Genomic DNA, 56,040 nt, shown 5'->3' with positions numbered 1-56,040 from the left:
GGCTCGAAGCGGCGCCCGCCCGGACGAAGACCGGTCGCACAGGACCAGACCCGCCCGGGCAAAACCAGCCCCGCCGGCGATTGAGGCGCGGGGCCTGGGGCGGAGCCCCAGAAGCCCGGCCAGAGCCCCGAACGCTGACCCACGGCTCCGGCCAGGCCCGCTCAAACGCCGCTCGGGCTGGACGTGCCGCCGGGGCCGACCAGCCGGGCCCACGGCTTCGCCCCGACCCGCTCAAACGCCGCTCAGGCTCGACGTGCCGCCCGGGCCGACCAGCCGGGCCCACGGCTTCGCCCCGACCCGCTCAAAAGCCGATCCGGCTCGGAGCGGCGCGCCGCTCGGGCGGAGACGGGCCGTACAGGGCCCTTCCCGGCCGGGCGGGGCCGGCCGGGGCCCGGGTTACGGGACCGGGCGGCCCTGGAGGCGGGCTGAGGCGGTGCGGGTGGGGGGGAGTTCGCCGTAGAGCCGCTTGCCGGGGCACTCCGTCGCGAAGCCGTCCCGGTGCCCGGAGATCACGTTCATCGAGACGCTCCGCCCCTTGGGGAACTTGTTGCCCCCGCCCGACACCAGCTTCGTCTTGCCCCGCGGGTCCGCGTTGAACAGCCCGAGCTTCCACGCCGTCAGCTTCGCCACCGCGCTCGTCGCCGCCGCCGGCGGAGCCAGGTTCGTGTAGGAGCCGAGCACCACCACGCCCATGCTGTTGGTGTTGAAGCCCATGGTGTGCGCGCCGAGGACCGCCTTGGAGACGCCGCCCGCCCGTCCCTCGTACACGTTGCCGCACTTGTCGACCGCGAAGTTGTAGCCGAAGTCCCGCCACCCGCTGCTCACCACGTGGTAGCGGTACAAGCTGCGCAGCACCGCCGGCGCGTCCTTGCAGGCGTAGTTGTTGCCGGAGGCGCTGTGGTGCACGAACGCCGCCTTGACCGTGCTGGTGTAGACGAAGCCGGGCTCCCGCAGCGACTCGTCCGCGCCCCACCCCCTGCGGGTGATGATCTTCGGGCGGGGTCCGATGTACGGCACGGCCGCCGCCTCCAGCGCGCCGTCGCTGGCGAAGACCGCGTCGGCGGTGGCGTCCGCCTTGTCGAGCTCCTTGATCTCGTTCGCGCCGAGCGGCGCGTGCGGGACGTTCACCATGGAGGCTTCGGCCATCTCCATGGACAGGCCGGGGGCCACGCCCGCCTCGCCCTTGTCGTCGCCGTCGCCCGCCCCCTCGCCGGCGGTCCCGTTCTTGCCGTCCGGGGCCGTCCCGCGCGCGGCGCCGGGGTCGACCAGCTCGATCCGCAGGCCCGACGGCAGCGCCGACACCGCTCCGGTGGCCGCCTGCACCCGCACCTCGATGCCGTCGGACTCGCCCACCCACAGCGGCGCGGTGCTGCCGCGCACCCTCCCCGAGCCCCGCTCGGCCGCGTCCGGGTCGGCGGCGTGCTCGGCGTTGTGGGTCTCGACGTCCTGCCAGTCGGACCAGGCGGCGGTGGCGGCGGAGCGGGTGCGGACCTGGACCCGGCCGGACAGCTCGGTGCCGGCGTCGTCCCAGACGACGCCGACCAGCGAGAACGTCTTGACCTCGCGGGCGGCCAGCCCGACCGCCGCGGGGGTCCGGGGGCCGGCGCTCATGCCGGGGACGCCGGACGCCGCCCGGTCACCCGCGGCCGGGACGGGGACCAGCGGCAGCGACTGGGTGGAGCCGGCGGGGGCCGCCGGGGCGGCGGACCCGGCCAGGGCCGGGGTGGGGAGCGCGAGCGGGAGGGCCAGTGCGGCCGCGGTCGCGACGCCGATCGAGGAAGCAAGGAATCCACGCATGGGAAAGATCGTGTGCGGAGTCCGGGAGCGCTGCCAGCGGGAACTGACAGGGCGTCGGCGCGGCGCACCGGGACTCCTCCCCCGGACGGGCGAGGCCGGTGTCCGCCGGACGGGCGAGGGGGCCCGACTAGGCTGGGCCGGGTGAACGCCACTGACCGCACCCCTGCCGACCTGCTGCGATCCGCGCTGGCCGCGGATCCGGGCCGCCCCCTCGTCACCTTCTACGACGACGCGACGGGCGAGCGCGTCGAATTGTCCGTCGCCACCTTCGCCAATTGGGTGGCCAAGACCGCGAACCTGCTCCAGGGCGACCTGGGCGCCGGCCCCGGCGACCGGCTCGCGCTGCTGCTGCCGGCGCACTGGCAGACGGCGGTCTGGGTGGTCGCCGCCGCCTCGGTGGGCGTGGTGGTGGAGGTGGGCGGGGATCCGGCCGGCGCCGACCTGGTGGTGAGCGGCCCGGACACCCTGGACGCGGCCTCCGCGTGCGGGGGCGAGCGGGTGGCGCTGGCGCTGCGCCCGCTGGGCGGTCGGTTCCCGCAGCCGCCGGCCGGGTTCCTGGACTACGCGGTGGAGGTGCCGGGGCAGGGCGACCGGTTCGCGCCGTTCGTGCCGGTGGATCCGGAGGCCGCGGGCCTGGTCGTCGGCGGCGCCGAGCTGTCGTACGCGGGGCTGGTCGAGCGGGCGCGCGAGGACGCGGCGGCGCTCGGGCTCGGCGAGGGCTCCCGGCTGCTGTCAGGGCTGTCGTACGGCGACTGGGAGGGGCTGTCGGCGGGGCTCTTCGCGCCGCTGGCGGCGGGCGGCTCGGTGGTGCTGTGCCGGAACGTGGACCGGCTGCCGGCCGAGGGGCTGGCCCAGCGGGTGGAGAGCGAGCGGGTGACCCGTACCGCGGGGGTCTGAGCGGTGGGGGTCTGAGGGGCCGGCCGGGGGGCGCGTGGTGCGCGTCAGCTGCCGCACTACGCGATTTGTCACCCACATGGCGGACTCCAGGCCCCCGTCCCCGGGCCGGTCGCCCGGCCCGGAGTCATGATCAGGCGATGGGCCGTGCTCACCCGTACGGCCCGTGGCCGGATCGGCGAGGGGACGTACGCAGAGTGACCTACGGCGCGGACACACCCGGCGGGAAGGGGACGGCCGGAGGCCCTTCGAGGCCCCCGCGACGCCGTCGCCGCCGGCTGCTGCGCTGGGTCGGGCTGGTGCTGGTCCTGCTGGTACTGGGTGGGTCCGCGACCGGCTGGTGGACGTACCGCAAGCTCGACGGCAACATCACCGAGGACACCTCGGCGGCCTCGGAGCTGGAGCGGTTCGAACGGGAGCGCCCGTCGCACTACGGCGGCGGGGCGCAGAACATCCTGCTCATCGGCTCGGACTCCAGGTCCGGCGAGGACAACGCCCGCTACGGGCAGGACGAGGGCACGCAGCGCTCGGACACCACGATCCTGCTGCACGTCGCGGCGGACCGGCAGAGTGCCACGGCGGTGTCGATACCGCGTGACCTGATGGCCCGGATACCGGCGTGCGCCCGCCCGGACGGGAGCCGGACCGGCGAGCGGTACGGGCAGTTCAACTGGGCGTTCCAGTGGGGCGGGGCGGCCTGCACGATCCGCACCGCGGAGAAGCTGACCGGGATCCGGATCGACCACCACATGGTGGTGGACTTCCGCGGGTTCAAGCGGATGGTCGACGCGGTGGGCGGGGTGGAGATCTGCCTGAAGGAGCCGGTGGACGACCCCGAGGCGAAGCTGAAGCTGCCCGCGGGCCGGCAGACCCTGCGCGGGGAGCAGGCGCTGGGCTTCGTCCGGGCCCGGTACAGCCTGGGCGGCGGCAGCGACACCGAGCGGATGGACCGCCAGCAGCAGTTCCTGGGCTCGCTGGTGAAGAAGGTGCAGAGCAACGGGGTGCTGCTGAACCCGGGGCGGCTCTACCCGCTGCTGGACGCCGCGACCTCGTCGATCACCACGGATCCGGGGCTGGCCTCGTTGCGCGGTCTGTACGAACTGGTCCGCAGCATGCGGGGCATTCCTACCGAGAAGGTGCAGTTCCTGACGGTTCCCAGGAAACCGCACTCAGCGGATCCGAACCGGGACGAACTGGTGGTTCCGGACGCGGTCCGGCTGTTCGAGCGGCTGCGCACGGACCGGCCGGTGGGCGTCGTCCCGGCCCCGCCGCGGCCGACCCCGTCCGCCGCGGCCACGGGCGCCCCGACACCCGCACAGGTGACCGGAAGTGGAATTGGAGCCGAACCTTCCGCCACACCCGTACCCACCTTCACGGGCACCACGGCGGGCGCCGCCGCCTGCCGGTAAAGCAATCCCAAAAGCCGTCGCCCGAAGCGAGCGGGTTGGCCGGATTGCCCAGTTATAAGGGGAGTGGAATTTGTCACCAGCATGGTTTGACGCTGAACTGGCCGGATAAGGTGAGCGATCCGGTGCCACCGACGGAGGATCTCGAGCGACCGTGGATGCACAAGGCCGTGGGCGGGCGGACGAAATCGACCCCGCAGACCAGTGGGTCCTCAACCCCCGCACCGGCAACTACGAACTGCGACTGGACCGTTCCGCAGCGCATCAGCAGCGGACCCCGGTCACGACCCCCCGCCCCCGGCGGGCCCCCGCGGCTCCCGGCGGCTCCCCCTCCGGCCCGGCCACCGGGGTTCCCGGACCGCGCCGCGGCGAGACGCCGCCCGGCGGCGGGCGGCGCGGCGGCAGCCGCAAACGCGGCAAGGCGGGCAAAGGCGGCGGCAAGGGCGGCGGCCGCAAGAAGGCACTGGCCGTCTCCGGCGGCACCCTTGCCTTCCTGCTGGTCGGCGGATCGGTCGCCGGCTACCTCTACTACCGGCACCTCAACGGCAACCTCCAGGTCATCGACACCGCGGGCGCGGGCAGCGGCGGCTTCAGGAAGGGCCAGCCGATCAACATCCTGGTGATCGGCACGGACAAGCGCACCGGCGCCGGCAACCAGGGCTACGGCGACAAGGACAGCAAGGGCCACGCGGACACCACGATCCTGTTCCACGTCTCCAAGGACCGGACCAACGCGACGGCGGTCTCCATCCCCCGCGACCTGATCACCGACATCCCGGACTGCCCGACCAAGCAGGAGGACGGCTCGACCAAGACCGTCCCCGGCGAGCGGGGGGTCCGCTTCAACACCAGCCTGGGGCAGGCGGGGCGCGACCCCGGGTGCACCATGCGCACGGTCAAGCAGCTCACCGGCATCGAGGTCGACCACTTCATGATGGCCGACTTCAACGCCGTGAAGACGCTCAGCACGGCCGTCGGCGGGGTCCCCGTCTGCCTGGGCAAGCCGGTCAACGACGAGAAGTCCAAGCTGAACCTGCCCGCCGGCGAGCACCGGCTCAAGGGCGAGGAGGCGCTGGCCTTCGTACGCACCCGGCACGCGTTCGGCAACGAGAGCGACCTGGACCGGATCAAGACCCAGCAGGCGTTCCTCGGGTCGATGATGCGGGAGATGAAGTCGAAGGAGACGCTGACCAGTCCGAAGAAGTTCCTCTCTCTCGCCGAAGCGGCCACGAAGGCGCTGAGCGTGGACTCGGGGATAGGGTCGATCGCCAAACTTACCGACCTCGCCGGTGAGGTGAAGGGTCTCAACCCGAAGAACGTCACCTTCACCACGCTGCCGGTGCTCGACAACCCGGCCGAGAAGATCAAGGCGACGGTGGTCGTCAACCAGGCCCTGGCCCAGCCGCTGCTGTCGATGATCCGCGAGGACGTCTCGCTCACCGAGGTCGAGCAGAAGGAGAAGGCGGCCGCCGACGCGGCCAAGGCCCAGCAGGACGCCCTCCTCCAGGGCAACCGCGCGCAGCCCGCCGACGTACGCGTGGAGGTCTTCAACGGCGGTGGCCCGCAGGGCTCGGCGTCCACCACCCTGAACTGGCTGCAGAACACCAAGGGCGTCAGCCGGGCCAGCAACCAGGGCAACGCGCCCGCCAAGCTGGAGCACACCACCCTGGAGTACGCGCCCAACCAGGCGGACCAGGCGCGGGCGCTGGCGGACATGATGGGGCTGCCCTCGAGCGCGCTGAAGATCGGCACGGTGGACGCGGCCCCGAAGGCGCCGATGAAGCTGACGCTGGGGGCGGACTTCAAGGGCGCCGGCATCTCCCTGACGGCACCTCAGCAGCTGCCGCAGGACGTGCCGCAGAACCAGGCCGACAAGGCCGTCTGCGTGAAGTGACCGGACGCGATCAGACGATCCGGCAAGCTACCTGACATCAGGATCTGTTTATGGGGGGTTGTGCGTGAGGCACAGCAACGTGCGGGGGGAGGGCTCGCCCTCGCAGGCCGCCGGCGGCATACCGGGCGGCGGTCCGGGCTCGCCCGGCGCGATACCCGGACCACGCCGCCGCGGCCGGCGGCGGGTGCTGCGCTGGGTGTCGTCCGGGCTGGCCCTGCTCATACTCGGCACGGCCGGTGCCGGTTACCTGTACTACCGCCATCTCAACGGCAGCATCCGCACCGACGCCCTGAACCTGGGTGACACCAACCTCAGCGGTTCCAAGCCCAACGCCTTCGGGCAGACCCCGCTGAACATCCTGCTCATCGGCTCCGACGCCCGTGACGGCGACGAGAACAAGGCCCTCGGCGGGGCCAGGGACACCTTCGACGGCCCGCCGCTCGCCGACGTGCAGATGCTGCTCCACCTCTCCGCGGACCGCAGCAACATGTCGGTCATATCGATGCCCCGCGACACCCTGCTCAAGATGCCCAGGTGCACCGAGAAGGACGGCACCGTCCACCAGGCCAGCCAGGGCCTCGTGCAGACCAACGAGTCGCTCAGCCGCGGCGGCCCCGGCTGCACCGTCGCCGCCTGGCAGGAGCTCACCAAGATCCCGATCGACCACTTCATGATGGTCGACTTCAAGGGCGTCGTGTCGATGGCCGACGCCATCGGGGGCGTCCCGGTCTGCGTCCGGCAGAACGTCCACTCGCGGACCAGGGACGGCAAGGGCTCGGGCCTCAAGCTGAAGGCGGGCACCACCCCCATCCAGGGCGAGCAGGCGCTGCAGTGGCTGCGCACCCGGTACGGCTTCGAGGACGGCAGCGACCTGGCGCGCACCCACGCCCAGCACCAGTACATGAACTCGCTGGCGCGCCAGTTCCGGCAGAACGCCAAGCTCAGCAACCCGGTCAAGCTCAACAGCCTGGCCCAGGCGGCCATCAGGGCCATGGTGGTCGACCCCGGCCTGAACCGGATCGACAAGCTGTACGACCTGAGCATGGAGCTCAAGCAGGTCCCGACCGGGCGGATCACCATGTCGACCATGCCGTGGATCGACAGCCCGCGGCAGAGCGGCCGGGTCGAGCCCAAGCCGGGCGAGGCCGAGGAGCTGTTCCGGATGGTCCGCGAGGACATCCCGCTCGACGGCAAGGGCACGCAGACGCCCCCGGCCGGCGCCGCGCCGAGCCCGTCCGGCACCGCCCCCGGCCAGACCGGCACCGCCCCCGGCCAGACCGGCACCACGCCGGGTCCGGTCGCCACGCCGAGCGCGTCCGTGCCCCCGCAGGGCGTCGACCCGGCCGCCGCGCCCGGGAAGATCCCGATCATGGTGCGCAACGCCACCGGCGGGAAGGACGCCGCACAGGCCAAGGTGAAGGGCCGGGCGACCGACATCACGGCGCTGCTCGCGAAGAAGGGCTTCACCAGGGCCATGGCCGACAACCAGGCGGCCGGCGAGGACACCACCCTGATCCGCTACGCCGGCCTGGACCAGGCCGGCGACGCCCTGGCGGTGGCCACCGCCCTCGGGCTGCCGCCGACCGCCGTACAGCGGTCCACCGACGTGTCCGGGGTGACCCTGTTCGTCGGCAAGGACTGGCGCACCGGTGACACGGTTGCCCCGCCCCCGCCGCCGCCGACCAAGGCCCCCGACTCGGCGCGCCCGCTCAACGGCGACGACGAGGGCGCCTGCATGGAGGTCCAGAAGGGCTTCACCTGGTAGGCCGGTGACGTACGCGCAGGGGCCCGGCGGAACAGTCCGCCGGGCCCCTGTCGCGTACGCGGGTGCGGTACGGCTAGCCGGCCGCGGCCCGGTCCGCCGCGTGCACCGCGGGACGGCGCGAGGCGATGACCTTGCGGGCCAGCGAGCGGGGGCTGGTCAGGAAGCCCCAGCCCCAGGACATGTGCATGGTCGCCAGGGCCACCGGGATCTGCACCCGGGCCTTCAGCGGCAGGCCCTTGCCGGCCGGGACGGACCCCAGGACGATCGCCGCCAGGTAGCCGCCGGGCACCACGAGGGCCCACGGGGTGAGGGCGGCACCGGCGACCAGACCGGCCGCGATCGCGCACACCGCGGTGGGCGGGGCGAGGTAGCGCAGGTTGATCGAGCCGGCGTGGTAGCGGGCCACCACGTGCCGCCAGCGGCCGTAGTCCTTGTACTGCTTGGCGAGCGCCCGTACCGACGGCCGCGGGCGGTACTGCACCTTCAGCTCCGGCGAGAACCAGATCAGGCCGCCGGCCTCGCGGATGCGGAAGTTCAGCTCCCAGTCCTGGGCGCGGATGAACTCCACGTTGTAGCCGCCCTGCTGCTCCAGCGCCTCGCGCCGGAACACGCCCAGGTAGACCGTCTCGGCCGGCCCGGCCTGGCCACCGGTGTGGAAGGCCGCGTTGCCCACGCCGATCTTCGAGGTCATCGCCGCCGCGACGGCGTCCTCCCAGGCGTTCTCCCCCTCGGCGTGCATGATGCCGCCGACGTTCTGCGCCCCGGTCTCCTCCAGGAGGCGTACCGCGGTGGCGATGTAGTTCGGGGAGAGCATTCCGTGCCCGTCGACCCGTACCACGATCGGGTGACGCGAGGCCTGGATGGCGGCGTTCAGGGCGGCCGGGGTACGGCCGGTCGGGTTGGGGACGGTGTGGACACGCGGGTCTTCGCGTACGAGCTCGGCGGCGATCTCGTCGGTACGGTCCGTGGACGGGCCGAGCGCGATCACCACCTCCATCTCGCCGTCGTAGTCCTGGCCCAGGATGTGCCGGACGGAGTCGCGGAGGTAACGCTCCTCGTTGAGCACCGGCATGATCACCGAGACTGCGGGCTGCTGGGTGGGCATGTGGTCCTTCAAGGGGGGTCGGTATCGGTGCCACGTTACCGCGTACGGGGGAAACCGGTGCGCGCCGTTCCCGCGGTCCGGCTGCCGCTGATCGTACGGACCTACTGTCTGACTCATCTGCTCACCCCCGGGAGGTGCCCCCCGTGCCCCAGCCACCGCACCGGCCACGCCGGCCCTCCCCGCCGCCCCGGCGCGACCGGCGCGGGAGCCGGCCGCGCTGGGGGCTGCGGCTGGCGGGGGGCCTCGCGGTCGTGGTGCTCGGTTCGGGGGCCGTCGGTCACGCGGTGATGACCGGGCTGGACACCGGCATCGAGCGGGTGGACCCGTTCAAGGACATGAAGAACCGGCCGCGGGCCGGGAACGGCATGAACGTGCTGCTGGTGGGGACCGACGGCCGCGACAGGATCAGCCAGGAGGAGCGGCGCGAGTACCGGCTCGGCGGCGCCCCCTGCCACTGCACGGACACGATCATGCTCGTGCACATCTCGGCCGACCGCGAGCGGGCCAGCGTGGTGAGCCTGCCGCGGGACAGCTACGCCGAGGTGCCCGCCCACCGCGACCTGGTCACCGGCAAGGCGCACAAGGCCCACGCGGTGCGGCTGAACGCCGCGTACGCGGAGGGCGGGCCGAACCTGACGGTGCGGACCGTGGAGAACATGACCCGGGTGAAGATCGACCACTACCTGGAGGTCGACTTCACCAGCTTCATGAAGACGGTGGACGCGATGGGCGGGGTGGAGATCTGCACCGCGAAGACCCTGCGCGACCCCAACACCGGCCTGGAACTCCTGCCCGGCACGCACCGGCTGAGCGGCGGCCAGGCCCTGCAGTACGTGCGCTCCCGGCACGTGGACGGGGCCTCGGACCTCGGGCGGATGCAGCGCCAGCAGCGGTTCCTCGCGGCCCTGATCAAACAGGCGACGAGCAGCGGGATGCTGCTGAACCCGGTGAAGTTCAAGCAGGTCAGCTCGACCCTGCTGGGTTCGGTGCGGGCCGACAAGGGGTTCGGCGCCGAGCAGATGCTGGCCCTGGGGCAGGCCATGCGGGACTTCACCCCGTCGTCGTCGGAGTTCGCCTCGGTGCCGGTGCGCAACGCCGCGTACAAGGTGAAGGGGATCGGGTCGACGGTGCGCTGGGACGAGCCGAAGGCGGCCAAGCTGTTCCAGGCGCTGCGGGACGACCGGCCGCTGGCCCCGCACCGTCCGGGCGCGCCCCGCAAGGGCCCGGCCGCGGTGCCGGTGGACGTGCCGCCGCGGCAGATCCGGGTCCAGGTGGAGAACGGGACCCGGATCGACGGGCTGGGCGGCCGGGTGGACGCCGCGCTGCGGGCCACCGGGTTCGACACGACCCGTACGCCGGGCAACGCGGCCAGCCGCGACGTGCGCCGCACGGTGGTGGCGTACGACCCGCGCTGGGACCGCTCGGCCCGCACCCTGGCGACGGCGCTGCCCGGCTGCGAACTCCGGGCGGTCCGCGGCCAGGGCCGGACGATGCTGGTCACGGCGGGCTCGGAGTACCGCAAGGTGGTCCCGGTCCGCGCCGAGGACCCCTACCAGGGCGAGTTCGGCGTGGTCAGCGGCGACCAGGTGGTGTGCGGGAAGTAGGCCGCGGGCGCTCGGCGCGCCGGGTCAGTCGTCGAGGCCCTCGGCGGCGCGGCGTTCGCGGAGCTCCTTGATGGCGCGCCGGCGGGCCAGGCGGTGGGTGCGGCGGATCTGGGCCTCCTGGTAGCGGCGCTTGTCCCGGTCGGTCTCGGGGACGACGGGCGGCACGGTCCGCGGCTTGCCCTCGGCGTCGACGGCGGCGAACACCAGGTAGGCGCTGCCGACCTGGATGGCGGGGGTGGACTCGTTCCACCGCTCGGCGAGCACGCGCACGCCGATCTCCATGGAGGACCGGCCGGTCCAGTTGCACTGCGCCTTGACGTGGACCAGGTCGCCGACCCGGACCGGCTCCAGGAACACCATCTCGTCCATCGAGGCCGTGACGGCGGGACCGCCGGAGTGGCGGCCGGCGACGGCGCCCGCCACGTCGTCCACCAGTTTCATGATCACGCCACCGTGGACCGTTCCGAGGAGGTTGGTGTCGTTGCCGGTCATGATGTGGCTGAGCGTGGTGCGTGAGGCGGAGGTCGGCTTGCCCCGGAGCTCGCCCGGTATTTCTGTCATACGGCAACCATAGATCGGTCGCGGATGCATCAGCTGTGCAACAGCACCGGTACGAACCCCCACCCGCCCTGTCGGGCGCCCCCGGCGGCCAGGCATTCTTGTCCGCATGAATGACTGGCCCAGAGGGTGGAACGACGGCCGCGACGGCGGCCAGGACGAGCGGTACGGACGCGGCAGCGCGCACGCGCAGCCCGAGGGCGCCCAGCGGATGCCGCACGTCCAGCGGCAGCCGCAGCGCCGGCCGCAGCAGCCGCCCCGCCCGGCCGTTCCGCCGCAGGGCCACGGCGTCCCGCCCCAGCAGGGCCGGGCCCACGACACCTTCGCCGGCTACGACAGCGGCTACAACACCGGCCAGGTCTACGGCAGCCCCTCGGGCGGGGCCCCGGCAGGACCCGGCCGCCCCGGTACGGGCGGTCCCGGCGGCGGGCAGCGGCCCGGGCGGCCGGTGGACTGGCGCCGGCGGATCAAGATCGGTTCGATCGCGCTGGTCTCCGTACTGGTGGTGACCACCATCGGCACGTACTTCTGGGCGGACGGCAAGGTGCGCCGCGAGGTGGACCTGGGCAAGGTCATCGACCGGCCGAAGGACGACGACTGCACGACGTACCTCATCGTGGGCTCCGACAGCCGTGAGGGGATGTCCGCGGACGACAAGAAGCGCCTGCACACCGGCTCGGCCGACGGCAAGCGCACCGACTCCATGATGATCCTCGCCGCGTGCTCCGGCGGGAACTCGATGATCTCGCTGCCGCGCGACTCGGACGTGGAGATCCCCTCCTTCGTGGGCTCGCAGTCCGGCAAGAAGTTCCCGGCGCAGGGCCGCCGGGTGAAGCTGAACGCCGCGTACGCGGAGGACGGCCCCGAACTGCTGGTGCGCACCGTGGAACACAACACGGGCCTGCGCATCGACCACTACGCGGAGATCGGCTTCGCCGGCTTCGCGAACATCGTGGACGCCCTGGGCGGCGTCGAGATGGACATCGAGAAGGGCTTCAAGGACGAGAAGTCGGGCGCCGACTTCCAGGCGGGCAAGCAGACCCTCAACGGCGAGCAGGCCCTGGCCTTCGTCCGCACCCGGTACGCCTTCGCCGAGTCGGACCTGGCCCGGACGAAGAACCAGCAGAAGTTCCTTTCGGCGCTGGCGAGCCAGGCGGCGACGCCCGGCACGATCGTCAACCCGTTCAGGCTGTACCCGACTCTGGGGGCGGGCCTGGACACGCTGATCGTCGACAAGGACATGGGGCTGTTCGACCTGGGCGAGATGTTCTTCGCGATGAAGGGCGTCAGCGGCGGCCAGGGCACCTCGATGAACATGCCGATCTCGGGCAGCCGCGGCGGCAACCTGGTCTGGGACAAGGCGAAGGTGCAGCAGCTGGTGAAGCAGATCCAGAACGACGAGAAGGTTTCAATCGCCTCCTGACGCAGTGAGTTTGGGCACTCGCTCCAGGACCGACTGGACTTTCCGACAGGCGGTTCATCAGACTGTCCAGCTGTCCATGCTTCGGGGAGTGCCAGGAGTGTCCATGTCGTTGTCCACCTCCCCGCAGGCCGCGCCGCCGGGAACGCTCGCGGCGGCCGCCGCGCCCGACGCACCGGCCGTACGCACGGCGGCGCGTCCGAGGCTGCGCGTCCTGGACGGTCTGAGGTTCCTCGCCGCACTGATGGTCGTGGTCTTCCACTACGCGGGGGACCGGGTGTGGGGCGACGCCTCCGCGACCTTCCCCGGCCTCGGCACCGTCGCCCCGTACGGCTGGCTGGGCGTCCAGCTGTTCTTCATGATCAGCGGGTTCGTCATCTGCATGTCGGCCTGGGGGAAGTCGCTCGGTGCCTACGTGCGCAGCCGGGTGGTCCGCCTGATGCCGGCCTACTGGTTCTGCGTCCTGGTGACCTCCGCCGTGCTGCTGCTGTTCCCCGTCGCCATGACGGGGAGCGAGTCGGTCACGCCCAGCCGCATCCTGACCAACCTGACGATGCTGGAGGACCCGCTCAAGGTCGGTGAGATCGACCCGTCGTACTGGACCCTCTGGGTCGAGATGCGGTTCTACCTGATCTTCGCCGTGGTCGCGTGGATGGGCCTGAACTACCGCCGCGTGCTCAACTTCTGCTGGGTGTGGACGATCGCCTCGCTGCTCGCCCCCTCGGCGGGCATCCCGCTCCTCGACACGCTGACCAGCGCCGGCTCGGCCCCGCTGTTCATCTCCGGCATCGCCTTCTACCTGATCCGCCGGGAAGGCCCCCGCTACACCGAGCCGTGGGCGCTGCTGGCCCTGTCCTGGCTGCTGATGCAGCATCACATGATCGGCACCGTCGGGGTCTACAGCCCGCCCTCGGGCAAGCTCTCCTGGTCCGTGTGCGTCGCCGTGGTGACGTTCTTCTACTTCGTCATGGCGGCCGTGGCCCTCGGCTGGCTGGACCGCATCAACTGGAAGTGGCTCCCGGCCGCCGGTGCCGTCTCCTACCCCCTGTACCTGATCCACCAGCAGATCGGTGTCACCCTCTTCGAGCGGCTGAAGGGCGAGGTGGCGCCCTGGACGCTGCTGCTGTCCGTCATCGCCGCCATGGTGTTCGCCGGCTGGCTGGTCCAGCGGTTCGTGGAGCGGCCCGGCAGCGACCTGGTGCGCCGGCTGCTGGCGAAGCGGCCGCCCGGGGCCTGAGCCCGGCGGCGACGGCCGGATACGGACAGTGGGGCGCCCCCCGTTCCCGGGGGGCGCCCCACTTCCGTCCGTACGTCAGGCGAGGGCCCGGACCGGTCGCCCGGTCAGCCGACGACCTTGTACAGGACCTGGCCGTTCGGGCCCTTCTTGACCTTGCGCAGCGCCGGGTCGTCGGCCGGCAGCCCGCCGTGGTCGGGCCACTGGAGCACCCAGTCGGCGCCGTACCGGTGCAGGATGTCGAGGCGCTCCCGGCGCGGCGTGGCCTTGTCGAAGTAGCGCTTGGTGTCGGCCGCGCGCTGCTGCTCGTCCGGCAGGAAGAAGTCCGGGTAGCCGGCGACGATCGTGTAGCCGCCGTAGCCGGGGAGCATCTCGGCCGTCTTCTGGTCGGTCATGAAGACGTCGCCGTACTCGGCGTACTTGGTCGTCCAGTAGTACGTCGGGCCCGCCTGCCAGGCGCCCTCGGTGACGGACTTGGGCAGGGCGTCCTTGCGCAGGATGAAGCCGAAGGCGTCGTTCTGCGCCCACACGCCGAAGACCAGGCCGATGCCGACCGCGGTGCCGAACAGCACCCGGACCAGCTTCTTGCCGCTTTCGACCACGGCCACCGCGGCCGCGATCTGGGCGGGGATCACCACCGCGGGCTCGGCCCGGCCCCAGGACCACTTCTCCAGCAGGCCGCCCGCCACCACCATGGCCAGGGCCAGCAGGAACCAGACGACCAGCGGGTCGCGGCGGTCCTTCCACCAGCGCGAGGCCAGCGCGGCCACGCCGATCAGCGCGAAGCAGTACCGCAGGAAGAGGTCGCTGTTGTACAGCGACCAGTGGATGTCCTCCAGGCCGCCGACGCTGAACAGCGAGAAGAAGGAGTAGTACGGCCACAGCGCCAGCAGGGCCAGGCCGGCGGCCAGCGCCGCGCCCAGCTTGAGCCAGGTCCCCTTCGCCGGCCAGGGGCGGGCCCCCGCCAGGACGCCCATCGCGCCGAACGTGACGACCACGCCGGAGAACTGGTGGCTGAGCATGATCACGGCCCAGAGCAGGCCCAGGCCGGTGTATGCCGCCCAGCCGGTGTCCGTCCCCCGGCGCAGGGCCTTGGTGAGCAGGGCCAGGAAGTGGAAACCCAGGCCGGTGGTGAAGGTGCTCGGGTACGAGACGTTCAGTGACAGCGAGGTCCAGGCGAGGAAGCCGCTCCACACGAAGAACTGCGGGCCCCACAGGAACATGACGCAGAACACGGCCAGCGGCGGCGCCGCCCGGTGCCGGGTCAGCGTCCTGGTGAAGTGCCAGATGCCGGTGAGCAGCAGCGCCAGGCCGACCACGGCCGCGAACCGCAGGATGTTGAACGTGTTGAACCCGGTGGCCTTCGCGAGGACTCCGAGGACGAACATCCACGGCGAGTAGTAGGGGCTCGTGGTGTCGGCGTTCACCATCGGGTTGCCCGGGTCGGTGAGGTCGTGCCGCAGCCGCTCGATCGTGGCCGCGTGCACGCCCATGTCGCCGATCCACGGCAGCCGGACGATCATGAAGGTGAAGGCCGCGACCAGCAGCAGCATCGCCCCGTGCAGCACCGCCAGCAGGCGGCCGGGTGCGGTCAGGCCGCGCCACCAGGGGGCGCCGGGGCCGGCCGCGGAGGGGGCGGGGGCGGCGTGCGGGCGCTCTTCCGGATCGGGCCCGCGGGCATCGGGGCGGGTCAGCGGCCTAGCAGCTTGAGTCACGTGTCAACACCCTGGTCGGAGTGGGCGGGCGGAGCGGGCATGAAGGACCCCGCACTCGACGTCGGGTGCGGGGTCCGGAGGGTTCAGCGGCGGCGGCCGGCGCGGGCCCGCAGCTTCCAGGGCATGGCGATGGATTCCAGCTGGACCGCGAAGTTCATCTTCGACTCGCCGACCGTGCGGTCCTCGAAGTGGATCGGGACTTCCATGACCTGGAAGCGGCGGCGCAGGGCCGCGTACTTCATCTCGACCTGGAAGCTGTAGCCGGCGCTGTCGACCGACGCGAGGTCGATGGCGCGGAGGGCCTCGGCGCTCCACATGTTGAAGCCGCCGGTGATGTCGCGCACGCGGGTGCCAAGGATGGTGCTGGCGTAGGCGTTGGCCCAGCGGGAGAGGAGCTTGCGGTGGGCGCCCCAGGCGTCGGAGAGGGTGCCGCCGGGGACGTAGCGGCTGCCGACGACGAGGCCGGCGCCGGTGGACATGGCCACGCCGAGCATCTCGGCTATCTTGCCGGCCGGGTGGGAGCCGTCGGCGTCCATCTGGAGGACGTACCGGGCGCCGTCCTCGACCGCCTTGGTCATGCCGGCGGTGTAGGCGCGGCCGAGGCCGTCCTTGGTGGTGCGGTGCATCACGGACATGCGCGGGCTGCCGTCCTCGGCGAGGTACTTCTCCGCGAGCTCCTCGGCTATCTTGCCGGTGCCGTCCGGGGAGGAGTCGTCGACGATGAGCAGGTGCAGCCCCGGCAGGTCGAGCCCCATCAGGAGCTCGGCCATGACCGGTACGTTGCCCGCCTCGTTGTAGGTGGGCATGACCACGGTCAGCCTGGTGTGCGCCCAGGTGTCGGGCAGCTTGATGGACGCGACGTCGGTCGCGCGGGAAGTCGTGTTGTGCTCGCCTGTCACAGGGTCATGCCTCACTGGGAAGTCGGTCGGTACGCGCGTGGTCCCCGATGGGCGCGTGCGTCAGCGGTCCGAGGAGAAACGCACCGCGGCGGCGGGCAGCTCGGCCCCGCACCACACCCGCACCCCGGCGCGCAGTTCGTTGTCAGCGCCCACCAGCGCGCCGTCGCCGATGACGGCGCCATCGAGCACCGTACGCGGACCCACGGTCGCTCCGGCACCGATGAGGCTGGCGTTCACGTGGGTGTCAGCGCCGATTACCGCGCCGTCCAGCACGATGGAACCCCGGACGACCGCTCCCGATTCGATGCGGGCGCCGGCGCCCACCACGGTACCCCCCGAGAGCTGCGCGTCGGGCGCCACCTGGGCGCCGGGGAGGGCGAGGGCCTCACCGCGCGGGCCGGGCACGGCCGGGGAGGCGACGATGCCGCGCACCAGGTCGGCGGAGGCCTGGACGAAGGACTCCGGCTTGCCGAGGTCCAGCCAGTACGTCTGTTCCGTCTTGCCGTGCAGCTTGGCGCCGGAGGAGAGCAGGCCGGGGAAGGTCTCGCGCTCGACGGAGACGGGGCGGCCGGTGGGGATGGTGTCGATCACGCTGCGGCGGAAGACGTAGCAGCCGGCGTTGATCTGGTCGGTGACGATCTCTTCCGGGGTCTGGGGCTTCTCGGTGAAGTCCAGCACCCGGCCCGACGGGTCGGTGGGGACCAGGCCGAACGCGCGCGGGTCCTCGACCCGCACCAGGTGCAGGGAGACGTCGGCGTCGGCCGCCTGGTGGGATTCGACCAGGCCGGCGATGTCCAGGCCGGTCAGGATGTCGCCGTTGAAGACGAGGATCGGGTCGTCCGGGCCGCCGGTGAGCAGTTCCGCGGCGTTGCGGATGGCGCCGCCGGTGCCGAGGGGCTCGTCCTCCACGACGTATTCGAGGTGGACGCCGAACTCGGAGCCGTCGCCGAAGTACGGCTCGAAGACCTCGGCGAGGTAGCAGGTCGCCATCACGATGTGGGTGACGCCGGCGGCGGCGGCCCGGGCTATCTGGTGGGCGAGAAACGGGACACCCGCGGCGGGCACCATCGGCTTCGGCGTGTTCACCGTGACCGGACGGAGCCTGGTCCCCTGCCCGCCGACGAGCAGGATCGCTTCCTTCATTTCTCTCCCTAACTGGCCAAACCAGATGCGCTGAGTCATCTTAAGGTTCGGGACACCCGCCCCTGCCGCCGCAGGGAGCACACACGGACGAAGACGGCGTGGATCTCCGATTGGTTGTACGCGGCCGCCGGAAAGCCGTGTGGGCACCCCCGCCGTGACCGGGGGCGCCCACAGGTGTTCGCGGCCGTGCGCGCCGGCCGTACGCGGTTACGCGGGCAGGTTGCGGGCCATGACGATCCGCTGGACCTGGTTCGTGCCCTCGTAGATCTGCGTGATCTTCGCGTCGCGCATCATGCGCTCGACCGGGTAGTCGCGGGTGTAGCCGTAGCCGCCGAGGAGCTGGACGGCGTCCGTGGTGACCTCCATGGCCACGTCGGAGGCGAAGCACTTGGCGGCGGCGCCGAAGAAGGTGAGGTCGGAGTCGACCCGCTCGGACTTGGCGGCGGCCGAGTAGGTCAGCTGGCGGGCGGCCTCGATCTTCATGGCCATGTCGGCCAGCATGAACTGGACGCCCTGGAAGTCGGCGATCGGCTTGCCGAACTGCTTGCGCTCCTGGACGTAGCCCTTGGCGTAGTCGAGGGCGCCCTGGGCGATGCCGAGGGCCTGGGCCGCGATGGTGATGCGGGTGTGGTCCAGGGTCTTCATGGCGGTGGCGAAGCCGGTGCCCTCCGCGCCGATCATGCGGTCGGCGGGGATGCGGACGTTGTCGAGGTAGACCTCGCGGGTCGGGGAGCCCTTGATGCCGAGCTTCTTCTCCGGGGCGCCGAAGGAGACGCCCTCGTCCGACTTCTCGACCACGAACGCGGAGATGCCCTTGGAGCGCTTCTCCGGGTCGGTGACGGCCATCACGGTGTAGTACTCGGACTCGCCGGCGTTGGTGATCCAGCGCTTCACGCCGTTGAGGACGTAGAAGTCGCCGTCGCGGACGGCGCGGGTCTTCATGCCGGCCGCGTCGGAGCCGGCGTCCGGCTCGGAGAGGCAGTACGAGAACATCGCGTCGCCCTTGGCCAGCGGGCCGAGGTACTTCTTCTTGAGGTCCTCGGAGCCGGAGAGGATCACCGGGAGCGAGCCGAGCTTGTTGACGGCCGGGATCAGGGAGGACGAGGCGCAGACGCGGGCCACCTCCTCGATGACGATGACGGTCGCGAGGGCGTCCGCGCCCGCGCCGCCGTAGTTCTCCGGGACGTGGACGGCGTGCAGGTCGTTGGCGACCAGGGCGTCCAGGGCCTCGCGCGGGAACCGCGCCTCCTCGTCCACCGCGGCCGCGAACGGCGCGATCTTCGCCTCGCACAGCGCGCGGACCGATTCGCGGAGCATGTCGTGCTCCTCGGCAGGGCGGTAGAGGTCGAAGTCGGAACCGGCCAAAGTGCTCACTCCCCATGCTAACTACCGTTAAGTAACCCAAGCCTATGGCCGACTCCCCGGTAGGGGTACGGGCCGCGCGCGTGAGATGTGTGACAACGGCCCCGACTATGCTCGGGGCCGCACACCGCACCGCCATCCCTATGGAGTACCCATGGCCCTCAAGATCACTGTGATCGGCACTGGCTATCTCGGCGCGACCCACGCCGCGGCCATGGCCGAGCTGGGTTTCGAGGTGCTCGGGCTGGACGTCGTCCCGGAGAAGGTGGAGATGCTGGCCGCCGGGCGGGTCCCGATGTACGAGCCGGGGCTGGAGGAGCTGCTGGCCAGGCACGTGGCCGGGCTGCCGGGGTCGACGGGGCGGCTGCGCTTCACCATGGACTGGGCCGAGGTCGGCGCCTTCGGCGACGTCCACTTCGTCTGCGTGAACACTCCGCAGAAGCACGGCGAGTACGCCTGCGACATGAGCTACGTGGACGCGGCGATGGAGTCGCTGGCCCCGCACCTGAACCGGCAGACGCTGGTGGTGGGGAAGTCCACGGTGCCGGTGGGCTCGGCGGAGCGGCTGGCCCGCCGGCTGGCCGAGCTGTCGCCGGTGGGTGAGGACGTGGAGCTGGCCTGGAACCCCGAGTTCCTGCGGGAGGGCTTCGCCGTGCAGGACACCCTGCACCCGGACCGGATCGTGATCGGCACCGCCGGGGACCGGGCCGAGAAGCTGCTGCGGGAGGTGTACGCGACCCCGATGGCGGAGGGCTCTCCGCTGGTGGTGACCGACTTCCCGACGGCGGAGCTGGTCAAGACCGCCGCGAACTCCTTCCTCGCGACGAAGATCTCCTTCATCAACGCGATGGCGGAGGTCTGCGAGGCGGGCGGCGGCGACGTGGTGAAGCTCGCGGAGGCCATCGGCTACGACGAGCGGATCGGCGCGAAGTTCCTGCGGGCCGGGATCGGCTTCGGCGGCGGCTGCCTGCCCAAGGACATCCGGGCGTTCATGGCGCGGGCCGGAGAGCTGGGCGCGGCCCAGGCGCTGACCTTCCTGCGTGAGGTCGACTCGATCAACATGCGCCGCCGCGGGCACATGGTCGAGCTGGCCCGGGAGGCCGTGGGCGGCTCCTTCCTGGGCAAGCGGGTGGCGGTGCTCGGCGCGACGTTCAAGCCGGACTCGGACGACGTGCGGGACTCGCCGGCGCTGAACGTGGCCGGGCAGATCCACCTGCAGGGCGGCCAGGTGACGGTGTACGACCCCAAGGGCATGGACAACGCCCGGCGGATCTTCCCGACGCTGGCGTACGCGGACTCCGCGGTGGAGGCGGTGCGGGGCGCGGACGTCGTGCTGCACCTGACGGAGTGGCGGGAGTTCCGCGAGCTGGACCCGGTCGCGCTGACCGAAGAGGTGGCGGAGCCGCTGATCCTGGACGGCCGCAACGCGCTGGACGGGGAGCTGTGGCGTTCGGCGGGCTGGACGTACCGCGCGATGGGACGACCGCGGGCGTAACCCCCCGGGCCGGGTCGGAGCGCCGGCCGCGCGGCTGCGGCTCCGCCGGGGCCCGCTCGATCGCCGCTCGGGCTTGATGGCGCCCTGCGGGCCGGCTCCGGGCCGGAAATCCAGCCCCGCCGGCGATTGAGGCGCGGGGTACGGGGCGGAGCCCCGTGTGCTCGGGCGGAGCACCGGCTGCGCCGGGGCGCGCTCCGGCTTGCAGCGCGGCCCCGGCTTCGACGTGCGCTCGGGGGCTAGCCGCGGGAGCGGTACGTGCGCATCTTGGCGCGGGCGCCGCAGACGGCCATGTCGCACCAGCGGCCGCGGGCGGCCGGGCTGCGGTCGTAGTAGGCCCAGTGGCAGTCCTCGGCCGCGCACGCCTTGAGGCGGGGCCAGGTGCCGGCCGTGACTCCCTCGGCGACGGCCGCGGCGACACGGGCGAGCAGCCCGTCCCCCTCGGCGACCAGGACGGCGGCGCCGTCCGGGTCGACCCGGACGGTCAGCGGGGCGGAGGCGAGCAGGCGGTTCAGTTCGGCCAGGGCTCCGGGCGGGGCCGCGTGGCCGGCGTGGGCGAGGAGCGCGGCGCGCAGCGCCTCGCGCAGTCCGGCCGCTTCGGCGAGGGCGGGACCCGACAGGCCGAACCGCGCGGCGAGGCGGTCCTCGCCGGTGTCCACGCTCAGCGTGTTGACGAGTTCCTCCACCAGCGCGAGGCCACCGGGGGCCGGTGCGCGTCCACCGCTCATGTCGTCGACGTTACCTGCTGGCCTGGCCAAGGGGTTACGCGTAGGGTGACGGTTACCGGTAAGGCCGTCTTACCGGTAACCGTTCTCGTGGAGGAGTGCGCCATGGCCATCGCCAAGCTCGGCACCGTCGTCCTGGACTGTCCGGATCCGCTCGCCCTCGCCGACTTCTACGCCGGACTGGTCGGCGGCACGCCCAAGGCCGAGGAGGACGGGAGCTGGGTGACCCTGTCCGGGCACGGGGGCACCGACCTCGCCTTCCAGCTGGCCCCCGGCCACGTGCCGCCGCAGTGGCCCTCGGCGAACGCCTCGCAGCAGTTCCACCTGGACCTGACCGTGGAGGACCTCGACGCGGCCGAGGAGCACATCCTGGCGCTGGGCGCGCAGCGGCTGGAACCGGGCGAGCCCGGCCGCGCCTGGCGGGTCTACGCCGATCCGGCCGGGCATCCGGTCTGCCTCTGCGCCTGCTGACCCCGGCCGCGGGCGGAGCCGTCCGCCGGACGAGTCGCGCCCGCACTGCCCGGCCTCGCCGCCGCCGGACGGAGTCCGGCGCAGCGCCCCGAAGCGCGGGACGCGCCCCCGGCGCCGGGCGGCGTGGGGGGCGCGGGCGGGAGGGCCGGGGCGCTTACGGGTGGGAGCGGCGGGCGATGAACTCCACGTCGCGCAGGACGCGCTGGGCGTTGCCCCAGGTGAGCTGGGCGATGTCGGTCTCGGGCCAGCCCCGGTCGAGGAGTTCGGCGATCAGGTTCGGGTAGCCCGACGGGTCGGTGAGGCCGGCCGGGCGGAGGGTGCCGCCTTCCGTGCCGAAGGCGGCGCCGAGGCCGACGCCCTGCGGGCCGGCGACGGCCCGGACGTGGTCCAGGTGGTCCGCCACCGCGTGCAGCGAGTCGCCGGTGCGGTCGGCCGAGAAGGTGACCATGCAGAGGCCACCGGCCGCGCGCAGGGCGCCGAGCACCTCGTCCGTGACGTTCTCGGGGTGCGGGGTGAGGGCCGCCGCCGCCGTGTGGGAGACCACCACCGGGGCCTTGGACGCGCTCGCGATCTGGCCGACCACGGCCGGCGCGCAGCCGGTGAGGTCCAGCAGGATCGCCAGCCGGTTCGCTTCCTTGATCACCTCGTGGCCGAAGGCGCTGAGCACGGGGTGCGCCCAGGCCGCTCCGGCCGGGGCCAGGCTGCGCACGCCCAGCTGGTGGAAGGCGCGCAGGGTGCCCAGGGACTCGCTGACCGTGCCGCCCGGCACCGGGCCGAGGAAGGAGGCGATCCGTCCGTGGTTGCGGGCGTCCGCCATGTCGTCGGCGGTGAGCGCCAGGCTCAGGTCGTCCGGGTACCGGTGGATCATGGTGTGGGCGAGGTCGATCTGTTCGAGCGTGTCGGCGACCGTCGCCGCGCCCGGCGTGAGCAGCGACCAGAACTGGGCACCCACTCCCCCGCCGCGCAGCCGCGGGATGTCGGTGTCGACGCCGGTGTCCGGGGTGTCGATGTCGTGGTACGGGCTCTGGCGCAGGGTCCAGAGGAACGTGTTGTGGCCGTCGGCCACGGGGTGGACGGCCAGCAGGGCCGCGGCCCGCTCGAGGGCGCTCTGGGCCAGGGGGCCCGGGGGGTCCTCCGCTCCGACGGCGGCGGGTCCGGCCAGGGTGCCGGGGTCGGTGCCCGCGACGGGGCCCGTCTGGGGTTCATCCTGCAGATCGGCCATGGGATTCGCTCCGGTCTCGGCGGGTGCAGGGATTCGTGGCCACCGTGACACGTGGGGCGGACGGGTTCGCGGCGGGTGTGGCGTTCGGGTGAGAACCCGGTGACGCCACACCCCCCGCGTGCGCTAGACGACCGCCGGGAGCACCGCGTTGGACGGCCCCCGGGTGGCGGAGAGGTCGCGGGCCACCGCTTCCGCGTCGCGCAGCGCCCGTACCGCGTTCGACCAGGTGAGCTTGGCCAGGTCGGCCTTGGACCAGCCGCGCCCGAGGAGCTCGGCGACCAGGTTCGGGTAGCCGGCGACGTCGTCCAGCCCGTCCGGGGTGAACGCCGTGCCGTCGTAGTCGCCGCCGATCCCGATGTGGTCCACGCCGGCGACCTCGCGCATGTGGTCAAGGTGGTCGGCGACGGTGGCGGCGGTGGCCACCGGGCGCGGCCGGGCCTCCTCGAAGGCCCGGTGCAGGGCCATCGCCTCGGGCGAGGTGTCGAGGTGGTGGAAGCCGTGCGCGCGCAGGTTCTCGTCCGCGGCCAGGGTCCACTCCACGGCCGCCGGGAGGATGAACTTGGGCACGAACGTGGCCATGGCCACGCCGCCGTTGCCGGGCAGCCGTTCCAGCACGTCGTCGGGGACGTTGCGCGGGTGGTCGCAGACCGCCCGGGACGAGGAGTGCGAGAAGATCACCGGCGCGGCCGAGGTGTCGAGGGCGTCCCGCATGGTCGTGGCGGCCACGTGGGAGAGGTCCACGAGCATGCCGATGCGGTTCATCTCGCGCACGACCTCGCGGCCGAAGCCGGTGAGGCCGCCGTGCCGCGGCTCGTCGGTCGCCGAGTCCGCCCAGTCCACGTTGTCGTTGTGGGTGAGCGTCAGGTAGCGGACGCCGAGCCGGTACAGGGCGCGCAGGGTGGCCAGCGAGTTGTTGATGGAGTGCCCGCCCTCGGCACCCATCAGGGAGGCGATCCGGCCGGACGCCCGGGCCGCCTCCATGTCGTCGGCCGTCAGGGCCCGGACGAGGTCTCCGGGGTAACGGTCGATCAGCTGGCCGACGGCGTCGATCTGCTCCAATGTGGCGCTGACCGCGTGGTCGCCGGCGTAGTCGCTGCGGACGTACACGGACCAGAACTGCGCCCCGACGCCGCCCGCCCGCAGCCGCGGGATGTCGGTGTGCAGGGTGCCGGTCTGGTCCGTGGCGATGTCCCGCCGGCCGAGGTCGTAGCGGACCTGCTCGCGCAGGGCCCAGGGCAGGTCGTTGTGCCCGTCGGCGACGGGGTGTTCGGCGAGCAGCGCCCGGGCCGCGGCCAGGTGCTCGTGCTCGCTCACCCGCTGGCCACCTTGGTGCGCAGCCGCTTGCCCTTCTCGGTGGCCTGGTCGTTGAGCTCCTGCTGGAACTCGCGCATCCGGGACATCAGCTCGGGGTCGGTGGTGGCCAGCATCCGGGCGGCGAGCAGACCGGCGTTGCGGGCGCCGCCGACGGAGACGGTGGCGACGGGCACCCCCGCGGGCATCTGCACGATGGACAGCAGGGAGTCCATGCCGTCGAGGTACTTCAGCGGGACCGGTACGCCGATCACCGGGAGCGGGGTGACCGAGGCCAGCATGCCCGGCAGGTGGGCGGCGCCGCCGGCACCGGCGATGATCGCCTTCAGGCCGCGGTCGGCGGCCTGCTCGCCGTAGGCGATCATCTCGCGGGGCATCCGGTGGGCGGAGACGACGTCGACCTCGTAGGGGATCTCGAACTCGTCGAGGGCCTGGGCGGCGGCCTCCATCACGGGCCAGTCCGAGTCGGAACCCATGACGATGCCGATGACGGGGGTGTCGCCGTTGCTCGCGGTGCTCATTCGGTGATCGTTCCTCGCAGGTAGCCGGCAGCGTGACGTGCGCGCTCCAGCACATCGTCCAGGTCGTCGCCGTAGGTGTTGACGTGGCCGACCTTGCGGCCCGGTTTCACGTCCTTGCCGTACATGTGGATCTTCAGCTGCGGGTCGTGGGCCATGCAGTGCAGGTATGCGGCGTACATGTCGGGGTAGTCCCCGCCGAGCACGTTGGCCATGACCGTCCACGGGGCGCGCGGGCGCGGGTCGCCCAGCGGGAGGTCGAGGACCGCCCGTACGTGGTTGGCGAACTGCGAGGTGACCGCGCCGTCCTGGGTCCAGTGGCCCGAGTTGTGGGGGCGCATGGCGAGCTCGTTGACCAGGATCCGGCCGTCGGAGGTCTCGAAGAGCTCCACGGCCAGGTGGCCGGTCACGCCGAGCTCCTTGGCGATCCGCAGGGCGAGGGCCTGCGCCTCGCCGGCGAGCTCCTCGGAGAGGTCGGGGGCGGGGGCGATGACCGTGTCGCAGACGCCGTCCACCTGGACGGACTCCACGACGGGGTAGGCCACGGCCTGGCCGTGCGGGGAGCGGACGATGTTGGCCGCGAGCTCGCGGACGTAGTCCACCTTCTCCTCGGCGAGGACGGGCACGCCGGCCCGGAAGGGGGCCTGCGCCTCCTCCTCGCCGCGCACGAACCACACGCCCTTGCCGTCGTAGCCGCCGCGGACGGTCTTGAGGATGACCGGGTAGCCGTCCCCTTCCGCCGCGAAGGCCGTCACGTCCGCCGGATCGGAGACGATCCGGTGGCGGGGGCTGGGGGCGCCGATCTCGTCGAGGCGGGCCCGCATCACCCCCTTGTCCTGGGCGTGCACCAACGCGTCGGGCCCCGGGCGGACGGGGATGCCGTCCGCTTCCAGGGCCCGCAGGTGCTCGGTGGGTACGTGTTCGTGGTCGAAGGTGATCACGTCGCAGCCGCGCGCGAAGGCGCGCAGGGTGTCCAGGTCGCGATAGTCGCCGATGACGACGTCGCTCACCACCTGGGCCGCCGAGTCCTGCGGACTGTCACTGAGGATCTTGAATCTGATGCCGAGGGGGATACCCGCCTCGTGGGTCATGCGGGCGAGCTGACCGCCGCCGACCATGCCGACTACCGGGAACGTCACTCCTCCAGGGTATCCGCCGGTATTGCGCCACCCGACTGGACCCTGGCCGGTTCCCGCCCGGCCGCCCCGGCCCCCCACCCCCGGAAGGCGCATACACCGGGCAGGGCGGACACTTAGCATGGTCGAGTTGACGCCCACGATTGACAGGGACTGAACCATCTGATGAGTACCCCGAAAGCAGGAACGCTGTCCGCACGTGTCCGCGGTCTCTCCGGGGAGGTCGCGAAGTTCGGCGCGGTCGGTGGCCTGGGTGTGCTGGTCAACCTGGGTGTCTTCAACCTGATCCGGCACACCACCGACCTCGCGGTGGTGCGGGCGAGCGCGATAGCCATCGCCGTCGCCATCGTCTGCAACTACGTCGGATTCCGCTACTTCACCTACCGTGACCGCGACCGCGGCGGCCGCAGGCGCGAGATGACCCTCTTCGCGGTGTTCAGCCTGATCGGCATGGTCATCGAGAGCGGTGTGCTGTACGCGGCGACCTACGGGTTCGGCTGGGACAGCCCGCTGCAGAGCAACATCTTCAAGTTCGTCGGCATCGGCGTGGCCACCGTCTTCCGGTTCGTCTCCTACCGGACCTGGGTCTTCCGCGCCCTGCCCGTTCCCGCGCCGGCCACCGTCGTCGGCCAGCGCGAGGACCGCGCCACCCGGGTCCCGGTCAAGGGCTAGCCCCTCCGCGCCCGCCGCGCCCCACCGGGCCCTTCGCACCCCGCTGGGCCTAGCGGACCGTCTTCTCCCTCGGTTCCGGCCGCTGCGGCGCCGTCCGGCTGAGGAACAGCGCGAACACCGGCGGGTGCGCCTGCAGCAGTTCCAGCCGGCCGCCGTCCGCCTCCGCGAGGTCACGGGCCACGGCCAGGCCGATGCCGGTCGAGTTGCGGCCGCTGATCGCCCGCTCGAAGATCCGGTTGCCGAGGTCGGCGGGCACGCCGGGCCCCTCGTCGGTGACCTCGATCACCGCCTGGTTGCCGGTCACCCGGGTCCGCAGCGCCACCGTGCCCCCGCCGTGCATGAGCGAGTTCTCGATCAGCGCGGCCAGCACCTGGGCCACCGCGCCCGGGGTGCCGACCGCCCGCAGGCCCTGCTTGCCGGAGCGGACGATGGCCCGCCCCGCGCTGCGGTAGGCCGGCCGCCACTCCTCCACCTGCTGCTTGACGACCTCGTCCAGGTCGAAGGGGACGGCGGACCCGGTCCGCGGGTCGCGCGAGTTCGTCAGCAGCCGCTCCACCACGTCGGTGAGCCGCTCCACCTGGGTCAGCGCGATCGTCGCCTCCTCGCGGACCGTGTCCAGGTCCTCGGTGACGGTGATCTCCTCCAGCCGCATGGACAGCGCGGTCAGCGGGGTCCGCAGCTGGTGCGAGGCGTCGGCGGCCAGCCGCCGCTCGGCGGTCAGCATCCGCCCGATCCGCTCGTTGCTGGCGTCCAGCACGTCGGCCACGCGGTCCAGCTCGGGCACCCCGTAGCGGCGGTGCCGGGGGCGCGGGTCGCCGGAGCCGAGGCGTTCGGCGGTCTCGGCGAGGTCGGTCAGCGGGGACGCCAGCCGGTTGGCCTGGCGTACGGCGAGCAGTACGGCCGCCACGACGGCCAGCAGCGCCACCGCGCCCACCACCAGCAGGGTCCGGCCGACCTCGCGGGTCACGGCGGACCGGGGCTGCTCGACCACCACCGTCTCGCCGCCGTCCCCGGTCGCGACGCCGCGGATGGCGCTGCCCTCCACGGGCTCGCCGAGTTCCAGGTCGGGGCGTCCGGGCACGTGGACGCGGGCGTACCGGCCGGCGTCCAGACGTCCGGCGAGGGCTGCGGCGTCCACGGGCTGGTGCTCGACCACGTTCGACTCGACGACGCCCAGCAGGCGCACGGCCTCGGTCTCGACCAGCTCCTGGGCGCTGTTGGTGATCGTCCGGGTCTCCACGATGACCAGGGAGACCCCGAACACGGCGATCACGACGAGCACCACGGCGAGCGTGGACTGGATCAGGCGGCGGCGCATGGCTCGGAGGTGCTCAGCTCTTCTCGAAGCGGAAGCCGACGCCGCGCACGGTCGCGATGTAGCGGGGATTGGCGGCGTCGTCGCCGAGCTTCTTGCGCAGCCAGGAGATGTGCATGTCGAGGGTCTTGGTGGAGGACCACCAGGTGGTGTCCCAGACCTCGCGCATCAGCTGGTCGCGGGTGACGACCCGGCCGGCGTCCCGGACCAGGACCCGCAGCAGGTCGAACTCCTTGGCGGTGAGCTGGAGCTCCTCCTCGCCCATCCAGGCCCGGTGCGACTCCACGTCGATCCGCACGCCGTGGGTGGCGGGCGGCTGGACGGGCTCGGCGGCACCGCGCCGGAGCAGGGCCCGGACGCGGGCGAGCAGCTCGGCGAGCCTGAACGGCTTGGTGACGTAGTCGTCGGCGCCGGCGTCCAGCCCGACGACGGTGTCCACCTCGTCGGCGCGGGCGGTCAGGACCAGGATGGGGAAGCCGTGCCCCTCCGCGCGGAGCCGGCGGGCGACCTCCAGGCCGTCCATGCCCGGCAGGCCGAGGTCCAGCACGACCAGGTCGACGCCGCCCTGCAGTCCCGCGTCGAGCGCGGTCGGTCCGTCCTCGCGGACCTCGACCTCGTACCCCTCCCGGCGCAGGGCCCTGGCGAGGGGTTCCGAGATGGATGCGTCGTCCTCGGCGAGCAGTACACGCGTCATGTGGGTGATGGTAGTCCGCGGCGGCTCCGTCCTGAGCTGTCCCCGCACACCCCCGTCGATCTGGGCTTATGAACTACTAACGTCCTTCGAATATGGCCAAACGGTTCCCTGATTTCCTGTGATCCATATCTCAAGTCCTTCCATATCGGGCACTGTCGTGTCGTATGGTGTCGAGAAACCTGATGCAGTAACTCAGGGACCTTTCTGCCGAAAACCGAGCCGAAGGTCTCTATTTCTGTGCCTGGGCGGGCTGCCAGTCTTGACGGACTGTCCTGCCCCGCCTTGACAGCGAACGAACCTGTGGGCCGGAATCCCTGCGCGCGAAGGTGCGTGTCAGGCCGTCCCCTCCCCGGGCGCTCCACGCTCACGAAGCGCCGCGTCCCGAGCAAGCAAGGATCGACCATGGCTTCAAGCCTGACGAAGGACTCGGCCGCCACCGGCGAGAAGACCTTCCTCGGCCACCCCAGCGGCCTCGCCTTCCTCTTCATGACGGAGATGTGGGAGCGCTACAGCTTCTACGGCATGCGCGCGCTGCTCGTGCTGTACCTGGCCACGAACGTGGCCGACGGTGGCCTCGGCATGAACGACGCGACGGCGGTCGCGATCTACTCCGTCTACAACGCGATGGTCTACCTGCTCGCCCTCCCGGGCGGCTGGCTCGGTGACCGCGTGTGGGGCGCCCGCAAGGCCGTCGCCGTCGCCGGTGTGGTGATCATGACGGGTCACTTCCTGCTGGCGGTGCCCTTCACGGCTTCGTTCTTCATCGGTCTGGCGCTGATCGCGGCCGGTTCCGGTGTCCTGAAGGCCAACATCTCCACGATGGTCGGCCAGCTGTACACGGACAAGAACGACCCGCGTCGTGACGGCGGCTTCACGATCTTCTACATGGGCATCAACCTCGGTGCCTTCGTCGCCCCGCTGACCATCGGCTGGGTCGGCCAGAAGGTCGACTGGCACCTGGGCTTCGCCATGGCCGGTGTCGGCATGGCGCTGGGTCTGCTCTTCTACTTCATCGGCTTCCGCCACCTGAACCCGGTCTCCAACAAGGTCCCGGACCCGCTGAGCGCCGCCGAGAAGTCCGCGGTCGTCAAGAAGGGCCTGATCTGGCTGGGCGTGGCCGCCGCCGCGTACGCGGTCATCGGCCTGGCCGGCATCTTCACCATCAACTACGCCCTGTGGCCGCTGACCGTCCTCGGCCTGGTGCTGCCGGCCTGGTCGCTGCTGCGCATCAAGCGCGACCGCGACCTGGAGCCCGTCGAGCAGTCCCGGATGTCGGCGTACGTGTGGTTCTTCGTCGCCGCCGCGATCTTCTGGGCCATCTACGACCAGACCGGTTCGACGCTGTCGCTGTTCGCCAAGGACCACACCCAGTCCACGCTGTTCGGGTTCGACTTCCCGGAGAGCTGGTTCCAGTCGCTGAACCCGCTGTTCGTCATGGCGCTGGCCCCGCTGTTCGCCTGGCTGTGGGTGGCGCTGGCGCGCCGCGGCAAGGAGCCGAGCACCCTGGCGAAGTTCTCCTTCGCGCTGGTCATGATCGGTTTCTCCTTCGGCATCATGATGCTCGCCCAGGGTGCGGCCGGCGACGCCAAGGTCACCCCGATGTGGCTGGTGTCGGTCTACTTCATCCAGACCGTCGGCGAGCTGTGCCTGTCCCCGGTCGGCCTGTCGCTGACCACCAAGCTGGCCCCGAAGAAGTACGCCTCCCAGATGATGGGTGTCTTCTTCCTCGCGGTCACCGCGGGCGACTCGACCATCGCGCTGCTCCAGCTGTGCGGTGTGCCGACCGACACACAGGGCTGGTTCGCCAGCCAGGGCGCGCTGGCCGCGCTCGCCGGTATCGCGATCTACATGTACCGCAAGAAGGTCCAGCCGCTCATGGGCGGCGTCCACTGACGCGCTCCTGAGGGACCGGAGGACCGGAGGAACGGCCCGGCACACCTGGTGGTGTGCCGGGCCGTTCCGCGTGTACGGACGGCCGTCCGGTCAGCGGGTGCCGCCGCGGAGGCGGCGCCACGGGGTGAACGTGAACACCGCGCCGCCGAGCAGGACCACCGTGCCGGCGACCAGGGCCAGGGCCTTGAGGCCGCCCTCGTCCTCGGCGCCGGTCTCGGCGAGGCCGCCGCCGGTGGAGGCGTTGCCCGCCGTGCCGGTGGAGGTGTTGCCGGTGGTGCTGGTGTTGCCGGTGGTGCCGCCGGGCTGGGCGGCGACGTCCAGCTCCAGGGAGACGCCGGTGCTCTGCGCCTTGCACGGCACGGGGAGCGGGGCGCTGCCCGGGGCCATGGTGACCTCGATCAGCATGTCGGACGGGGAGAGGGTGGCCTTGCCGCTGCCGCCCGGCTTGTAGGTGCCCGTCATGTCACTGAGGCTGACGCCGGCGCCCTGCGGGATGGCCTCGGCGTTGGCCGGTCCGGTGACCTTGACGACCCCGCTGTCGGCGCCGCCGATCTTGATGTCCATGGAGGGTTTGAGGGCCCCCTTGGGCAGGGCCACCGGGGCCTTCATGGCGTCCTTGGCGGTCTTGACGGTCAGGTCGTAGCCGCTGCCGTTCTTCCTGGCGTTGACGGTGACCGGGGTGGTGATGCCGCCGGGGACGGTGGCGCCGCAGTCGAACTTCACCTGGACGGGCTTGCCGGGGAAGTCGGTCTTCCCGCCGTTCTGGCCGCCGTCGGTGTTCCCGCTGGTGGTGTTGCCGCTGTTCGTGTTCCCACTGTTGGTGTTGCCGCTGTTGGTGTTGCCGTTGCTGGTGTTGCCGCCGGGGCCGCCGCCGCCCGCCACGTCGATGGTGTGCGCGGCGCTGACCGAGCCCGTCGGGGCGCACTTGGTGACGAACGTGCCGAACGGGAAGGTGACGGCGACGTCGTACTTGGCGGGAGTGAGCGTGACCTTGCCGGCCTTGGTGAGCTTCAGCTTGCCCTTCATGTCGGACATGACCATGGGGGCCTTCTTGGGGATGGGCGGGTTCTTCTTCTCGCCCACCAGCTTGAGCTCGCCCGTCCCGCCGCCGAGGGCCAGCCACCCGGTGGGCTGCACCGAGTCCTTCGGGATGTCCATCAGGTCGGTGTTGTTCGAGGCGGGCTTGACGGTCTTCCAGACCACCTCCACCTCGTCGCCGACCTTGGCGTTCGCCGGTGCGGTGATCCGCGCGGTGGTCTCGCCCTCCACCGGACTGCCGCCGCCGGCCGGCGGGACGCACCTGACCTTGAACGTGATCTCGGCGGCCTGGGCGGGCGAAGCCACCATCACCATGCCCGCGCCGCCGAGCAGCAGCGCGAAGACGGCCGCGCTCACCCTCCGTTGGCTTCTCACGGATTTCCCTTCGTCGTCGAACGGTGCTCTGACGGTGCGGATGTCTGTGGTGCCCGGTGCTCCCCCGGTACGCCGTCCGGGGTGAACCACGGCAGGACGGCCGTCGCGGTCTCCGCGGGCTGTCCGGGGTCGGGAGCGGTGGCGGCCGAGGCCGCGGCGGGGGCCGCCGGGGGTACCGGGGCCCGGTGCCGGCCGGGACGGGCGGGGCGGCCGGGGAGGGCCGGGCCGCGGGCCCGTCCGCCGGTGGTGGTCCCGGCCGCCGTGCGCGGGCGGACGCGGTCCACCACCGCCATGCCGATCCGGAACGCGCCGGCCGGGACGACGGCCAGGAGCAGCCCCCAGAACAGCAGCACGCCGTACGGACGGCCGACGCCCCAGGGCTGGGCGGCCAGCACCTTGTCCCCGTACTTGAGGGAGACCGTGTAGTCCCCGTGGTCGCCGGCGCCCAGGGTGACGTCCAGGGCGACCTCGGCCTTCTGCCCGGGCGGGATCGTCCCCTTCCAGCGGTGCTCCTCCCACAGCGGCGCGAACACCCCGTGGGCGGTGCCGATCTGGAAGACCGGGTCCTTGACCGGCGCGGAGCCCATGTTGCCGACGGTGACGGTGAACCTGCGGCTGGGCGGGGCCCCGAACCAGGTGAGCACCCCGTCCTCGCCCTCCAGGCGTACGCCGGTGAGCACGGCGAGCCGGGCCTGGCCGGACTCCGCCGGGAGTTCCGCCACCGGATGGTCGGTGATCCTGACGGGCAGGCCGAGGGTGGAGCCGTCGCCGTTGACCGAGGTCACGTTGACCACGCAGGGGCACGGTCTGGGCGGTGCCACGATCGCGAGGGCCCCCCGGAAGCGCCCGTCGGCCGCCACCGAGACGGCCCGTCCGGCGTCGTTGGCGCAGCTGTTGGTGCCGCCGATCATGTTCTGCCCGCAGAGCAGCAGCATCACCACGGTGCCGGCCGGCCATCCGGTCCCGGTGACGGTGACCTCGGTGCCCTTGGCCGCCTCCTTCAGGGACAGCTCGGCCTGCGCCCGGCCGTCCGCCGCCGGGCGGGCGTGTGCGGGTACGGCCGCCAGGAGGGCGAGTACGGCCAGCACCACCGCGAGGGGGTACGGCGTGCGCCGGGGCCTGGGGTTGGCGCTCACTTCGACGCTCCCGTCAGCTCGTGTTCCCGTACGGGTGGTGCGGGCGGTGCGGGCGGCTCAGCCGGGGCGGCGCGGCCGCGGCCCGGGCCCCGGCCCCGGCCCCGGCCCGCCAGCCGGTGGGCGGTGAGGGCGGCGACCGCCAGGAGCAGCCCGGCGCCGGTCCACCCGGCCACGCCCCGGGGCACGAACCGGGCGGAGGCGGTGGCCGTGGCCCGGGCGCCGCCGGGTGCGGTGACGGTGAGGGTGAGGTCCACCGCGTCGAACACGGGTGCTCCCGGCCAGGGCTCGGTGAGTACGACCCGCTGCCCCGGCAGCAGTTCCACCGGCAGGCGGCGGGCCGGCCGCCCCTCGACCCCGCCGAACAGCCCGTCGGCGCGGATCTCCAGCTGGGGGGCGAGAGCCGTGTTGCCGCGGTTGACCAGGGCGTAGCGGACCTCGGCCGCGGCGCCGCGGCCGCCGACCGAGACGTCCTCGACGGTCAGCGCGGCCAGCGTGGGGCCGCTGACCCGCAGGTGGACGCGTACGCCCGCCTCCCGGCCCGGCTCGGCGGCGACCAACGCGACGGGGTGGTCGCCGGGCACCGCGTCCGGGGGCACGGTGACGGTGAACGGGACCACGGCCCGGCTGCGCGGGGGGACCTTCACCGTGGCGTGGGCACCGAAGCTGACCCACCGCCCGGCTCCGCTGGACTCCCGGGCCGGGCGGACCGCCAGGGCGCCGCCCTCGGCGTTGTAGGCGTCGGCGCCGCGCAGGGTGATCGCGCGTTCCCGGCCGGTGGGGTTCGACAGGGCCAGCCGGTCCTCCAGTACGGCGCCGGGGGCGCCCTCCAGGTAGAAGAAGGGCCGGGCCGGGGCGCCGGGCGGGCCCGCGGGCCCGGCCGTCCACTCCGGCTCGGCAGCGCGGGCCGGGCCGGCGGCGCACAGCGGGAGCGCGAGGCCGAGGAGCAGTGCGAGGACGGCCAGGACGGCGGCCGGGGCCGGGGCGATGACCGGGGCCGGGGCGACGGCCGGGGCCGCGGGTGGCCGGCGGGGGTGGCGCGCTGGCATGGGACGACCGCCCGGGGCCCTCAGGGCCCGGCCTGCCGGCCGCGGCGGGTCAGCCAGAGCACCCCGGCCGCGCCGGAGAGGAGCACGGTGCCGCCGAGCGTGCCGAGGGCTATCGCGGAGTCGGTGGGGCCGGTCTGCGGCAGGGTGTCGCCCGTGGCGCCGGGGGGCGGGCCGGTCTCCTCCTTGCCGGAGGCGGCCGCCGTGACGTCCATCCGGAGGGAGGGGCCGGGGGCGTTGCCGGGGGTGCAGGTGGTGACCGTGCCCATGGCCTTGATGGTGAGTACCCCGGCGGTGAACTCGACCTTGCCGCTCTTCTTCGGGGTGTACGTCCCCGACAGGTCGGTGATCTTGATGGGCGTGTTGGCGGGTGCGGCCTCCGGGTTCGGCGGCCCGGAGACAGGGACGGTGGCCTCCTCGGCGCCCTTGACCTGGATGAGCGCGCTCGGGTTCATGGCGCCCTTGCCGAGTTCGATGGGGCTGGACGACACGCCCTTCTGGAAGGACATCGTCAGCTTGTAGCCCGCGCCGTCCGGGACCGCCTTGATGTCGATCGGCGAGACCGCCGACTTGTCGCCGATGGGCGTCACGCAGTCGTACGCGACGTCGACGACGTCGGCGTGGGCGGCCGGGGCGGCGGCCAGCAGGAGGGCCGGTCCGGCCAGCGCGGAGGCGAGCGCGGAGGCGAGCACGGGTGCGGTGGAGCGTTTCCGGTCGGACACCTTCGTCTTCCCCTCGGACCACAAGTTACTGACGGCACATCAGATCGGTGGCTCAAGGTACGCCCGGGACCCCACGGAGGGAAGACGAAGGACGGGCCGGAATCGGGCACCCCAGGTCAGTGCACCCGCTCTCCGCGCTGCCAGACCGCCGACACCAGCGGGACACCCGGCCGGTAGGCCAGGTGGACGTGGCTGGGCGCGTCCAGTACCGCCAGGTCGGCCCGCGCCCCGGGGGTGAGCACACCGATGTCGCCGCGGCGCAGCGCCCGGGCACCGCCCGCGGTCGCCGACCACAGCGCCTCGTCGGGGGTCATGCCCATGTCCCGGACGGCGAGGGCGATGCAGAACGGCATCGAGCTCGTGTAGGAGGAACCGGGGTTGCAGTCGGTCGACAGCGCGACGGTGGCCCCCGCGTCGAGCAGCCGGCGGGCGTCGGGCCACTGGGCGCGGGTGGAGAACTCGGCGCCGGGCAACAGGGTAGCCACGGTCTCGGAGTTCGCGAGGGCGTCGACGTCCGCGTCGGTGAGGTGGGTGCAGTGGTCGGCGGAGGCGGCGCCGAGCTCGACGCCGAGCTGGACGCCGGGGCCGAAGCTGAGCTGGTTGGCGTGGATCCGCGGGATCAGGCCCTTGGCCTTGCCGGCGGTGAGGACGGCGCGGGCCTGGTCGCCGTCGAAGGCGCCCTTCTCGCAGAAGACGTCGATCCAGCGGGCGTGGGGGGCGCAGGCGTCCAGCATCTCGCCGGTGACGAGGTCCACGTAGGCGGCGGGGTCGTCGGCGTAGTCCGGGGAGACGATGTGGGCGCCGAGGTAGGTGACCTCGTCGGTGTGGGCGGCGGCGATGCGCAGGGCGCGGGCCTCGTCGGCGACGGTGAGGCCGTAGCCGGACTTGGTCTCGAAGGTGGTGGTGCCCTGCCGGCGCGCCTCGTGGAGGTGGCGCAGCAGGTTCGCCTCCAGCTCGGCGTCGGTGGCGGCCCGCGTTGCGGCGACGGTGGTGCGGATGCCGCCGGCGGAGTAGCTGCGGCCGGACATGCGGGCGTTGAACTCGGCGGTGCGGTCGCCGGCGAAGACGAGGTGGCTGTGGGAGTCCACGAAGCCGGGGATGACGGCGCGGCGGTGGGCGTCGTGGGCGGCGTCCGCGGCCGGGGCCTTGGCGGTCGGGCCGACCCAGGCGACGACGCCGTCCTCGATGACGACGGTGGCGTCCTCGATCAGGCCGAGGGGGCCTTCGCCCCGGGTGGGGTCGTTGGTGACGAGGCTGCCGATGTTGGTGATGGCTGTGGTGGTCATGGGTTCCTCTCAGAACGTTGGTCTTCCCCCACCCCGCCCCTTCCCGAAACCGTGGCTCCGCCCCGGCCCCCGGATCGCACGCGGACCGTGCGTGGCCGTTCGCGCAGTTCCCCGCGCCCCTGACGGGCCGCCCCTGAGGACCGCGGGCAACTGCGCGCCCAACCAGCAGGAGCGCCCCACAGGGACGCGGGGAACTGCGCGAGCAACCCCCGACGACCCGCAGGGATCGGACCGGCGGGCGGGGCGCCCCGGCGGAGCGCGGAGGGGGCCGGGTCAGTCGCGGACGGCGGCGATGGCGGCGGCCAGGGCGGACGGGACGTCGGGGACCAACGCGTGCTCGCCGTCGCGGACGACGTGCCGCCCCGCCACGACCGTGTGCCGCACGTCCGCCGCCGTCGCCGCGAACACCGCCGTCTCGGCGCCCAGCCGCGGCAGCGGCCCGGCCGTACGGACGGAGTCCAGCGCCACGGTGGTGAAGTCCGCGAGCGCGCCCGCCTCCAGGGCCCCCGCATCCGCCCAGCCCAGCGCCGCGTGCCCGTCCGCGGTGGCGGCCCGCAGCAGCGCGGCGGCGGTCCAGTGCCCCCGGGTGCGGCTGGCCAGCCGCTGGTCGAGTTCCATCGCGCGCGCCTCCTCCAGCAGGTCGATGACCGCGTGGCTGTCGCTGCCCAGCGACAGCGGGGAGCCGGCCCGCTGGAGCCGGACCGCCGGCCCGATGCCGTCCGCGAGGTCGCGTTCCGTCGTCGGGCACATGCACGTGCCGGTCGCGGTGCCGCCCAGCAGCGCGATGTCCCCGTCCGTCAGGTGCGTGTTGTGGACGCCCGTCGTACGCGGGCCCAGCACCCCGTGCTCGGCCAGCAGCCGCGCCGGCGTGCAGCCGTGGGCCGCCATGCAGGCGTCGTTCTCGGCCGTCTGCTCCGACAGGTGCACGTGCAGCGGGGCCCCCCGCTCCTCCGCCCACGCCGCGACCGTGGACAGCTGGCCGGCCGGTACCGCCCGGACCGAGTGGACCGCCGCGCCGACGCGGGCGTGCCCGCGTTCCTTGAGGGCGGAGACCCGCTCGGCCCAGGCCTCGGCGGTGCCGTCGGAGAACCGCAGCTGGTGGGGGTTCGGGGGCTCACCGAAGCCGGCCGACAGGTAGCAGGTGTCGAGCAGCGTGATCCGGATCCCGGCCGCCGCGGCCGCCTCGACCAGCGCCTCGCCCATCGCGTTGGGGTCGGCGTACGGGGTCCCGCCGGGCGCGTGGTGGACGTAGTGGAACTCCCCGACGGCGGTGATCCCGGCCAGCGCCATCTCGGCGTACACGGCCCGGGCGAGCGCGAAGTACGTCTCGGGGGTGAGGTTCTGGGCGACCCGGTACATGACCTCGCGCCACGTCCAGAACGTCCCCGAGCCGACCTGTACGGTCCCGCGCAGCGCCCGGTGGAAGGCGTGGCTGTGCGCGTTGGCCAGCCCCGGGACGGTCAGGCCGCGGAGCACCTCCGCGCCGGGCGGGGGCGCTTCCACGCCCGTGCGGACGGCGGCGACGCGCCCGTCCCCGGACACCTCCAGGGCGACGCCCGGCTCGACGTGCGTGCCGAGCCAGGCGTGCTCCAGCCAATACGTGGTCACCGGCACGCGAGTCCTTCCAGTACGTCGGCCAGGGCGAGGACACCGGCTGCGCAGTCGTCCTCGGCGGCGTACTCCGCCGGGGAGTGGGAGACGCCGGTGGGGTTGCGTACGAACAGCATCGCGGTCGGGACGGACGCGGAGAGGATTCCGGCGTCGTGTCCCGCGCCCGTGCCGAGCACGGGGGTCCGCTCGCCCAGGATCCGGGCCAGTTCGTCGCGCAGGGCGTGCTGGAACTCGACCACCGGGGTGAAGGACTCCCGGGTGACGCCGAGGTCGATGCCGTGCCGGTCGGCGTGCTCGCCGGCGGCCTTGCGGATGCCGTCGACGACCTGGTCGAGCGTGGCCTCGTCGGCGGCGCGGGCGTCCAGCCAGCCGCGCACCAGGGAGGGGATGGCGTTGACGCCGTTGGGCTCGACGGAGATCTTGCCGAAGGTGGCGACCGCGCCGGCCAGCTCCGCCTCGCGGCGGGCGGCCAGCACCGTCTCGGCGTACGCCAGCATGGGGTCGCGGCGGTCCACCAGGCGGGTGGTGCCCGCGTGGTTGGCCTCGCCGTGGAAGTCGTACCGCCAGCGGCCGTGCGGCCAGATGGCGGAGGCGATCCCGACCCGGTCGCCGGACAGGTCCAGGGCCCGGCCCTGCTCGACGTGGAGTTCGACGAAGGCGCCGATCCGGGCGAGCCGTTCGGGGTCGGCCCCGATGGCGTCCGGGTCGTGGCCGGCGGCCTCCATGGCCTGCGGGAGGGTGATCCCGTCGGCGTCGCGCAGTTCGTACGCCTTCTCCTTGGTCAGCTGTCCGGCGGTGAGCCGGGAGCCGACGCAGGCGAGGCCGAAGCGGGCGCCTTCCTCGTCGCCGAAGTTGGTGATGGCCAGCGGCCTGGTGAACTCCGCTCCCCGCCCGCGGAGTTCGTCGAGGGCGGCGAAGGCGGAGACCACGCCGAGGGGGCCGTCGAAGGCGCCGCCGTCCGGGACGGAGTCCAGGTGGCTGCCGGTGACCACGGCCTCGCCGGCCGCGACGTCCTCGTACGTCGCGGCGCCGAGCCAGGCCCACTGGTTGCCGTTGCGGTCCACCTCGTAGGCGAGCCCGCGGGCCTCGGCCTGCGCCCGGAACCACGCCCGGCAGTCCTGGTCGGCCCCGGTCCAGGCGTAGCGGCGGTACCCGCGGGTGCCGCCGTCACGCCCGATGGGCCGCAGCTCGGCCCACATCTCGTGGAACGAGGAGGCGCCCTCGGTCACGCGGAGTCACCCTCGCGCATGGGGACGCGGACGCCCTTGGCTTCGGCGACCGACTCGGCGATGTCGTAGCCCGCGTCGACGTGGCGGATGACGCCCATGCCCGGGTCGTTCGTCAGGACGCGGCGGATCTTCTCGCCGCCGAGCTTGGTGCCGTCGGCGACGGTGACCTGTCCGGCGTGGATGGAGCGGCCCATGCCGACGCCGCCGCCGTGGTGGAGGGACACCCAGGACGCGCCGGAGGCGACGTTGACCATGGCGTTGAGCAGCGGCCAGTCCGCGATCGCGTCGGAGCCGTCCAGCATCGCCTCGGTCTCGCGGTACGGGGAGGCCACCGAGCCGCAGTCGAGGTGGTCGCGGCCGATGGCCAGCGGTGCGGCCAGCTCGCCCGACGCGACCATGTCGTTGAACCGCTCGCCGGCCTTGTCGCGTTCGCCGTAGCCGAGCCAGCAGATGCGGGCCGGCAGGCCCTGGAAGTGGACGCGCTCGCCGGCCATCTTGATCCAGCGGGCCAGGGACTCGTTCTCGGGGAAGAGCTCCAGGATCGCCTTGTCGGTCTTGGCGATGTCGGCCGGGTCGCCGGAGAGGGCCGCCCAGCGGAACGGGCCCTTGCCCTCGCAGAACAGCGGGCGGATGTAGGCGGGGACGAAGCCGGGGAAGGCGAACGCCCTTCCGTAGCCGGCCAGCTGGGCCTCGCCGCGGATGGAGTTGCCGTAGTCGAAGACCTCGGCGCCCGCGTCCATGAAGCCGACCATCGCCTCGACGTGCCGGGCCATGGACTCGCGGGCGCGGGTGGTGAAGCCGGCCGGGTCCTTGGCGGCGGCGTCCGCCATGTCCTCGAACGCCACGCCGACCGGGAGGTACGCCAGCGGGTCGTGGGCGGAGGTCTGGTCGGTGACGATGTCGATGGGCGCGCCCATCGCGAGCAGTTGCGGGACCAGCTCGGCCGCGTTGCCCAGCACGCCGATGGAGAGCGGCTTGCGCTGGTCGCGGGCCTCGGTGGCGAGGGCGAGCGCGTGCTCCAGGCTGTCGGCCTTCACGTCGAGGTAGCGGTGCTCGATGCGGCGCTCGATGGCGCGGGGGTCGCAGTCGACGCAGATGGCGACGCCGTCGTTCATGGTGACGGCGAGCGGCTGGGCGCCGCCCATGCCGCCGAGGCCGGCGGTGAGGGTGATGGTGCCGGCGAGGGTGCCGCCGAACTTCTTCGCGGCGACGGCGGCGAAGGTCTCGTAGGTGCCCTGGAGGATGCCCTGGGTGCCGATGTAGATCCACGAGCCGGCGGTCATCTGGCCGTACATGGTGAGGCCGAGGGCCTCCAGCCGGCGGAACTCCTCCCAGTTGGCCCAGTCGCCGACCAGGTTGGAGTTGGCGATGAGGACGCGCGGCGCCCACTCGTGGGTCTGCATCACGCCGACCGGGCGGCCGGACTGGACGAGCATGGTCTCGTCCTGCTTGAGGGTCTTCAGCGTGCGCACCATGGCGTCGAAGGAGCGCCAGTCGCGGGCCGCCTTGCCGGTGCCGCCGTAGACGACGAGCTTGTCGGGGTGCTCGGCGACCTCGGGGTCCAGGTTGTTCTGGAGCATCCGGAGGGCGGCCTCCTGCTGCCATCCCAGGGCGCTGAGCTCGGTACCGCGGAGCGCTCGTACGGGGCGGGGTCCTGACATGACTGTGCCTCCTCCGATGTTGGTCAATCCATTCACATCCTTGCGCTCTGAATAGATTCAGTCAACAGCTGCGGCGCACCGCTTCGGATGGTTGGCTGACATCCATGGCTGCTGACTCCGCGGGCGGGTCCCCCGCCGCCCGCCGCGACCGGGCCGTACGGGCCGCCGTCGAACAGGGGCTGGTCGGCTCGGGCGACGGCGCGGAACCGCTGGTGTGCCTGCTCGACACGGACGGCATCCGGGCGTCGGCCGCGGCCCTGCGGGCCGCCTTCGCCGGGGCCCTGCCCTCGGACACGCCCGTGCTGCACGCCTTCGCCGTGAAGGCCGCGCCACTGGTGCCCGTGCTGCGGCTGCTCGCGGACGCGGGGATCGGCTGCGAGGTGGCCAGCCCCGGCGAGCTGGCGCTGGCCCGTGCGGCGGGGGTGCCGCCCGCGCGGATCGTGCTGGACTCCCCCGCGAAGACGCCGGAGGAGCTGGGCGAGGCGCTGGCGCTGGGCGTGGCGGTGAACGCCGACAACCGGCAGGAACTGGAGCGGCTGGACGGGCTGGTGGCCGCCGGGCCCACCGCCTCCCCGCTGGGGGTCCGGGTGAACCCGCAGCTGGGCGCGGGCACGATCGAGGCCACCTCGACGGCGACGGCCACCTCGAAGTTCGGCGTGGCGCTGCGCGACCCCGGGGCGCGGGAGTGGCTCGTACGGGCCTACCTGGAGCGGCCGTGGCTCACCCGGCTGCACACCCACTCGGGCTCCCAGGGCGTCCCGCTGCCGCTGATCGCGGAGGGGGTGCGGGTGCTGTACGAGCTGGCGGAGGAGATCAACGCGGCGGCCGGGCGGCGGCAGGTCGACACCCTCGACATCGGCGGCGGCCTGCCGGTGAACTTCGCGTCGGACGCGGAGAGCCCGACGTACGCGGAGTACGCGGCGGCCCTGCGCGAGGCCGCGCCGGGCCTGTTCTCGGGCCGCTACGGGCTGGTGACGGAGTTCGGCCGGTCCCTGCTGGCCAAGCACGGCCTGGTGCTGGCCCGGGTGGAGTACACCAAGACGTCCGGAGGGCGGCCGATCGCCCTCACGCACGCCGGGGTGCACCTCCTCACCCGGACGGTGTACGCCCCGGCGTCCTGGCCGCTGCGGGTGCTGGCGTACGACGCGAAGGGCGCGCCGAAGACGGGTGCGGCCGTGCCGCAGGACATCGCCGGGCCGGCCTGCTTCTCCGGCGACCTCGTCGCCGCGGACCGGGCGCTGCCGGAGCTGGCGCCGGGGGACCTGATCGCGGTCCCGGACACGGGGGCGTACTTCTTCACCGCGCACTACGGCTACAACAGCCTGCCGCGGCCGGCGGTGTACGGCTTCACGGCGGCGCCGGGTGGCGGGCGCGTCCGGTTCGCCCTGGCCCGCGCGGCCCAGACCCGCGCCGACCTCCTCCGCGAATCCGGCGCTCCCCAACGCGACGCCCTCCTCTGACCCCGGCCCGGCCCATCGCCGGCCAGGCGCGCCGCCGCGGTGTGGGCCCGGCCCGGTCAGGGGTTGAGGGTGGCGGACAGGGCCGGGGTGTAGGCGGCCACCAGGGCCGGGGCCGGCAGGGCGGCCACCGCCGGGAGGCGGAGGAGGTACCGGGTCAGCGCCAGCCCCAGCAGCTGCGCCGAGACCAGCCCCGCGCACCGCGCCGCCCGCTCCGGCCCGAGCGCCGCGGCCAGCGCGGGGGCGACCTGCGCCGCGAAGAGTTCCCTCATCCGGGCCGCCGCCCGCTCGTCGGTCACCGCCGAGCGCAGCAGGACCAGCAGCGCGTCGTCGCCCGGGTCCCCCTCCCACCGCTCCACGAAGTGCCCGACCAGCACCTCCGCCAGCCGCTCGGGCGGCACGGAGCCCAGGTCGGGCAGCCGCAGGTCGATCTCGGACGCTCCGCCGCCGATCGCCAGCGCCGCGTCGAAGAGCCCCTGCTTGCTGCCGAAGTAGCGCATCACCATCGAGGGGTCGATGTCCGCTTCGGCGGCCACGGCACGGATGGTCGTGCCCTGGTAGCCGCGTACCGCGAACAGCTCGCGCGCCGCCCGCAGGATGGCCGCCCTCGTCCGGTCGGACCGTGTCCGTGCGTCTGCCGCGTCCGCTTCCGTAACCGTCATGCCAACAAGCGTAGGCCAACGGGTGTTGACAGGCCACCCGAAGCGGCGCACCCTGAAGTCAACAGCCGTTGGCCAACAACCGTTGGCCCACCGGAGGAGGACCCGCCGTGAACCGCACCGCCGCTCTCCCCGCCCACACCCGCGTCGCCGTCGTCGGAGCCGGGCCCACCGGCCTCGCCCTCGCCGTCACCCTCGCCGAGGCCGGCGTCGACCACGTGCTCCTCGACCGTGCCGCCGAGACCGCCACCACCTCCCGCGCCGGCGTCGTCCACGCCCGCACCCTGGAGGTCCTCCAGGAGCTCGGCGCCGCCGACGAGCTGGTCGCCCGCGGGCTGCCGGTCAGCCGGTTCACCGTCCGCGACGCCGGCCGCCGGCTGCTCTCCGTCGGCTTCGAGGCCCTCCCCACCCGCTACCCGTACGCGCTGATGGCCCCGCAGTACGAGACCGAGGACGTGCTCCGCCGCCGGCTCGAAGCCCTCGGCGGCACGGTGCACCGGCCGTACGAGGTCACCTCCGTGGTCCAGGACGGGCAGGGCGTGACCCTGACGACCGCGGGCGGCGAGACCCTGCGCGCCGACCACGTCGTCGGCGCCGACGGCATGCACAGCGTGGTCCGCCAGGCGGCCGGCATCGGGTTCACCGGCGGCGCCTACCCCGCCTCCTTCGTCCTCGCCGACGTGGTGATGGACTGGTCGCCCGGCCGCGAGGAGGTCTCGCTCTCCTTCGGCGCCGAAGGCCTGACCGTGGTCGGCCCGCTGCCCGGCGACCGCTTCCGGGTCGTCGCCACCGTCGACGAGGCCCCCTCCGCCCCCGGCCTCGCGCTGGTCCAGCGGCTGCTGGACGAACGCGCGCCCGGCCGGGCCCGGGTCCGCGAGCTGGTGTGGTCCTCCCGCTTCCGGGTGCAGCACCGCGTCGCGGACCGCTACCGCGCGGGCCGGATCCTGCTCGCCGGCGACGCCGCGCACGTCCACAGCCCGGCCGGCGGCCAGGGCATGAACACCGGCATCCAGGACGGCTACGCGCTCGGCCGGGCCCTCGCGACCGGACGGCTGGACGCGTACGAGGCCCGGCGGCGGCCGGTGGCGCAGCGGGTGGTCCGCTTCACCGACCGGATGACCCGGGTGGCGACCACCCGCAACCCGCTGCTGCGCCGGACCCGCAACACCGTGCTGCCGCTGCTCGGCCGCGTCCCCGCCTTCCGCACCCGGCTGGCCACCGAACTCGCCGGACTGGACTACCGGTGAGCGGCGGGGATCACTCCACGAACAGCCCGCGCGCCGCCGCCTTCGCGTCGAACGCCTCCAGCCGGGCCTGCGCGTCCGGCAGGGCGTCCGCCATCGCCTCCAGCAGCACCCGGCCAAGCAGCATGGGGGCGCAGGCCGTGTCGAAGGCCAGGCCGGTGCCGACCGGGGCCGGGATCAGCAGGTCGGAGTGGCGGGCGACGGGCGCGAAGGCGGAGTCGGCGACGGTCACCACGGTCAGCCCGGCGGCGCGGGCGTACTCCAGCGCCTCGACGACCTCCCGCGGGTGCCGCGGCAGCGCGAAGCAGAGCAGGGCGGTGGCGCCGGAGCCGACTGCGGCGTCGATCCGGTCGGGGAGCATGGAACCGGCCTCGTCCAGCAGGCGCACGTCGGGGTGCACCTTGCCGGCGAAGTACGCGAACCCGCGCGCCTGCGAGGAGGCCGCGCGCAGGCCGAGCACCGGCAGCGGGACCGACCCGGCCAGCAGCCGGCCCGCCTCCTCCACGGGCCCGGGGTCGGCCAGCGCCGCGGCGAGGCTCCGCAGGTTCTCGATCTCGCCGTGGACGGCCTGCTGGTAGGAGTTGTACGAGGTGCCCTCGGCGGCGCCGGGCCGCTCGGCGGGGGCGACCTCGCGGAGGTACTTCCGCAGGGCGGGGTAGCCGTCGAAGCCGAGCGCCACGGCGAACCGGGTCACCGAGGGCTGGCTGACGCCGGCCAGCTCGGCGAGCTCGACGCTGGAGAGGAACGGCACGTCGGCGGCTCCGCGGACCATGCAGTGCGCGATGCGCCGTTGCGTCGGCGTCAGCCGGTGCCCTTCGAACAGCTTCTGCAGCCGCGCGGCCGGGCTCTCGCTCATGCCGTCCCACCCTCCGGTCCCGTTATTCAGTAGTGAGAACTCTGCATGTATCTATGCAGGACGGCAAGCGGGGTCCGCGGAGCGGACGTCCCGGAGGTGACGGAGGGCCGGACGACCGTCCACCTCGGTATCGCCGACGGACACGAAGCCGGTGCGGGCCGGCAGGACAAGGCCGGGCATGGGCATGGGCGTGGGCATGCCGAAAGGCTACGGCCGGCCCGCCCGGTACGCCGGAGGAGCCGTACGCGGGCCCCGCCGCACCCCCGGCCGGGGCCGGGGGGCGGGACGACGGCGGGGCACCGCGGGGACGCGGGTGTGACGTCCGCGCCCGGTGGCGTGGGTGGCCCGGGAGCCGCTCCGGGCCGCGTCACGCCGCTCATGGCCGCCGGCCGGACCGAGCTGGTCCCGCCGACAGCCACCACTGTGCCGGAGCAGTGTTAAGCGGATGCTGCCGTCACGTGTCGGCTCCGTGCCGTTCCGTACCGTTCTACTTGGCGGACTTCGCCAGGAAGGCCAGCAGGTCCTGCCGGCTGACGACGCCCGTCGGCTTGCCCTCGACCAGCACGATCGCCGCGTCGGCCTGCGCCTTGCCGAGGACCGCCATCAGGTCGGACACCGGCTCGCCCGAACCGACCTGCGGCAGCGGCGCGCTCATGTGCTTCTCCAGCGGGTCGGACAGCGCGGCCCGCTGGGTGAACAGCGCGTCCAGCAGCTCGCGCTCGACGACCGAGCCGACGACCTCGGCCGCCATCACGTCCGGGTGGCCGGCGCCCGGCTTGACGATCGGCATCTGCGAGACGCCGTACTCGCGCAGCACCTCGATGGCCTGGCCGACGGTCTCCTCCGGGTGCATGTGGACCAGCGAGGGCATGGTGCCCTGCTTGTCGTTGAGCACGTCGCCGATGCGGGCGGCGGTGCCGGCCTCCTCCAGGAAGCCGTGGCCGGCCATCCACTCGTCGCTGAAGATCTTGCTCATGTAGCCGCGGCCGCTGTCCGGCAGCAGCACCACGACCACGTCGTCCGGCCCGAGGCCCTCGGCCGCCCGCAGGGCGGCGACGACCGCCATGCCGCAGGAGCCGCCGACCAGCAGGCCCTCCTCCTTGGCCAGGCGGCGGGTCATCTGGAAGGAGTCCTTGTCGGACACCGCGATGATCTCGTCGGCGACGCTGCGGTCGTATGCGGTGGGCCAGAAGTCCTCACCGACGCCCTCGACCAGGTACGGACGGCCGGAGCCGCCGGAGTACACCGAGCCCTCGGGGTCGGCGCCGACGACCTTGACCTTCCCGCCGCTGACCTCCTTCAGGTAGTTGCCGGTGCCGGAGATGGTGCCGCCGGTGCCGACGCCCGCGACGAAGTGGGTGATCTTCCCCTCCGTCTGCTCCCACAGCTCCGGGCCGGTGGTCTCGTAGTGCGAACGGGGGTTGTTCGGGTTGCTGTACTGGTCGGGCTTCCAGGCGCCGGGGGTCTCACGGACCAGGCGGTCGGAGACGTTGTAGTACGAGTCCGGGTGCTCGGGGTCGACGGCGGTCGGGCAGACCACCACCTCGGCCCCGTAGGCGCGCAGGACGTTGATCTTGTCCATCGAGACCTTGTCCGGGCAGACGAAGATGCACTTGTAGCCCTTCTGCTGGGCCACGATGGCGAGTCCGACACCCGTGTTGCCGCTGGTCGGCTCCACGATGGTGCCGCCCGGCTTCAGCGCTCCGCTCTGCTCGGCGGCCTCGATCATCCGCAGGGCGATCCGGTCCTTCACGGATCCGCCGGGATTGAAGTACTCCACCTTGGCCAGGACGGTGGCCTGGAGGCCTTCGGTCACACGGTTGAGCTTCACCAGCGGGGTGTTGCCGACGAGGCTGATCATCGAGTCGTGGAAATGCACCATGTTCTCCAAGGACGGGGCTCCACGGGTTCTCCGGGAGACACCGTCAGAGTATGCGGAAAGGGATTGACCGAGCGTCGTTAACGGGCAGGAACGGGGCAGACGGTCCGGCGCCCGTCCGGCAGCGACGAGGAGGTGGCTCCAAGGGTGTCAAGAGCGAGGACGGCCCGCCGGATCGCGGCGGGCGCGGCGTACAGCGGAGGCGGGCTCGGGCTGCTCGGCGCCGCGACGGTCGGGGTGTTCCTGGCGGAGGTGCAGCTGGCGAAGCGGACGGTCGGGACGGGCCTGCCCGACCCGCCGCGGGCGGACGGGCTGTACGGGACCGAGTTCGGCGGGCCCGAGCTGAGCCCCGGCCCGCTGCGGCTGGCGATGCTGGGCGACTCGACGGCCGCCGGGCTGGGCGTCCGCCGGGCCAGACAGACCCCGGGGGCGCTGCTCGCGTCCGGGCTGGCGGCGGTCGCGGAACGGCCGGTGGAGCTGCGGAACGTGGCCCTGTCGGGGGCGATGTCGGACGACCTGGACCGGCAGGTCTCACTGCTGCTGGACGGGGACCGGCCCCCGCCGGACGTGGCCGTGATCATGATCGGCGCGAACGACGTGACCCGGCGGATGCCGCCGACCCAGTCGGTACGGCTGCTCACGGCGGCGGTGCGGCGGCTGCGGCTGGCGGGCTCGCAGGTGGTGGTGGGCACGTGTCCCGATCTGGGCACGATCGAGCCGGTGTACCAGCCGCTGAGGTGGCTGGCGCGGCGGGTGTCGCGGCAGCTGGCGGCGGCCCAGACCATAGGGGTGGTCGCGCAGGGCGGCCGTACGGTGTCGATGGGCGACCTGCTGGGGCCGGAGTTCGCGGCGAACCCCCGGGAGATGTTCGGGCCGGACTCGTACCACCCCTCGGCGGAGGGGTACGCCACCGCGGCGATGGCGGTGCTGCCCACGCTGTGCGCCGCGCTGGAGCTGTGGCCGGATTCCGACCGGCTGGACGTGTCCCGGGACGAGGGCATGCTGCCGGTGGCGGAGGCGGCGTCCGCGGCGGCGGGGCAGGCGGGTACGGAGGTCACGGCGGCGCGCGCCCCGTGGGCCCTGCTCAAGCACCGGCGCCGGCGGCGGCTGCCGGAGCCGGCGCCCGCGCCGGCGGAACCGGCCCGGACGGTCGAGTCCCGCCACACGTGACGCCCCGAACGGAGCCCGGGCGGGGCGGATCACCGCACCCCCGGGCGGGGCGGGTGCGGCCGCGGGGTTTGGCGGGGGTGGGGACGGGCAGGTCAACCGAGGTTGGGGCCGGCGCGAAAAAGGGGCGCTCGTCACACCGCCGGAGCGGTGACCTCGACCGTACGGGCCGGTAACTTCGCTTGCGGTCCGCACAGCCGCCGCAACGCACCCCTGGGAGTCCCGATGCCCGAAGCCGTCATCGTTTCCACCGCCCGCTCCCCCATCGGGCGCGCCTTCAAGGGGTCCCTCAAGGACGTCCGGCCGGACGACCTGACCGCGACGATCATCCAGGCCGCCCTGGCGAAGGTCCCGGAGCTGGATCCGCGGGATATCGACGACCTGATGCTGGGCTGCGGCCTGCCGGGCGGGGAGCAGGGCAACAACCTCGGCCGCATCGTCGCCGTGCAGATGGGCATGGACTTCCTGCCGGGCACCACCATCACCCGGTACTGCTCCTCCTCGCTGCAGACCTCCCGGATGGCGCTGCACGCGATCAAGGCTGGCGAGGGCGACGTCTTCATCTCGGCGGGTGTCGAGATGGTGTCGAGCTTCGCGAAGGGCAACTCGGACTCCTGGCCCGACACCCACAACCCGCTGTTCGCCGACGCGGAGGCCCGCACCGCGGCCGTCGCGCAGAGCGAGGGCTCGTCCTGGCACGACCCGCGCGAGGACGGCCTGATCCCCGACGCGTACATCGCGATGGGCCAGACCGCCGAGAACCTGGCCCGGTGGAAGGGCGTGACCCGCCGGGACATGGACGAGTTCGGCGTGCGTTCGCAGAACCTCGCCGAGGAGGCCATCAAGAAGGGCTTCTGGGAGCGGGAGATCACCCCGGTCACCACCCCGGACGGCACGGTGGTCAGCAAGGACGACGGTCCGCGCGCCGGGGTCACCCTGGAGGGCGTGGAGGGCCTGAAGCCGGTGTTCCGCCCGGACGGCCTGGTCACGGCCGGCAACTGCTGCCCGCTGAACGACGGCGCGGCCGCGCTCGTCATCATGAGCGACACCAAGGCGCGGGAGCTGGGCCTCACCCCGCTGGCCCGGATCGTGTCCACCGGCGTCTCCGGCCTGTCCCCCGAGATCATGGGCCTGGGCCCGGTCGAGGCGAGCAAGCAGGCACTGAAGCGGGCGGGGCTGACCGTCGGCGACATCGACCTGTTCGAGATCAACGAGGCCTTCGCGGCCCAGGTGATCCCGTCCTACCGCGACCTGGAGATCCCGCTCGACAAGCTCAACGTCAACGGCGGGGCCATCGCCGTCGGTCACCCGTTCGGGATGACCGGTGCCCGCATCACCACCACGCTGATCAACAGCCTCCAGTTCCACGACAAGCAGTTCGGCCTCGAGACGATGTGCGTCGGCGGCGGTCAGGGCATGGCCATGGTCATCGAGCGGCTGAGCTGACCCGCCGCGGCCCCGCGGCGAGCTGACCTCAGGGTTTGCGGACCGCCGGAGCCCGCCCCAACCGCCTCGCGGCCTACCTGTGACCGAATCTCCCCCAGGATGTGACCTTTGTCCTGGGGGATCGGTGTTTCCCCAGGTCACCGGGGGTGGGGCAGGGTGCGGAGTGACGGAAGTCCTGTCCATTTCGTGACGTAATGCACTGCACGCCATTCCCAGGTCGGGACAAGCTGATGTAGGAAGTCGGGGGATCGGAACACATCAGGAGTTAGTCAGTGAGCGCCATGTCTCTTGCCCTGCTGCTGACCACGGCCGCTGCCACGGCCGTGGGCGCTGCTGCGCTGCACGCCGTACACGGTCTGCGGAAGCAGGTCGCCGCCCTGCGCGACGACCTCGCGGTCTCCTCGCACCTGCGCGCCGCGACCGTCCCGCACGCCCGCAGCGCCGTCGAAACCCCTGCCGCCGAGATACGAGCCGCGGTGGCCGAGGCGCTCGCCGAGGAGCGGGAGCGGGAGCTGGCCGAGGCGCGTGCCTTCTGGGCCGCGCAGGAGGCCCGTGAGGCCGCGGACGCCTCCGCGGGCTTCGCCGGCGAGGCTCCCGGCTCGCTGCTGGGCGGCCTGCCCGGCCTCGGCGAGGACAACCCGGTCTTCCTGCCCCGGCAGGCGGACCTGGTGGGCCTGGACCCCCGCCCGGGCGAGGACGCCCTCTACGAGGACGACCAGCCCGAGTACGCGGCCGACTCCGCGGAGCTCGCGGCGGCCCGCCGCCGTCACCCCTCGCACCCCGACTTCGTCCCGGTCCAGCCCAACCCTGGGGCCGACCACGAGCGCACGGTCAGCCGCCTGGAGGAGCTCGCCGAGGCCCGTACGGCCCTGGCGGACGTCCGGCCCGGCCCGCTGGGCACCCTCGACGTGTACGTGTTCACCGACGGCACCACGCTCTGCATGACCCCCGGCCACCGGGAGACCGCCGAGCGCCTCGCCGCGGCCCTGCGCTCCGGCACGGCGCCGGTCCTGCTGGGCGGCTCGGGAATCTCCGGCGCGTACGCCCTGACCTTCTCCTGCGGCGACTCCGACGACCCGGACGACAACGTCTACATCCTGGCCGACCGCGTCATCGCATCGCTCTGAGTTCCGCCTCCTCCACCAGCCGCACGGCCTCGTCCACTTCACGGGACGGGGCCGTCGTGCCGTCCCCGGCGGTCCGGCCGACGGCGCGCAGGGCCTCCGCCAGGTCCCGCCCGGCGACCGTCAGCTGGTCGCCGACGGCGAAGACGCCCGCGTCGGGCATCTGCCGCGGCCGCGGCTCCCCTTCGAGCCGCTGGGCCCGTACGGCGAGCTCCCGGGCGAGCGCGAGCCCCTCGGCGGCCGCCCCGCGCACGAGGCGGCTCTGGGGCGCGGCGCGCAGCCGATCGGCGAAGCGGTCCACGGCGGCGTCCAGGCGTGAGGTGTCGAGCACCCGGCCGACCTTACGCGCCGTACACGCACCATTGCCAACGGGCGAACGTTCCGGCACGGTGGCGTGAAGAGAACAGCACGACGGCGATACCCCCGGAGGCGCCCATGTCCGTAGAGTTCTCCGAGCAGACCCACCGCAACATGATCGACCGAATCCCGCAGACCACCGGTCGTGACCTGTCCGACTGGTTCCGCGCCGTGGACGAGGGCCCCTCCCTCGTCCGGTTCGAGGAGAAGCTCAGCTGGCTGCGCGGTGCGTACGAGCTCTCGTACGGCCAGGCCAAGGCCATCATCCACGAGTACGACCTGCGCCGGGCCGCCAGAAAGTTCGGCTGAGCCCCCGCCGTCCGGCCCCCAGCCGCGCCGGACCCGCCCCCCGACCGTCGAGGAACGCGGGAAGGCCCCGCGAGCTCTCGCTCGCGGGGCCTTCCGCTACCCGTGTCTCCGGGGCGACTAGTCGTCGCCCGAGAGGATCTGGAACAGGCGCAGCAGCTCCAGGTAGATCCACACGAGGGTCATGGTGAGGCCGAAGGCCGCCAGCCAGGCCTCCTCGCGCGGGGCGCCGTAGGTGACGCCGTCCTCGACCTGCTTGAAGTCCAGGGCGAGGAAGCAGGCGCCGAGGACGACGCCGAGGATGCCGAACAGGATGCCGAGGCCGCCGGAACGGAAGCCGAGGCCGTCGCCGCCCGCGAACACCGAGAACAGCAGGTTGACGACCATGAGCAGCATGAAGCCCATGGCCGCGGCCATCACGAAGCCGTAGAAGCGGCGGGTGACGCGGATCCAGCGCATCTTGTAGGCGAACAGCACGCCGGCGAAGACGCACATCGTGCCGAGCACGGCCTGGACGACCACGCCGGGGCTGATGTAGGTGCTGGTGGCGGCACTGATGACACCGAGGAAGACGCCCTCGAAGGCGGCGTAGCCCAGGATCAGCGCGGGCGAGGCCTTGCGCTTGAAGGACTGGACGAGCGCCAGGACCATGGCGACCAGCGCGGCGCCGATGGCGATGCCGTAGGACTTGCCCAGGTTGGCCGGGTCCACCGGGAGGGCGATCCAGGAGATCGCCGCGGTGAGGACGACCATGCCGAGCGTCATGGCCGTACGGCTCACGACGTCGTCGATGGTCATCACGCCCGCGCGGGCGGGGGCCTGCGGCATGCCCGTGGCCGGGTCGGTCGCGTACGGGTTCGTCGCGTACGGGTTGGTCGCGGCCCCGGCCTGCATCTGCGCATGCGCGTCGAAGCCCGCGTAACCGCCGTTGTCGCGGCTGAACCCCCGTCGCGAGAAGACCGGGTTGCTGCTCCTCATCTCACTCCTCCATGGCCACCGTGCGCGGCCTTGCTCCAAGGGTAATGTGCTCGCAAAAAAAACACCCTACTGCTGGAGGAGGATCCTAGGAGACGGCATGGCGAACCGCCGGGGATAAGAGAGCAGGGGCGGCGCGGGGCGCGCGGCGCGCGGGAAGTGCCCGGAGCCGGACTCGAACCGGCACGGCCCGAGGGCCAGCGAGGTTTAAGCTCGCCGTGTCTGCATTCCACCATCCGGGCAAGGCCTGCGGCTCCCTGCGGATAAAGCCTTGAACGCACTGGTGAGCCTATCCGCAACCCTCCTGCTCTCCGATGGCCCGCATTCCGATGTTGTCTGATTTTATTGGCGCTTGAGGGTGTGTCAGGGACGAGAAGGCACGGTCCGCCCGGTGTGGGCGGCGATCACCTCCAGTACGGGAATGACGGGATTTCGACGGCTGCGCACCATCCCGTGCGCCACCCCGGGCCACCCCGGGCCACCCCGGGCCACCCCGGGCCACCCCGGTCCGCCCGCGCCGCCCTTGGCCCGTCTCGGGGACGGGAGTCATACCAGAGGAGGACACGGCCCGGCGGCGGTCAGCCTGCGGTCGCCCCGCGAACGGGCTCGGCGGCTGATCCGGAGCGGGTGGGGCCGCGGCGAGGATGGAGGGGTCCCGCAGACCGCGTCCCGCCCCGATGAGGAGCCCCCCAAGTGACCACCGTGAACCACGCCCCGTACACCGCCCAGGCCGTGGCGGCCCGCGCCACCGGCCTCTCCAAGGTGTACGGCCAGGGCGAGACCCAGGTCGTCGCTCTCGACAACGTCTCCGTCGACTTCGGTCAGGGCCAGTTCACCGCGATCATGGGTCCCTCCGGGTCCGGCAAGTCCACCCTGATGCACTGCGTGGCCGGCCTGGACACGTTCTCCGCCGGCTCCGTGCGGATAGGCGACACCGAACTGGGCTCCCTGAAGGACAAGCAGCTCACCCAGCTGCGCCGGGACAAGATCGGCTTCATCTTCCAGGCGTTCAACCTGCTGCCCACGCTGACCGCCCTGGAGAACATCACCCTCCCCATGGACATCGCCGGCCGCAGGCCCGACCAGCAGTGGCTGAACAAGGTGATCGAGATGGTCGGCCTGTCCGGCCGCCTCTCGCACCGCCCCACCCAGCTCTCCGGCGGTCAGCAGCAGCGCGTGGCCGTGGCCCGCGCCCTGGCCTCCCGCCCCGAGATCATCTTCGGTGACGAGCCCACCGGAAACCTGGACTCCCGCTCCGGCGCCGAGGTCCTGGGCTTCCTGCGCAACTCCGTCCGCGAGCTCGGCCAGACCGTGGTGATGGTGACCCACGACCCGGTCGCCGCCTCCTACGCGGACCGCGTCGTCTTCCTCGCGGACGGCCGGATCGTCGACGAGGTGTACAGCCCGACCGCCGACGGCGTGCTGGACCGCATGAAGGCCTTCGACGCCAAGGGCCGCACCAGCTGAGGCACCCCGCCCCGACACGCCTGCCGCCCCCAAGACTTCCTGGACGCACCCACCATGTTCCGTACCGCCCTGCGCAACATCCTCGCGCACAAGGCCAGGCTGATGATGACGGTGCTCGCCGTCACCCTCGGCGTCGCCTTCGTCTCCGGCACCCTCGTCTTCAGCGACACCGTCGCCAAGGCGCTCTCCGGCCAGTCCGCCAAGAGCTACGACGGCGTCGCCGTCGCCGTCAACTCCTACGGCCAGACCCGCAACGAGGACGGCTCCAAGGAGGGCGAGCCGGGCATCAGCCAGCAGACCCTCGACAAGATCAAGGCCCTCGACGGCGTCGAGTCCGTCGCCGGCCGGGTCTCCGGCTTCGCCGGCGTCGGCGACGAGAACGGCAAGCTGATCGGCTCCGGCTGGGCCAACCGCGGCTCCAACCACGCCCCCGTGAAGAACGGCGAGGACCCGCAGGCCGACTTCGTCCAGGGCACCGGCCCGGCCGGGGCCGGCCAGATCGCCCTCGACAAGGAGACCGCGGCCAAGGGCGGCTACGAGGTCGGCGACAAGGTCCGCGTCGCCACCAACGGCCCGGTCAAGGAGTACGCCCTCACCGGTGTGTTCACCACCGAGGACGGCCAGGTCAACGCCGGCGGCAGCCTCGTCCTCTTCGACACCCCCACCGCGCAGGCGCTCTACCTCAAGCCCGGCTACTACAGCGACCTGACGGTGGCCGCCGTCAAGGGCGCCTCCGCCGACACGCTGCTCTCCCGGATCAAGCCGCTGATCGGCGAGAACGCCGAGGCCAGGACCGGCGCCGCGCTCGCCGCCGAGCAGGCCAAGGCCATCGAACGCGAGATGAGCACCTTCAGCACCATGCTGCTGATCTTCGCCGGCATCTCGCTCTTCGTCGGCATCTTCCTGATCTACAACACCTTCACCATGCTGGTCGCCCAGCGCACCAAGGAGCTGGCCCTGCTGCGCGCCGTCGGCGCCAAGCGCGGTCAGGTGATGCGCTCGGTGCTGGCCGAGGCCGGCCTGATCGGCGTCATCTCCGCCACCATCGGCCTGGTCGCCGGAACCGGCCTCGCGATCGCCATGCGGTCGGCGATGAACTCCTTCGGCGCCAAGATCCCCGCCGGTGACCTGGTCATCGCCCCCGGCACCATCGTCACCGGCGTGGTCATCGGCGTCGTCGTCACCACCCTCGCCGCCCTGATCCCGGCCTGGCGCACCGGCCGGATCCCCCCGGTCGCCGCCATGGGCAGCGCCCACCTCCCGGCCACGGCCAAGTCCCTGGTGCTGCGCAACGTCATCGGCAGCGTGCTGGGCCTCCTCGGCATCGGCGTGGTCCTGCTCGGCACCACCCAGGGCGGGGACGGCAAGTACGTCGTCGCCGCCGGCGGGTTCCTGCTGATGCTCGGCCTGATCGTGCTGCTCCCGCTGCTCTCCCGGCCGGTGATCGCCGCCATCCGCCCGGTGCTGGAGAAGGTCTTCGGCGTCCCCGGCAAGCTGGCCGCGCAGAACGCCGTCCGCAACCCGCGGCGCACCGCCGTCACCGCGGCCTCCCTGGCCATCGGCCTCACCCTGGTCACCGCCATGTCGGTCTTCGGCGTCACCGTCGGCAAGGCCGTCGACCGGATGAGCACCGACAAGCTCAAGGCCGACTACAAGGTCGCCATGGCCATGGGCGTCGGCGGGCTCGACAAGTCGGTCACCGAGACCCTGGCCAAGGCCCCGGGCATCACCGCCGTCTCCCCGCAGACCGCGACCGCCCTGAAGATCGGCGACCGCTACCAGGCCGCCTCCGGCGTCAACCCGGCCACCATCGGCGACCTGCTGAACGTCGAGGTCACCAGCGGTTCGCTGGCGAGCCTCGGCCGCGGCGAGGTCGCGGTGGCCGAGAAGACCGCCAAGAGCCGCGGCCTGAACGTCGGCTCCGTCCTGGACGTCACCTTCGAGGACGGCAAGAAGGGCAAGCTGAAGGTCGGCGCGATCTACGAGGACCTGGAGGGCTTGCTCTCCCCGTTCGTCATCGACGACCGGATCGCCCAGGCGCACGCGGAGACCCCGTACATCCCCGAGGTGTTCGTGAACACCGAGGGCGGCGAGTCCAAGGCCTCCGAGAAGGCGGTCCTCGACGCGCTGGGGAACAACCCGGCGATCGACATCATGACCCGGCAGGACATGCGCAACGAGATGGGCGGGATGATCAACACCGCTCTGAACATCATGTACGGCCTGCTCGGCATGGCCCTGATCATCTCCGTGCTCGGGGTGGTCAACACCCTGGCGATGTCCGTCTTCGAGCGGACCCAGGAGATCGGCATGCTGCGCGCGGTCGGCCTGGACCGGGGCCGGGTCAAGAACATGATCCGCCTGGAGTCGGTGGTCATCTCCCTGTTCGGCGCGGTGCTCGGCGTCGTCTGCGGTGTCTTCCTCGCCTGGGCGGGCGGCACCACCATCGCCAAGTCGATCCCGAACTACGCCCTCGTGCTGCCCTGGGACCGGATCGGGCTGTTCCTGGCGCTGGCGGCGCTGGTGGGCGTGCTGGCGGCCATGTGGCCGGCGCGCAGCGCGGCGAGGCTGAACATGCTGGCCGCGATCAAGACGGAGTAGTCCGCGGCGCGCACCGGCGCGCGCACGGCGGGCGGGGGCCCCCCCCCCCCCCCGGCGCGGGGGCCCCCCCCCGGGGGGGGGCGCCCCCCCCGGGGGGGGGGGGCCCCGCCCGCGGGGGGGGGCCCCCCGGGGGGCGCCCGCCCCCCCCCCCCCGGG

General features: G+C 72.8%; 46 protein-coding genes and 1 tRNA gene. 19 read left to right on the top strand and 28 right to left on the bottom strand.

Annotation, left to right across the window (positions count from 1 at the left end; genetic code table 11):
- Positions 1-396 precede the first annotated feature (396 nt).
- On the bottom strand, positions 397-1,797 hold the full coding sequence (locus ACFY61_RS18550) for a peptidoglycan recognition protein (RefSeq protein WP_389473206.1): 1,401 nt from the start codon (positions 1,795-1,797) through the stop codon (positions 397-399).
- A gap of 141 nt (positions 1,798-1,938) precedes the next feature.
- Between ACFY61_RS18550 and ACFY61_RS18545 the strand changes: the two genes are divergently transcribed.
- From ACFY61_RS18545 to ACFY61_RS18530, 4 genes are all read left to right on the top strand, one after another.
- On the top strand, positions 1,939-2,694 hold the full coding sequence (locus tag ACFY61_RS18545; RefSeq protein ID WP_389473205.1) for a TIGR03089 family protein: 756 nt from the start codon (positions 1,939-1,941) through the stop codon (positions 2,692-2,694).
- 194 nt (positions 2,695-2,888) lie between these two features.
- Positions 2,889-4,100: an LCP family protein gene (locus tag ACFY61_RS18540; protein WP_389473203.1), complete on the top strand. Its 1,212-nt coding sequence runs from the start codon at positions 2,889-2,891 to the stop codon at positions 4,098-4,100.
- Positions 4,101-4,251: 151 nt separating this feature from the next.
- Positions 4,252-5,991, top strand: coding sequence for an LCP family protein (locus ACFY61_RS18535; RefSeq protein ID WP_389473202.1), 1,740 nt, complete (start codon positions 4,252-4,254; stop codon positions 5,989-5,991).
- Positions 5,992-6,055: 64 nt separating this feature from the next.
- Positions 6,056-7,756: an LCP family protein gene (locus ACFY61_RS18530; RefSeq protein WP_389473201.1), complete on the top strand. Its 1,701-nt coding sequence runs from the start codon at positions 6,056-6,058 to the stop codon at positions 7,754-7,756.
- 73 nt (positions 7,757-7,829) lie between these two features.
- Here the strand turns inward: ACFY61_RS18530 and ACFY61_RS18525 are convergent, their stop codons facing one another.
- Positions 7,830-8,861 carry a glycosyltransferase family 2 protein gene (locus tag ACFY61_RS18525; protein WP_389473200.1) on the bottom strand — a complete coding sequence of 344 codons (1,032 nt, stop codon included), beginning with the start codon at positions 8,859-8,861 and terminating at the stop codon, positions 7,830-7,832.
- 143 nt (positions 8,862-9,004) lie between these two features.
- Here ACFY61_RS18525 and ACFY61_RS18520 point away from each other — a divergent pair, with 143 nt between their 5' ends.
- Positions 9,005-10,465, top strand: a complete 1,461-nt coding sequence (locus ACFY61_RS18520) for an LCP family protein (protein ID WP_389473199.1) — start codon at positions 9,005-9,007, stop codon at positions 10,463-10,465.
- A gap of 24 nt (positions 10,466-10,489) precedes the next feature.
- On the opposite strand, the gene ACFY61_RS18515 is transcribed toward ACFY61_RS18520, so the two are convergent.
- The gene (locus ACFY61_RS18515; protein WP_389473198.1) at positions 10,490-11,026 is read right to left on the bottom strand and encodes an acyl-CoA thioesterase; all 537 of its coding nucleotides are present in this window, start codon (positions 11,024-11,026) and stop codon (positions 10,490-10,492) included.
- 106 nt (positions 11,027-11,132) lie between these two features.
- Here ACFY61_RS18515 and ACFY61_RS18510 point away from each other — a divergent pair, with 106 nt between their 5' ends.
- Positions 11,133-12,446, top strand: coding sequence for an LCP family protein (locus ACFY61_RS18510; RefSeq protein ID WP_389473196.1), 1,314 nt, complete (start codon positions 11,133-11,135; stop codon positions 12,444-12,446).
- 103 nt (positions 12,447-12,549) lie between these two features.
- Positions 12,550-13,680 carry an acyltransferase family protein gene (locus ACFY61_RS18505; RefSeq protein WP_389473194.1) on the top strand — a complete coding sequence of 377 codons (1,131 nt, stop codon included), beginning with the start codon at positions 12,550-12,552 and terminating at the stop codon, positions 13,678-13,680.
- Positions 13,681-13,784: 104 nt separating this feature from the next.
- On the opposite strand, the gene ACFY61_RS18500 is transcribed toward ACFY61_RS18505, so the two are convergent.
- The 4 genes from ACFY61_RS18500 to ACFY61_RS18485 form a co-directional block, all read right to left on the bottom strand.
- Positions 13,785-15,392, bottom strand: coding sequence for a hypothetical protein (locus ACFY61_RS18500; protein WP_389473192.1), 1,608 nt, complete (start codon positions 15,390-15,392; stop codon positions 13,785-13,787).
- 83 nt (positions 15,393-15,475) lie between these two features.
- Complete coding sequence (locus ACFY61_RS18495) at positions 15,476-16,198, bottom strand: polyprenol monophosphomannose synthase (protein WP_389473256.1); 723 nt, start codon at positions 16,196-16,198, stop codon at positions 15,476-15,478.
- 153 nt (positions 16,199-16,351) lie between these two features.
- Positions 16,352-17,434 carry a sugar phosphate nucleotidyltransferase gene (locus ACFY61_RS18490; protein WP_389473190.1) on the bottom strand — a complete coding sequence of 361 codons (1,083 nt, stop codon included), beginning with the start codon at positions 17,432-17,434 and terminating at the stop codon, positions 16,352-16,354.
- 207 nt (positions 17,435-17,641) lie between these two features.
- Positions 17,642-18,799, bottom strand: coding sequence for an acyl-CoA dehydrogenase (locus ACFY61_RS18485; RefSeq protein ID WP_389473254.1), 1,158 nt, complete (start codon positions 18,797-18,799; stop codon positions 17,642-17,644).
- Between the two features lie 151 nt (positions 18,800-18,950).
- On the opposite strand from ACFY61_RS18485, the gene ACFY61_RS18480 reads away from it, so the two are divergent.
- On the top strand, positions 18,951-20,291 hold the full coding sequence (locus ACFY61_RS18480) for a UDP-glucose dehydrogenase family protein (RefSeq protein WP_389473188.1): 1,341 nt from the start codon (positions 18,951-18,953) through the stop codon (positions 20,289-20,291).
- Positions 20,292-20,527: 236 nt separating this feature from the next.
- Here the strand turns inward: ACFY61_RS18480 and ACFY61_RS18475 are convergent, their stop codons facing one another.
- Complete coding sequence (locus ACFY61_RS18475; protein WP_389473186.1) at positions 20,528-21,016, bottom strand: CGNR zinc finger domain-containing protein; 489 nt, start codon at positions 21,014-21,016, stop codon at positions 20,528-20,530.
- 102 nt (positions 21,017-21,118) lie between these two features.
- Here ACFY61_RS18475 and ACFY61_RS18470 point away from each other — a divergent pair, with 102 nt between their 5' ends.
- Positions 21,119-21,484: a VOC family protein gene (locus ACFY61_RS18470; protein WP_389473184.1), complete on the top strand. Its 366-nt coding sequence runs from the start codon at positions 21,119-21,121 to the stop codon at positions 21,482-21,484.
- Between the two features lie 154 nt (positions 21,485-21,638).
- Here the strand turns inward: ACFY61_RS18470 and ACFY61_RS18465 are convergent, their stop codons facing one another.
- The 4 genes from ACFY61_RS18465 to ACFY61_RS18450 form a co-directional block, all read right to left on the bottom strand.
- Positions 21,639-22,706: a dipeptidase gene (locus tag ACFY61_RS18465; protein ID WP_389473183.1), complete on the bottom strand. Its 1,068-nt coding sequence runs from the start codon at positions 22,704-22,706 to the stop codon at positions 21,639-21,641.
- Positions 22,707-22,829: 123 nt separating this feature from the next.
- Positions 22,830-24,020 carry a dipeptidase gene (locus ACFY61_RS18460; RefSeq protein WP_389473181.1) on the bottom strand — a complete coding sequence of 397 codons (1,191 nt, stop codon included), beginning with the start codon at positions 24,018-24,020 and terminating at the stop codon, positions 22,830-22,832.
- Entirely contained in the window at positions 24,017-24,538 is a 522-nt protein-coding gene (gene purE, locus ACFY61_RS18455; RefSeq protein WP_389473179.1) for a 5-(carboxyamino)imidazole ribonucleotide mutase, read from the bottom strand. The genes ACFY61_RS18460 and purE overlap by 4 nt, the downstream gene beginning before the upstream one ends.
- Positions 24,535-25,767 carry a 5-(carboxyamino)imidazole ribonucleotide synthase gene (locus tag ACFY61_RS18450; RefSeq protein ID WP_389473177.1) on the bottom strand — a complete coding sequence of 411 codons (1,233 nt, stop codon included), beginning with the start codon at positions 25,765-25,767 and terminating at the stop codon, positions 24,535-24,537. Before ACFY61_RS18450 ends, purE begins: the two co-directional genes overlap by 4 nt.
- A 69-nt stretch (positions 25,768-25,836) precedes the next feature.
- On the opposite strand from ACFY61_RS18450, the gene ACFY61_RS18445 reads away from it, so the two are divergent.
- Entirely contained in the window at positions 25,837-26,343 is a 507-nt protein-coding gene (locus ACFY61_RS18445; protein ID WP_389473175.1) for a GtrA family protein, read from the top strand.
- 49 nt (positions 26,344-26,392) lie between these two features.
- On the opposite strand, the gene ACFY61_RS18440 is transcribed toward ACFY61_RS18445, so the two are convergent.
- Both ACFY61_RS18440 and ACFY61_RS18435 read right to left on the bottom strand, forming a co-directional pair.
- Positions 26,393-27,661, bottom strand: a complete 1,269-nt coding sequence (locus ACFY61_RS18440; RefSeq protein WP_389473174.1) for an ATP-binding protein — start codon at positions 27,659-27,661, stop codon at positions 26,393-26,395.
- Positions 27,662-27,674: 13 nt separating this feature from the next.
- Positions 27,675-28,352 carry a response regulator transcription factor gene (locus ACFY61_RS18435; protein ID WP_389473172.1) on the bottom strand — a complete coding sequence of 226 codons (678 nt, stop codon included), beginning with the start codon at positions 28,350-28,352 and terminating at the stop codon, positions 27,675-27,677.
- A 402-nt stretch (positions 28,353-28,754) separates the two neighbouring features.
- Between ACFY61_RS18435 and ACFY61_RS18430 the strand changes: the two genes are divergently transcribed.
- Positions 28,755-30,245, top strand: coding sequence for a peptide MFS transporter (locus ACFY61_RS18430; RefSeq protein WP_389473171.1), 1,491 nt, complete (start codon positions 28,755-28,757; stop codon positions 30,243-30,245).
- Positions 30,246-30,335: 90 nt separating this feature from the next.
- Here the strand turns inward: ACFY61_RS18430 and ACFY61_RS18425 are convergent, their stop codons facing one another.
- From ACFY61_RS18425 to hutU, 8 genes are all read right to left on the bottom strand, one after another.
- Positions 30,336-31,640: a hypothetical protein gene (locus ACFY61_RS18425; protein ID WP_389473169.1), complete on the bottom strand. Its 1,305-nt coding sequence runs from the start codon at positions 31,638-31,640 to the stop codon at positions 30,336-30,338.
- Between the two features lie 14 nt (positions 31,641-31,654).
- Positions 31,655-32,794 (bottom strand): hypothetical protein, encoded by a 1,140-nt coding sequence (locus ACFY61_RS18420; RefSeq protein WP_389473168.1) that lies wholly within the window; start codon positions 32,792-32,794, stop codon positions 31,655-31,657.
- Positions 32,791-33,840 (bottom strand): hypothetical protein, encoded by a 1,050-nt coding sequence (locus ACFY61_RS18415; RefSeq protein WP_389473166.1) that lies wholly within the window; start codon positions 33,838-33,840, stop codon positions 32,791-32,793. The genes ACFY61_RS18420 and ACFY61_RS18415 overlap by 4 nt, the downstream gene beginning before the upstream one ends.
- A gap of 20 nt (positions 33,841-33,860) precedes the next feature.
- Positions 33,861-34,559, bottom strand: coding sequence for an LPXTG cell wall anchor domain-containing protein (locus tag ACFY61_RS18410; protein WP_389473164.1), 699 nt, complete (start codon positions 34,557-34,559; stop codon positions 33,861-33,863).
- Between the two features lie 116 nt (positions 34,560-34,675).
- Positions 34,676-35,845, bottom strand: coding sequence for an imidazolonepropionase (gene hutI / locus ACFY61_RS18405; protein WP_389473163.1), 1,170 nt, complete (start codon positions 35,843-35,845; stop codon positions 34,676-34,678).
- Positions 35,846-36,118: 273 nt separating this feature from the next.
- Entirely contained in the window at positions 36,119-37,459 is a 1,341-nt protein-coding gene (locus tag ACFY61_RS18400; protein ID WP_389473161.1) for a formimidoylglutamate deiminase, read from the bottom strand.
- Positions 37,450-38,655: an allantoate amidohydrolase gene (locus ACFY61_RS18395; protein WP_389473253.1), complete on the bottom strand. Its 1,206-nt coding sequence runs from the start codon at positions 38,653-38,655 to the stop codon at positions 37,450-37,452. The genes ACFY61_RS18400 and ACFY61_RS18395 overlap by 10 nt, the downstream gene beginning before the upstream one ends.
- 26 nt (positions 38,656-38,681) lie before the next feature.
- Positions 38,682-40,346, bottom strand: a complete 1,665-nt coding sequence (gene hutU, locus ACFY61_RS18390; RefSeq protein ID WP_389473160.1) for a urocanate hydratase — start codon at positions 40,344-40,346, stop codon at positions 38,682-38,684.
- Between the two features lie 104 nt (positions 40,347-40,450).
- Here hutU and ACFY61_RS18385 point away from each other — a divergent pair, with 104 nt between their 5' ends.
- A complete protein-coding gene (locus ACFY61_RS18385) occupies positions 40,451-41,806 on the top strand; it encodes a diaminopimelate decarboxylase (RefSeq protein ID WP_389473159.1) in 1,356 nt (451 codons plus the stop codon).
- 56 nt (positions 41,807-41,862) lie between these two features.
- Here ACFY61_RS18385 and ACFY61_RS18380 read toward each other — a convergent pair whose 3' ends face one another.
- Positions 41,863-42,465 (bottom strand): TetR family transcriptional regulator, encoded by a 603-nt coding sequence (locus ACFY61_RS18380; protein WP_389473157.1) that lies wholly within the window; start codon positions 42,463-42,465, stop codon positions 41,863-41,865.
- Positions 42,466-42,572: 107 nt separating this feature from the next.
- Here ACFY61_RS18380 and ACFY61_RS18375 point away from each other — a divergent pair, with 107 nt between their 5' ends.
- Entirely contained in the window at positions 42,573-43,709 is a 1,137-nt protein-coding gene (locus ACFY61_RS18375; protein WP_389473156.1) for an FAD-dependent oxidoreductase, read from the top strand.
- 10 nt (positions 43,710-43,719) lie between these two features.
- On the opposite strand, the gene ACFY61_RS18370 is transcribed toward ACFY61_RS18375, so the two are convergent.
- Positions 43,720-44,562, bottom strand: a complete 843-nt coding sequence (locus ACFY61_RS18370) for a MurR/RpiR family transcriptional regulator (protein WP_389473154.1) — start codon at positions 44,560-44,562, stop codon at positions 43,720-43,722.
- Positions 44,563-45,049: 487 nt separating this feature from the next.
- Positions 45,050-46,441 carry a cystathionine beta-synthase gene (locus tag ACFY61_RS18365; RefSeq protein WP_389473251.1) on the bottom strand — a complete coding sequence of 464 codons (1,392 nt, stop codon included), beginning with the start codon at positions 46,439-46,441 and terminating at the stop codon, positions 45,050-45,052.
- A 147-nt stretch (positions 46,442-46,588) separates the two neighbouring features.
- Here ACFY61_RS18365 and ACFY61_RS18360 point away from each other — a divergent pair, with 147 nt between their 5' ends.
- The 3 genes from ACFY61_RS18360 (at position 46,589) to ACFY61_RS18350 (ending at position 50,181) form a co-directional block, all read left to right on the top strand.
- Positions 46,589-47,611, top strand: a complete 1,023-nt coding sequence (locus tag ACFY61_RS18360; protein WP_389473153.1) for an SGNH/GDSL hydrolase family protein — start codon at positions 46,589-46,591, stop codon at positions 47,609-47,611.
- 222 nt (positions 47,612-47,833) lie between these two features.
- Complete coding sequence (locus tag ACFY61_RS18355) at positions 47,834-49,054, top strand: acetyl-CoA C-acetyltransferase (RefSeq protein WP_389473151.1); 1,221 nt, start codon at positions 47,834-47,836, stop codon at positions 49,052-49,054.
- A gap of 281 nt (positions 49,055-49,335) precedes the next feature.
- Positions 49,336-50,181 carry a hypothetical protein gene (locus ACFY61_RS18350; RefSeq protein WP_389473250.1) on the top strand — a complete coding sequence of 282 codons (846 nt, stop codon included), beginning with the start codon at positions 49,336-49,338 and terminating at the stop codon, positions 50,179-50,181.
- Here ACFY61_RS18350 and ACFY61_RS18345 read toward each other — a convergent pair.
- On the bottom strand, positions 50,165-50,509 hold the full coding sequence (locus ACFY61_RS18345) for a hypothetical protein (RefSeq protein WP_389473149.1): 345 nt from the start codon (positions 50,507-50,509) through the stop codon (positions 50,165-50,167). The genes ACFY61_RS18350 and ACFY61_RS18345 overlap by 17 nt on opposite strands.
- Positions 50,510-50,613: 104 nt before the next feature.
- Between ACFY61_RS18345 and ACFY61_RS18340 the strand changes: the two genes are divergently transcribed.
- The gene (locus ACFY61_RS18340; RefSeq protein WP_389473148.1) at positions 50,614-50,844 is read left to right on the top strand and encodes a DUF4287 domain-containing protein; all 231 of its coding nucleotides are present in this window, start codon (positions 50,614-50,616) and stop codon (positions 50,842-50,844) included.
- 117 nt (positions 50,845-50,961) lie between these two features.
- Here ACFY61_RS18340 and ACFY61_RS18335 read toward each other — a convergent pair whose 3' ends face one another.
- A complete protein-coding gene (locus ACFY61_RS18335) occupies positions 50,962-51,819 on the bottom strand; it encodes a Bax inhibitor-1/YccA family protein (protein WP_389473146.1) in 858 nt (285 codons plus the stop codon).
- 157 nt (positions 51,820-51,976) lie between these two features.
- Positions 51,977-52,058, bottom strand: a tRNA-Leu gene (locus ACFY61_RS18330).
- A 460-nt stretch (positions 52,059-52,518) separates the two neighbouring features.
- Between ACFY61_RS18330 and ACFY61_RS18325 the strand changes: the two genes are divergently transcribed.
- Together ACFY61_RS18325 and ACFY61_RS18320 are read left to right on the top strand one after the other, a co-directional pair.
- Positions 52,519-53,283: an ABC transporter ATP-binding protein gene (locus tag ACFY61_RS18325; RefSeq protein WP_389473249.1), complete on the top strand. Its 765-nt coding sequence runs from the start codon at positions 52,519-52,521 to the stop codon at positions 53,281-53,283.
- Between the two features lie 54 nt (positions 53,284-53,337).
- On the top strand, positions 53,338-55,884 hold the full coding sequence (locus tag ACFY61_RS18320) for an ABC transporter permease (protein ID WP_389473145.1): 2,547 nt from the start codon (positions 53,338-53,340) through the stop codon (positions 55,882-55,884).
- Positions 55,885-56,040: the final 156 nt, after the last annotated feature.

The sequence above is a fragment of the Streptomyces sp. NPDC012888 genome (assembly GCF_042900645.1).
In the GTDB taxonomy this organism is placed as follows: domain Bacteria; phylum Actinomycetota; class Actinomycetes; order Streptomycetales; family Streptomycetaceae; genus Streptomyces.
This window is presented reverse-complemented; position numbering and strand designations above follow the sequence as displayed.

Excerpts from the sequence above, each read along its gene's own strand:
- ACFY61_RS18475 (WP_389473186.1), bottom strand. The coding sequence starts at position 21,016 with ATGAGCGGTGGACGCGCACCGGCCCCCGGTGGCCTCGCGCTGGTGGAG.
- ACFY61_RS18440 (WP_389473174.1), bottom strand. The coding sequence starts at position 27,661 with ATGCGCCGCCGCCTGATCCAGTCCACGCTCGCCGTGGTGCTCGTCGTG.
- ACFY61_RS18465 (WP_389473183.1), bottom strand. The coding sequence starts at position 22,706 with ATGGCCGATCTGCAGGATGAACCCCAGACGGGCCCCGTCGCGGGCACC.
- ACFY61_RS18480 (WP_389473188.1), top strand. The coding sequence starts at position 18,951 with ATGGCCCTCAAGATCACTGTGATCGGCACTGGCTATCTCGGCGCGACC.
- ACFY61_RS18395 (WP_389473253.1), bottom strand. The coding sequence starts at position 38,655 with ATGTGGGCCGAGCTGCGGCCCATCGGGCGTGACGGCGGCACCCGCGGG.
- ACFY61_RS18335 (WP_389473146.1), bottom strand. The coding sequence starts at position 51,819 with ATGAGGAGCAGCAACCCGGTCTTCTCGCGACGGGGGTTCAGCCGCGAC.
- ACFY61_RS18445 (WP_389473175.1), top strand. The coding sequence starts at position 25,837 with ATGAGTACCCCGAAAGCAGGAACGCTGTCCGCACGTGTCCGCGGTCTC.
- ACFY61_RS18350 (WP_389473250.1), top strand. The coding sequence starts at position 49,336 with ATGTCTCTTGCCCTGCTGCTGACCACGGCCGCTGCCACGGCCGTGGGC.
- ACFY61_RS18380 (WP_389473157.1), bottom strand. The coding sequence starts at position 42,465 with ATGACGGTTACGGAAGCGGACGCGGCAGACGCACGGACACGGTCCGAC.
- ACFY61_RS18495 (WP_389473256.1), bottom strand. The coding sequence starts at position 16,198 with ATGCCCACCTACAACGAGGCGGGCAACGTACCGGTCATGGCCGAGCTC.
- ACFY61_RS18415 (WP_389473166.1), bottom strand. The coding sequence starts at position 33,840 with ATGCCAGCGCGCCACCCCCGCCGGCCACCCGCGGCCCCGGCCGTCGCC.
- hutU (WP_389473160.1), bottom strand. The coding sequence starts at position 40,346 with ATGTCAGGACCCCGCCCCGTACGAGCGCTCCGCGGTACCGAGCTCAGC.
- ACFY61_RS18450 (WP_389473177.1), bottom strand. The coding sequence starts at position 25,767 with ATGCGCCTTCCGGGGGTGGGGGGCCGGGGCGGCCGGGCGGGAACCGGC.
- ACFY61_RS18505 (WP_389473194.1), top strand. The coding sequence starts at position 12,550 with ATGTCGTTGTCCACCTCCCCGCAGGCCGCGCCGCCGGGAACGCTCGCG.
- ACFY61_RS18525 (WP_389473200.1), bottom strand. The coding sequence starts at position 8,861 with ATGCCCACCCAGCAGCCCGCAGTCTCGGTGATCATGCCGGTGCTCAAC.
- ACFY61_RS18550 (WP_389473206.1), bottom strand. The coding sequence starts at position 1,797 with ATGCGTGGATTCCTTGCTTCCTCGATCGGCGTCGCGACCGCGGCCGCA.
- purE (WP_389473179.1), bottom strand. The coding sequence starts at position 24,538 with ATGAGCACCGCGAGCAACGGCGACACCCCCGTCATCGGCATCGTCATG.
- ACFY61_RS18515 (WP_389473198.1), bottom strand. The coding sequence starts at position 11,026 with ATGACAGAAATACCGGGCGAGCTCCGGGGCAAGCCGACCTCCGCCTCA.
- ACFY61_RS18320 (WP_389473145.1), top strand. The coding sequence starts at position 53,338 with ATGTTCCGTACCGCCCTGCGCAACATCCTCGCGCACAAGGCCAGGCTG.
- ACFY61_RS18490 (WP_389473190.1), bottom strand. The coding sequence starts at position 17,434 with ATGAAGGAAGCGATCCTGCTCGTCGGCGGGCAGGGGACCAGGCTCCGT.
- ACFY61_RS18430 (WP_389473171.1), top strand. The coding sequence starts at position 28,755 with ATGGCTTCAAGCCTGACGAAGGACTCGGCCGCCACCGGCGAGAAGACC.
- ACFY61_RS18385 (WP_389473159.1), top strand. The coding sequence starts at position 40,451 with ATGGCTGCTGACTCCGCGGGCGGGTCCCCCGCCGCCCGCCGCGACCGG.
- ACFY61_RS18355 (WP_389473151.1), top strand. The coding sequence starts at position 47,834 with ATGCCCGAAGCCGTCATCGTTTCCACCGCCCGCTCCCCCATCGGGCGC.
- ACFY61_RS18370 (WP_389473154.1), bottom strand. The coding sequence starts at position 44,562 with ATGAGCGAGAGCCCGGCCGCGCGGCTGCAGAAGCTGTTCGAAGGGCAC.
- ACFY61_RS18470 (WP_389473184.1), top strand. The coding sequence starts at position 21,119 with ATGGCCATCGCCAAGCTCGGCACCGTCGTCCTGGACTGTCCGGATCCG.
- ACFY61_RS18340 (WP_389473148.1), top strand. The coding sequence starts at position 50,614 with ATGTCCGTAGAGTTCTCCGAGCAGACCCACCGCAACATGATCGACCGA.
- hutI (WP_389473163.1), bottom strand. The coding sequence starts at position 35,845 with ATGACCACCACAGCCATCACCAACATCGGCAGCCTCGTCACCAACGAC.
- ACFY61_RS18510 (WP_389473196.1), top strand. The coding sequence starts at position 11,133 with ATGAATGACTGGCCCAGAGGGTGGAACGACGGCCGCGACGGCGGCCAG.
- ACFY61_RS18435 (WP_389473172.1), bottom strand. The coding sequence starts at position 28,352 with ATGACGCGTGTACTGCTCGCCGAGGACGACGCATCCATCTCGGAACCC.